The 56,844-nt window shown below is 64.4% G+C and carries 55 protein-coding genes (1 of these 55 only partly in view); 36 read left to right on the top strand and 19 right to left on the bottom strand.

Annotation, left to right across the window (positions count from 1 at the left end; genetic code table 11):
• The 19 genes from D3242_RS27790 to D3242_RS27700 all read left to right on the top strand — a co-directional run.
• A protein-coding gene (locus tag D3242_RS27790) for an alpha/beta hydrolase (protein WP_064986011.1) crosses the window boundary here: on the top strand, positions 1–194 show its 3' portion. The gene continues 466 nt to the left of window position 1, outside the view; the window shows 194 of its 660 coding nt (coding positions 467–660); its start codon lies off the left edge, out of view; the stop codon is at positions 192–194.
• Positions 191–1,255 (top strand): maleylacetate reductase, encoded by a 1,065-nt coding sequence (locus D3242_RS27785; protein ID WP_064986009.1) that lies wholly within the window; start codon positions 191–193, stop codon positions 1,253–1,255. Before D3242_RS27790 ends, D3242_RS27785 begins: the two co-directional genes overlap by 4 nt.
• Positions 1,256–1,281: 26 nt before the next feature.
• Positions 1,282–2,556 carry an ABC transporter substrate-binding protein gene (locus tag D3242_RS27780; protein ID WP_064986007.1) on the top strand — a complete coding sequence of 425 codons (1,275 nt, stop codon included), beginning with the start codon at positions 1,282–1,284 and terminating at the stop codon, positions 2,554–2,556.
• A gap of 58 nt (positions 2,557–2,614) precedes the next feature.
• Entirely contained in the window at positions 2,615–3,331 is a 717-nt protein-coding gene (locus D3242_RS27775) for an ABC transporter ATP-binding protein (protein ID WP_064986005.1), read from the top strand.
• A complete protein-coding gene (locus D3242_RS27770; protein WP_064986003.1) occupies positions 3,328–4,035 on the top strand; it encodes an ABC transporter ATP-binding protein in 708 nt (235 codons plus the stop codon). The genes D3242_RS27775 and D3242_RS27770 overlap by 4 nt, the downstream gene beginning before the upstream one ends.
• 58 nt (positions 4,036–4,093) lie before the next feature.
• Positions 4,094–4,957: a branched-chain amino acid ABC transporter permease gene (locus D3242_RS27765; RefSeq protein ID WP_064986002.1), complete on the top strand. Its 864-nt coding sequence runs from the start codon at positions 4,094–4,096 to the stop codon at positions 4,955–4,957.
• A gap of 7 nt (positions 4,958–4,964) precedes the next feature.
• Positions 4,965–6,014: a branched-chain amino acid ABC transporter permease gene (locus D3242_RS27760; protein WP_064986000.1), complete on the top strand. Its 1,050-nt coding sequence runs from the start codon at positions 4,965–4,967 to the stop codon at positions 6,012–6,014.
• Complete coding sequence (locus tag D3242_RS27755) at positions 6,014–7,768, top strand: FAD-dependent oxidoreductase (RefSeq protein ID WP_064985999.1); 1,755 nt, start codon at positions 6,014–6,016, stop codon at positions 7,766–7,768. The genes D3242_RS27760 and D3242_RS27755 overlap by 1 nt, the downstream gene beginning before the upstream one ends.
• A 10-nt stretch (positions 7,769–7,778) precedes the next feature.
• Positions 7,779–8,666: an intradiol ring-cleavage dioxygenase gene (locus D3242_RS27750; RefSeq protein WP_064985997.1), complete on the top strand. Its 888-nt coding sequence runs from the start codon at positions 7,779–7,781 to the stop codon at positions 8,664–8,666.
• Between the two features lie 69 nt (positions 8,667–8,735).
• Positions 8,736–9,554, top strand: a complete 819-nt coding sequence (locus D3242_RS27745) for an SDR family NAD(P)-dependent oxidoreductase (RefSeq protein WP_064985995.1) — start codon at positions 8,736–8,738, stop codon at positions 9,552–9,554.
• Between the two features lie 67 nt (positions 9,555–9,621).
• Positions 9,622–10,929: an ABC transporter substrate-binding protein gene (locus D3242_RS27740; RefSeq protein WP_019859755.1), complete on the top strand. Its 1,308-nt coding sequence runs from the start codon at positions 9,622–9,624 to the stop codon at positions 10,927–10,929.
• A 25-nt stretch (positions 10,930–10,954) separates the two neighbouring features.
• The gene (locus tag D3242_RS27735) at positions 10,955–11,683 is read left to right on the top strand and encodes an ABC transporter ATP-binding protein (protein WP_064986115.1); all 729 of its coding nucleotides are present in this window, start codon (positions 10,955–10,957) and stop codon (positions 11,681–11,683) included.
• On the top strand, positions 11,680–12,408 hold the full coding sequence (locus tag D3242_RS27730) for an ABC transporter ATP-binding protein (RefSeq protein ID WP_019859752.1): 729 nt from the start codon (positions 11,680–11,682) through the stop codon (positions 12,406–12,408). Before D3242_RS27735 ends, D3242_RS27730 begins: the two co-directional genes overlap by 4 nt.
• Complete coding sequence (locus D3242_RS27725; protein WP_064985993.1) at positions 12,395–13,258, top strand: branched-chain amino acid ABC transporter permease; 864 nt, start codon at positions 12,395–12,397, stop codon at positions 13,256–13,258. Before D3242_RS27730 ends, D3242_RS27725 begins: the two co-directional genes overlap by 14 nt.
• Positions 13,255–14,280 (top strand): branched-chain amino acid ABC transporter permease, encoded by a 1,026-nt coding sequence (locus D3242_RS27720; RefSeq protein WP_064985991.1) that lies wholly within the window; start codon positions 13,255–13,257, stop codon positions 14,278–14,280. The genes D3242_RS27725 and D3242_RS27720 overlap by 4 nt, the downstream gene beginning before the upstream one ends.
• A 13-nt stretch (positions 14,281–14,293) precedes the next feature.
• Positions 14,294–15,310 carry a zinc-dependent alcohol dehydrogenase gene (locus D3242_RS27715; protein WP_064985989.1) on the top strand — a complete coding sequence of 339 codons (1,017 nt, stop codon included), beginning with the start codon at positions 14,294–14,296 and terminating at the stop codon, positions 15,308–15,310.
• A gap of 11 nt (positions 15,311–15,321) precedes the next feature.
• Entirely contained in the window at positions 15,322–16,110 is a 789-nt protein-coding gene (locus D3242_RS27710) for an alpha/beta fold hydrolase (RefSeq protein ID WP_064985987.1), read from the top strand.
• Positions 16,111–16,138: 28 nt separating this feature from the next.
• Positions 16,139–17,359, top strand: coding sequence for an acyl-CoA dehydrogenase family protein (locus D3242_RS27705; RefSeq protein ID WP_064985985.1), 1,221 nt, complete (start codon positions 16,139–16,141; stop codon positions 17,357–17,359).
• A 63-nt stretch (positions 17,360–17,422) separates the two neighbouring features.
• The gene (locus tag D3242_RS27700) at positions 17,423–17,971 is read left to right on the top strand and encodes a flavin reductase family protein (RefSeq protein ID WP_019859745.1); all 549 of its coding nucleotides are present in this window, start codon (positions 17,423–17,425) and stop codon (positions 17,969–17,971) included.
• 103 nt (positions 17,972–18,074) lie between these two features.
• Here D3242_RS27700 and D3242_RS27695 read toward each other — a convergent pair whose 3' ends face one another.
• From D3242_RS27695 to D3242_RS27670, 6 genes are all read right to left on the bottom strand, one after another.
• Positions 18,075–18,824: a ribonuclease activity regulator RraA gene (locus D3242_RS27695; protein WP_019859744.1), complete on the bottom strand. Its 750-nt coding sequence runs from the start codon at positions 18,822–18,824 to the stop codon at positions 18,075–18,077.
• Positions 18,825–18,847: 23 nt separating this feature from the next.
• A complete protein-coding gene (locus D3242_RS27690) occupies positions 18,848–20,011 on the bottom strand; it encodes a mandelate racemase/muconate lactonizing enzyme family protein (RefSeq protein ID WP_064985983.1) in 1,164 nt (387 codons plus the stop codon).
• Positions 20,012–20,044: 33 nt separating this feature from the next.
• The gene (locus D3242_RS27685) at positions 20,045–21,142 is read right to left on the bottom strand and encodes an ABC transporter ATP-binding protein (protein ID WP_038648582.1); all 1,098 of its coding nucleotides are present in this window, start codon (positions 21,140–21,142) and stop codon (positions 20,045–20,047) included.
• Between the two features lie 10 nt (positions 21,143–21,152).
• Positions 21,153–22,043, bottom strand: coding sequence for a carbohydrate ABC transporter permease (locus tag D3242_RS27680; RefSeq protein ID WP_019859740.1), 891 nt, complete (start codon positions 22,041–22,043; stop codon positions 21,153–21,155).
• Positions 22,040–22,999 (bottom strand): carbohydrate ABC transporter permease, encoded by a 960-nt coding sequence (locus D3242_RS27675; protein ID WP_019859738.1) that lies wholly within the window; start codon positions 22,997–22,999, stop codon positions 22,040–22,042. The genes D3242_RS27680 and D3242_RS27675 overlap by 4 nt, the downstream gene beginning before the upstream one ends.
• Before the next feature lie 77 nt (positions 23,000–23,076).
• Complete coding sequence (locus tag D3242_RS27670) at positions 23,077–24,555, bottom strand: ABC transporter substrate-binding protein (RefSeq protein WP_019859737.1); 1,479 nt, start codon at positions 24,553–24,555, stop codon at positions 23,077–23,079.
• A gap of 214 nt (positions 24,556–24,769) precedes the next feature.
• On the opposite strand from D3242_RS27670, the gene D3242_RS27665 reads away from it, so the two are divergent.
• From D3242_RS27665 to D3242_RS27635, 7 genes are all read left to right on the top strand, one after another.
• On the top strand, positions 24,770–25,480 hold the full coding sequence (locus D3242_RS27665) for a GntR family transcriptional regulator (RefSeq protein ID WP_027047133.1): 711 nt from the start codon (positions 24,770–24,772) through the stop codon (positions 25,478–25,480).
• A 55-nt stretch (positions 25,481–25,535) separates the two neighbouring features.
• A complete protein-coding gene (locus D3242_RS27660; RefSeq protein WP_019859735.1) occupies positions 25,536–26,702 on the top strand; it encodes a mandelate racemase/muconate lactonizing enzyme family protein in 1,167 nt (388 codons plus the stop codon).
• Positions 26,703–26,762: 60 nt separating this feature from the next.
• A complete protein-coding gene (locus tag D3242_RS27655) occupies positions 26,763–28,118 on the top strand; it encodes a mandelate racemase/muconate lactonizing enzyme family protein (protein WP_064985981.1) in 1,356 nt (451 codons plus the stop codon).
• A gap of 104 nt (positions 28,119–28,222) precedes the next feature.
• On the top strand, positions 28,223–28,549 hold the full coding sequence (locus D3242_RS27650) for an NIPSNAP family protein (protein ID WP_064986113.1): 327 nt from the start codon (positions 28,223–28,225) through the stop codon (positions 28,547–28,549).
• 9 nt (positions 28,550–28,558) lie between these two features.
• Positions 28,559–29,758 (top strand): mandelate racemase/muconate lactonizing enzyme family protein, encoded by a 1,200-nt coding sequence (locus tag D3242_RS27645; protein ID WP_038648575.1) that lies wholly within the window; start codon positions 28,559–28,561, stop codon positions 29,756–29,758.
• Between the two features lie 170 nt (positions 29,759–29,928).
• Positions 29,929–31,425, top strand: a complete 1,497-nt coding sequence (locus tag D3242_RS27640) for an aldehyde dehydrogenase family protein (RefSeq protein ID WP_064985979.1) — start codon at positions 29,929–29,931, stop codon at positions 31,423–31,425.
• Between the two features lie 277 nt (positions 31,426–31,702).
• Positions 31,703–31,978 (top strand): hypothetical protein, encoded by a 276-nt coding sequence (locus tag D3242_RS27635; RefSeq protein WP_038648571.1) that lies wholly within the window; start codon positions 31,703–31,705, stop codon positions 31,976–31,978.
• 80 nt (positions 31,979–32,058) lie between these two features.
• On the opposite strand, the gene D3242_RS27630 is transcribed toward D3242_RS27635, so the two are convergent.
• The gene (locus D3242_RS27630; protein WP_038648570.1) at positions 32,059–33,156 is read right to left on the bottom strand and encodes a CaiB/BaiF CoA transferase family protein; all 1,098 of its coding nucleotides are present in this window, start codon (positions 33,154–33,156) and stop codon (positions 32,059–32,061) included.
• A gap of 106 nt (positions 33,157–33,262) precedes the next feature.
• Between D3242_RS27630 and D3242_RS27625 the strand changes: the two genes are divergently transcribed.
• The 3 genes from D3242_RS27625 to D3242_RS34050 all read left to right on the top strand — a co-directional run bounded on the left by D3242_RS27625 (position 33,263) and on the right by D3242_RS34050 (position 35,648).
• Positions 33,263–34,285, top strand: a complete 1,023-nt coding sequence (locus tag D3242_RS27625) for an LLM class flavin-dependent oxidoreductase (RefSeq protein ID WP_056570824.1) — start codon at positions 33,263–33,265, stop codon at positions 34,283–34,285.
• 52 nt (positions 34,286–34,337) lie between these two features.
• Positions 34,338–34,985 carry a ThuA domain-containing protein gene (locus D3242_RS27620; protein WP_064985978.1) on the top strand — a complete coding sequence of 216 codons (648 nt, stop codon included), beginning with the start codon at positions 34,338–34,340 and terminating at the stop codon, positions 34,983–34,985.
• A 321-nt stretch (positions 34,986–35,306) separates the two neighbouring features.
• A complete protein-coding gene (locus D3242_RS34050) occupies positions 35,307–35,648 on the top strand; it encodes a CatB-related O-acetyltransferase (RefSeq protein WP_019859723.1) in 342 nt (113 codons plus the stop codon).
• An 8-nt stretch (positions 35,649–35,656) separates the two neighbouring features.
• On the opposite strand, the gene D3242_RS27610 is transcribed toward D3242_RS34050, so the two are convergent.
• From D3242_RS27610 to D3242_RS27590, 5 genes are all read right to left on the bottom strand, one after another.
• Positions 35,657–37,675 carry an amidase gene (locus D3242_RS27610; protein ID WP_064985976.1) on the bottom strand — a complete coding sequence of 673 codons (2,019 nt, stop codon included), beginning with the start codon at positions 37,673–37,675 and terminating at the stop codon, positions 35,657–35,659.
• A gap of 119 nt (positions 37,676–37,794) precedes the next feature.
• Positions 37,795–38,880: a Gfo/Idh/MocA family protein gene (locus D3242_RS27605; protein WP_064985974.1), complete on the bottom strand. Its 1,086-nt coding sequence runs from the start codon at positions 38,878–38,880 to the stop codon at positions 37,795–37,797.
• A 72-nt stretch (positions 38,881–38,952) separates the two neighbouring features.
• The gene (locus D3242_RS27600; RefSeq protein ID WP_038648565.1) at positions 38,953–39,717 is read right to left on the bottom strand and encodes an ATP-binding cassette domain-containing protein; all 765 of its coding nucleotides are present in this window, start codon (positions 39,715–39,717) and stop codon (positions 38,953–38,955) included.
• A complete protein-coding gene (locus tag D3242_RS27595) occupies positions 39,714–40,718 on the bottom strand; it encodes an ABC transporter permease (protein WP_019859719.1) in 1,005 nt (334 codons plus the stop codon). Before D3242_RS27595 ends, D3242_RS27600 begins: the two co-directional genes overlap by 4 nt.
• Positions 40,715–41,704, bottom strand: a complete 990-nt coding sequence (locus tag D3242_RS27590) for a sugar ABC transporter substrate-binding protein (RefSeq protein WP_027047129.1) — start codon at positions 41,702–41,704, stop codon at positions 40,715–40,717. Before D3242_RS27590 ends, D3242_RS27595 begins: the two co-directional genes overlap by 4 nt.
• A gap of 569 nt (positions 41,705–42,273) precedes the next feature.
• Between D3242_RS27590 and D3242_RS27585 the strand changes: the two genes are divergently transcribed.
• Positions 42,274–42,474, top strand: coding sequence for a hypothetical protein (locus D3242_RS27585; RefSeq protein ID WP_064985972.1), 201 nt, complete (start codon positions 42,274–42,276; stop codon positions 42,472–42,474).
• 129 nt (positions 42,475–42,603) lie between these two features.
• Here the strand turns inward: D3242_RS27585 and D3242_RS27580 are convergent, their stop codons facing one another.
• The 3 genes from D3242_RS27580 to D3242_RS27570 all read right to left on the bottom strand — a co-directional run bounded on the left by D3242_RS27580 (position 42,604) and on the right by D3242_RS27570 (position 45,750).
• Positions 42,604–43,830: an alpha-D-ribose 1-methylphosphonate 5-triphosphate diphosphatase gene (locus D3242_RS27580; RefSeq protein WP_064985970.1), complete on the bottom strand. Its 1,227-nt coding sequence runs from the start codon at positions 43,828–43,830 to the stop codon at positions 42,604–42,606.
• Between the two features lie 226 nt (positions 43,831–44,056).
• The gene (locus D3242_RS27575) at positions 44,057–44,869 is read right to left on the bottom strand and encodes a PfkB family carbohydrate kinase (RefSeq protein ID WP_064986111.1); all 813 of its coding nucleotides are present in this window, start codon (positions 44,867–44,869) and stop codon (positions 44,057–44,059) included.
• Positions 44,870–45,159: 290 nt separating this feature from the next.
• Entirely contained in the window at positions 45,160–45,750 is a 591-nt protein-coding gene (locus D3242_RS27570) for a dihydrofolate reductase family protein (RefSeq protein ID WP_038648557.1), read from the bottom strand.
• A gap of 134 nt (positions 45,751–45,884) precedes the next feature.
• On the opposite strand from D3242_RS27570, the gene D3242_RS27565 reads away from it, so the two are divergent.
• The gene (locus D3242_RS27565; protein ID WP_120145550.1) at positions 45,885–46,895 is read left to right on the top strand and encodes a sigma-70 family RNA polymerase sigma factor; all 1,011 of its coding nucleotides are present in this window, start codon (positions 45,885–45,887) and stop codon (positions 46,893–46,895) included.
• A gap of 139 nt (positions 46,896–47,034) precedes the next feature.
• On the opposite strand, the gene D3242_RS27560 is transcribed toward D3242_RS27565, so the two are convergent.
• On the bottom strand, positions 47,035–48,069 hold the full coding sequence (locus D3242_RS27560; protein ID WP_064985966.1) for a class I SAM-dependent methyltransferase: 1,035 nt from the start codon (positions 48,067–48,069) through the stop codon (positions 47,035–47,037).
• Between the two features lie 282 nt (positions 48,070–48,351).
• Between D3242_RS27560 and D3242_RS27555 the strand changes: the two genes are divergently transcribed.
• Positions 48,352–50,352: a putative bifunctional diguanylate cyclase/phosphodiesterase gene (locus tag D3242_RS27555; protein WP_051112836.1), complete on the top strand. Its 2,001-nt coding sequence runs from the start codon at positions 48,352–48,354 to the stop codon at positions 50,350–50,352.
• 15 nt (positions 50,353–50,367) lie between these two features.
• On the opposite strand, the gene D3242_RS27550 is transcribed toward D3242_RS27555, so the two are convergent.
• From D3242_RS27550 to D3242_RS27540, 3 genes are all read right to left on the bottom strand, one after another.
• Positions 50,368–51,516, bottom strand: a complete 1,149-nt coding sequence (locus D3242_RS27550) for an amidohydrolase (RefSeq protein WP_064985964.1) — start codon at positions 51,514–51,516, stop codon at positions 50,368–50,370.
• Between the two features lie 48 nt (positions 51,517–51,564).
• Positions 51,565–52,020 (bottom strand): hypothetical protein, encoded by a 456-nt coding sequence (locus tag D3242_RS27545; RefSeq protein ID WP_019859705.1) that lies wholly within the window; start codon positions 52,018–52,020, stop codon positions 51,565–51,567.
• A 124-nt stretch (positions 52,021–52,144) separates the two neighbouring features.
• A complete protein-coding gene (locus D3242_RS27540) occupies positions 52,145–52,588 on the bottom strand; it encodes an SRPBCC family protein (RefSeq protein ID WP_038648550.1) in 444 nt (147 codons plus the stop codon).
• A gap of 247 nt (positions 52,589–52,835) precedes the next feature.
• Here D3242_RS27540 and D3242_RS27535 point away from each other — a divergent pair, with 247 nt between their 5' ends.
• From D3242_RS27535 to D3242_RS27520, 4 genes are all read left to right on the top strand, one after another.
• Positions 52,836–53,696: an FAD binding domain-containing protein gene (locus D3242_RS27535; RefSeq protein ID WP_064985962.1), complete on the top strand. Its 861-nt coding sequence runs from the start codon at positions 52,836–52,838 to the stop codon at positions 53,694–53,696.
• Complete coding sequence (locus D3242_RS27530) at positions 53,696–54,172, top strand: (2Fe-2S)-binding protein (protein WP_064985961.1); 477 nt, start codon at positions 53,696–53,698, stop codon at positions 54,170–54,172. The genes D3242_RS27535 and D3242_RS27530 overlap by 1 nt, the downstream gene beginning before the upstream one ends.
• Before the next feature lie 2 nt (positions 54,173–54,174).
• Entirely contained in the window at positions 54,175–56,439 is a 2,265-nt protein-coding gene (locus tag D3242_RS27525; protein WP_064985959.1) for a xanthine dehydrogenase family protein molybdopterin-binding subunit, read from the top strand.
• 167 nt (positions 56,440–56,606) lie between these two features.
• Positions 56,607–56,844 (top strand): MoaD/ThiS family protein (locus tag D3242_RS27520; RefSeq protein ID WP_120145549.1); only part of this gene is annotated, 238 nt, incomplete at its 3' end.

Raw genomic sequence — 56,844 nt, 5'->3', positions numbered from 1 at the left:
ACTCCGATCCCTGGATTCCGGTTTCGGCCTTTGCCGATACGGCGCAGTCGCTGGGCCGCGGCGGCGCGAGCCTGCGGGCCGATCTGTTTCCCGGCCGGAGCCATGAGGTTTCGGATGCCGAGATTGCAATGCTGGGCACCATCATCGCCGACCTGGAAGCCGGCCGGGGTGCGCGCATGGGGGCTGCGCGATGATGGACAGTTTCACCTTTCCCGGGCTGACGACGCGGGTGATCTTCGGTGCCGGCACGATGGGCCGCGCGGAGGAGGAGGTGCGGCGGCTCGGCCATGACAAGGCGCTGGTGCTGTCGACGCCCCATCAGAAGGCCGATGCGGACAAGCTGGCTCAAAGCCTTGGCGGCCTCGCCGCCGGGGTGTTTGCCGGCGCGGTCATGCATACACCCGTCGAGGTTACGGAAAAGGCCGTCGACGCCTTCCGCGCCAGCGGCGCCACGGCGGTCGTAAGCCTCGGCGGCGGCTCGACCACCGGGCTCGGCAAGGCCATCGCCGTGCGCACCGGCGCCGATCAGGTGGTGATCCCGACCACCTATGCCGGCTCGGAAATGACCGACATCCTCGGCGAGACGGCGGCCGGCGAGAAGACCACCCGCCGCTCGCCGGACATCCGCCCCGAAACTGTGATCTACGACGTCGATCTGACAATGAGCCTCCCGGTTGGTCTCACCGTCACGTCGGCGATGAATGCGATCGCCCACGCCATGGAGGCCTTCTACGCTGCCGACCGCAACCCGGTGATCGTGCTGATGTGCAGGGATGCCATGGCTGCGTTCCGGGACGGCATTCCGCGGCTGATCGACGATCCGCAGGACCGCGCCGCGCGGACACAGGCGCTCTACGCGGCCTGGTGCTGTTCGACCGCGCTCGGCTATGTCTCGATGGCGCTGCATCACAAGCTGGCGCATGTCTTCGGCGGCTCGTTCGACACGCCGCATGCCGAAACCCACGCCATCCTGCTGCCCTACACGACAGCCTTCAACGAAGTGGCGGTGCCCGATCTGCTGCGCCCGATCGCCGATGCCTTCGGCGGCGGCTCGGCGGGCGGCGGACTCTGGGATTTCGCGCGCTCCGTCGGCTCTCCGCTGAGCCTGAAGGAGATCGGCATCAAGGAGACCGATCTCGACCACGCGGCGGCGATCGCGGTGAAGAACGCCTATGCGAATCCGAGGCCGATCGATCCGGGATCGATAAGGGAACTCCTCCAGGCGGCGTTTGAGGGACGCCGTCCAGGGAGCTGAAAAGAGGCAAGAGGGAGGAAGAGCAGATGATTACGAGACGGAGCTTACTGAAAGCGTCGGCGGCGACAGGCCTGGCGCTTGCCGGTTCCCGGCTGACGACGCCGGCGCTGGCGCAGGGCGCCAAGATTCGCCTGGGCTATGTTTCGCCGCAGACGGGGCCGCTCGCCGGCTTCGCGGAAAGCGATGCCTACAACATCAAGGCTTTCCTCGCGTCCGAGGCGGGCAAGAATTTCGACGTCATTGTCAAGGACAGCCAGTCGAACCCCAATCGCGCGGCCGAAGTGGCCAAGAACCTGATCGTCGACGACGAGATCAACCTGATGCTGGTCGGCTCGACGCCCGAGAACACCAACCCGGTCGCCACCACCTGTGAGGCGGAGGGCGTGCCCGTCATCTCGACCATGGCGCCGTGGCAACCCTGGTTCATTGGCCAACAGGGCAATCCGGGCGACCCGTCGTCATGGAAGCCCTTCAAGTTCGCCTATCATTATTTCTGGGGTCTCGAAGACATCATTGCCGTCTACACCGGCATGTGGAAGCAGCTTTCCACCAACGGCAAGGTGGGCGGGCTGTTCCCCAACGATGCCGACGGCAATGCCTGGGGCGATCCGAAGAACGGGCTGAAGCCCGGCCTCGATGCCGCCGGCTTCGGCCTCAGCGATCCCGGCCGCTATCAGAACCTCTCGGACGATTTCACCGCGCAGGTCAACGCCTTCAAGGCGGCAAATGCCGAGATCGTCACCGGCGTGGTCATCCCGCCCGACTTCACCACTTTCTGGAACCAGGCCCGCCAGCAAGGCTTCAAGCCCAAGGCGGTGACGGTGGCCAAGGCCATCCTCTTCCCGCAATCGGTCGAGACGCTCGGCGATGCCGGCCACAACCTCTCGTCCGAGGTCTGGTGGTCGGCCTCGCATCCGTTCAAGTCGTCGGTGACGGGCCAGAGCTCGGCTGACCTTGCGGCGGATTTCACCGCCAAGACCGGGCGTCCGTGGACCCAGCCGATCGGCTTTGTCCATTCGCTGTTCGAGGTGGCGGCCAATGTCATGGGCCGCGTTTCGGATCCGACGAATGCCGAGGCGATCGCGGCGGCGATAGCCGCCACCGACATGACGACCGTGGTCGGAAAGGTGGCCTGGAGCGGCGCAGGGCTGCCGCCTTTCGCTGCGAAGAACGTCTGCAAGACGCCGCTCGTCGGCGGCCAGTGGCGCAAGAAGGCAGGGGGCGGCTTCGATCTGGTGATCGTCGAAAACGCCACCGCGTCTGAGATCCCCACCGCAGGCAAGATGGAAGCCCTGGCCTGACGCCGCCGGGGCGGCGGATGCCGCCGCCCTCGTTCGGCGCGACCCGAGGATGACAGTGATGATACTCAGGCTGGAAAACGTCTCGAAGTCCTTCGGGGCCCTGAAGGTTACCGATGGCGTGACCGTCACGGTGCCGCGCGGCGAGGCGTTGGGCATCATCGGTCCGAACGGGGCGGGGAAGTCGACGCTCTTCAACCTGATCACCGGCAATCTGCTCGCCAATGAGGGACGCATCGAATTCCTCGGCCGCGACGTCACCCGCGCCCCAGCCATGGATCGGGTGCGCATGGGTGTCGGCCGCAGCTTCCAGATCCCGCAGCCCTTCGAGGGGCTGAGCGTGTTCGAGAACCTCCTGACCGCCGCCGCTTTCGGCCGGGGCGGCCGCGAGGCCGAAATGGTCGACGATTGCGCTGCTATCCTCGAAGAGACCGAACTTCTCCGGAAGGCCAATGTGCTCGCCGGATCGCTGAGCCTTCTCGACCGCAAGCGGCTGGAGCTCGCCCGCGCCCTGGCGACGGGACCCGAGCTGCTGCTTCTGGACGAGATCGCCGGCGGGCTGACCGAGGGCGAATGCAAGGCGCTGGTCGCGACGATCAAGGCGATCCACGCCAGGAGCACGACGATCATCTGGATCGAGCATGTGCTGCACGCTCTGAGATCGGTGGTCGAACGGCTTCTCGTGCTGGATTTCGGGCGCGTGATCGCAATCGGTGAGCCGGATCAGATCATCGCCTCGAAAGAGGTTCGCGAAATCTATCTGGGGCTCGAGGTCTGATGCTGCTGGAGACGCGCGACCTCACCGCGAATTACGGCCAGTTCCGGGCGCTGTTCGGTGTGAATATCACTGTCGCGGCGGGCGAATGCGTGGCGATCATCGGCGCCAACGGTGCCGGTAAATCCACGCTGATGCGTTCGATCACGGGCGTGATCCGCAACGAGGCCGCCATGGTTCTGCACCGGGGCGAGCCCATAGGCGCGCTGTCCTCGGCCGAGATCATGAAGCGCGGCATAGCCATGGTGCCGGAAGGGCGCCGGCTCTTTGCCTCGCTGAGCGTCGAGGAAAACCTGCTGATCGGCGGGCAGGCGCGCAAGGCGCCCGGGCCGTGGGGCCTGGAGGCGGTTTACGAGCTCTTCCCGATCCTGCGCGAGCGGCGCAAAAACCCCGGCACGGCGCTCTCGGGCGGCCAGCAGCAGATGGTCGCGATCGGCCGGGCGCTGATGTCCAATCCTGAATTGCTGCTCTGCGACGAGATCAGCCTCGGCCTCGCGCCCGTCGTCATCCGCGACATCTACGCAGCACTTCCCAAGATCCGTGAAGGCGGTGCCGCGATCGTGCTGGTCGAGCAGGATATCGGCAAGGCGCTGGCGGTGGCCGATCGCGTCTACTGCATGATGGAGGGCCGGGTGACGTTGGTCGCCAAGGCGGCCGAGGTCACGCGCGAAGAAATCCATTCCGCCTATTTCGGGGTGGCGGCATGACGAGGCAGCCCCGCATGCCCCGGCAATTTTCCCGCCGCCTGACGACGGGGGCGCGGCGATGATCTGGCTGGACACCCTCGTGCAGGGAATGCTGCTGGGCGGGCTCTATGCGCTGTTCGCAGCCGGACTGAGCCTCGTCTTCGGCATCATGCGGCTGGTGAACCTCGCCCATGGCGACCTGATCGTCTTTGCCGCCTATCTGGTGCTGATGGGCGTCACCTTGCTTGGCCTGTCGCCCTGGGTCGCTGCGGTCATCGCCATGCCGGTGATGTTTACGCTTGGCTGGCTGCTGCAGGCCGCCGTGCTGAACCGGGTGCTTGGCAAGGATATCCTGCCGCCACTCCTCGTCACGTTCGGCCTGTCGGTTGCCGTGCAGAATGGGCTGCTCGAGGCCTTTTCCGCCGACAGCCGGCGCATTCCGGCAGGCGCATTGGAGGGGGCATCGCTCGATCTCGGGCTGGTCACCTTGGGGGTCATGCCGCTGATGACCTTTGTGTCCGCGATCCTCGCCATCGTGGCCTTGAACGGGCTCTTCTATCACACCGCCCTCGGCCGTGCCTTCCGCGCCACCTCGGACGACGCCGTGACGGCGGGCCTGATGGGGATCGAGCCGAAGCGGGTGTTTGCCGTCGCCACCGGGATCGCGATGGTCGTGGTGACGCTGGCGGCGCTCTATCTCGGAATGCGGGCAAACTTCGATCCCTCGATAGGGCCGGCGCGACTGATCTATGCCTTCGAGGCGGTGATCATCGGCGGCCTCGGCAGCCTGTGGGGAACGCTTGCGGGCGGGATCATCATCGGCGTGGCCCAGACGGCCGGCGCGGCGGTGAATCCGGAATGGCAGATCCTGGTGGGCCACATCGCCTTTCTGGTCGTGATGCTGCTCAAGCCGCGGGGCCTGTTCCCGCGCGCAGTGGATTGAGGGCGGCATGTATCGGCTGACAACCCGCACCCGCGCCGGAACTGCCACGGAAATCGCCGTGTTCGTTCTCGTCCCGGCCGGGCTCGCCTTGCCCGCCGTGACCTCGCGCGGTGTCATACAGGACCTGTTCTTCATTCTCACCATGCTGACGCTGGCGCAGATCTGGAACCTGCTGGCGGGCTATGGCGGTCTCATCTCGGTGGGCCAGCAGGCCTTCGTCGGCATCGGCGCTTATGCGATGTTCGCTGGCGTGATCCTGCTGGGCTGGAACCCGGTTGCCGCGATCCTGCTGGGCGGCCTTGCGGCGCTGGCCCTGGCCGTTCCCACGGCCTTCTTCGCCTTCCGCCTGCAGGGCGCCTATTTCGCCATCGGCACCTGGGTGATCGCCGAGGTGACGCGGCTGCTGATCGCGCAATGGAAGGCGCTCGGCGGCGGCACCGGCACCTCGCTGCCGCGCGAGGCGACCAGCAACATCATGGGCACGGATGCGATCCAGGCGCTGTTCGGCGTGCGCGAGGCGGCCGCGCGCGACATTCTCGCCTATTGGCTGGCGCTGGCGCTGGTCGTGGTCGTCACCGGCTGCATCTACTGGCTGCTGCGCAGTCGCCTCGGGCTGGCGCTGGCAGCCGTACGCGACAATGTCGAGGCGGCCCAATCGGTCGGCGTCGATGTCGGGCGGCTCAAATGGGCGGTGTTTCTGATCGCCGCGGCCGCCACCGGACTGACCGGCGCGCTGATCTTCGTGCAGACGGCCCGCATCTCGCCGGAGGCGGCCTTCGCCGTCACCGACTGGACGGCCTACGTGATCTTCATCGTCGTCATCGGCGGCATCGGCACCATCGAGGGACCCATAGTCGGGGTGCTGGTCTTCTTTGCGCTGCGTTCGGCGCTGGCCGACTACGGCAGCTGGTACCTGATGACACTCGGCCTCGCCGCCATCGCGGTGATGCTGTTCGCACCGAAGGGGCTGTGGGGGCTGATATCAGCCCGCAGCGGCCTGCACCTGTTTCCGGTCCGCCGCAGGCTGGCCGGTCTGAAGATCGAGGGAGGAAATTGATGGCGGATATCGAAACCGACGTACTGGTCGTGGGCACGGGCCCGGCCGGCTCGGCCACGGCGGCACTTCTCGCCAGCTCCGGCGTGGCCAACATGGTCGTGAACCGCTACCGCTGGCTGTCGAATACGCCGCGTGCCCACATCACCAACCAGCGCACCATGGAGGTGCTGCGCGACCTCGGGCCGGAAGTCGAGGCCGAGGCTGTGATGCACGCCTCGCCGCAGGAACTGATGGGCGAGAACGTGTTCTGCGAAAGTCTGGCGGGCGAAGAGCTTGGCCGGATGAAGAGCTGGGGCACCGACCCGCTCTCCAAGGCTGAACATCTCCAGTCGTCGCCGTCCTTCATGAACGATCTGCCCCAGACCTTCATGGAACCGATCCTGTTCAAGACGGCGTGCGCGCGCGGCACGCAGGCGCGCATGAGCACCGAATATGTCAGCCACGTCCAGGATGCGGACGGCGTCACCACGACCTGCCGCGACAGGCTGTCGGGCAAGGACTTCACCGTGCGGTCGAAATTCCTCGTCGGTGCCGATGGCGGCAACTCGCTGGTGGCCGAGCATCTGGGCCTGCCGTTCGAGGGCAAGATGGGCGTCGGCGGGTCGATGAACATCCTGTTCCGGGCCGATCTTTCGAAATACGTCGCGCACCGGCCAAGCGTCCTCTACTGGGTCATGCAGCCCGGCGCCGATGTCGGCGGGATCGGCATGGGTCTCGTTCGCATGGTGCGGCCGTGGAACGAGTGGCTCATCGTCTGGGGCTACGACATCAACCAGCCGCCGCCCGATGTGACGCCGGAACTGGCCACTGAGGTCGCCCGCCAGCTGGTCGGAGATCCCGGGCTCGAGATCGAGCTCCTGGGCGCCAACACCTGGACCGTGAACAACTGCTTCGCCACGCACATGCAGAAGGGGCGAGTGTTCATCATGGGCGACGCCGCGCATCGGCATCCGCCCTCGAACGGGCTTGGCTCCAACACCTCGATCCAGGACGGGTTCAACCTCGCCTGGAAACTTGCCAAGGTCGTCAAGGGGCAGGCGGGGATCGGGCTGCTGGAAAGCTATTCGGCCGAGCGTGCGCCGATCGCGCGCCAGATCGTGACGCGCGCGAACCAGTCGATCGCCGAATTCGGTCCGATCTTCGAGGCGCTCGGCATGGATGGCGGCGTGGATCACGACAAGATCCAGAAGAACATGGAGGCCCGCGCCGACGCCACACAAGCCGCCGAAACGCAACGCGAGGCGCTGCGCAAGGCCATCGCCTTCAAGAAGTACGAGTTCGACGCCCATGGCGTCGAGATGAACCAGCGCTATGCGTCGGGCGCCGTCGCAAGCGACGGCCAGCGCGAGCCGGCCTTCGAGAAGGATCGCGAGCTCCACTATGCGCCCACGACCTGGCCGGGCGCGCGTCTGCCGCATGTCTGGGTGTTCGAGCGCTCGGGCCGGAAGATCTCGACGCTCGACCTTTGCGGACATGGCGAGTTCACGCTGTTGACCGGCATTGGCGGCGAGGCCTGGGTTGCCGCTGCCGACGCGGTGGGCGCGGAACTCGGTCTGCCGATCCGCACATATGTGATCGGCCCGCGCCGCGCGGTCGAGGACCATACCGGCGACTGGGCGCGCGCACGCGAAATCCGCGACGCGGGATGCCTGATTGTGCGTCCCGACCACCACATCGCCTGGCGCGCCGAAACGCTGGCGGCCGATCCGGCGGCGGAGCTGCGCCGCGTCTTCAAATCCGTTCTGGCGCGCTGAGGAGGATCCCATGACCGACGACCACGAACACGGCTATTTCACCGAAGCCAACTCGGCCGAAGTCGTCGTGGCGCGCAACAAGAACGCCAAGGACCAGCGGCTCGGGCAGGTCATGGAGGTCATCACCCGCAAGCTGCACGAGGCGGTGAAGGAGATCGAGCCGACGCAGGAGGAATGGTTCGAGGCGATCATGTTCCTGACGCGGACGGGCCAGATCTGCAACGAGTGGCGGCAGGAGTACATCCTTTTGTCGGATGTCCTCGGCGTCTCGATGCTGGTCGACGCGATCAACAACCGCAAGCCGTCGGGCGCCTCGGAATCCACCGTACTGGGGCCATTCCATGTCGCCGACGCGCCCGAACTGCCGATGGGCTCGAACATCTGCCTCGACCAGAAGGGCGAGCCGATGTTCGTGCATGGCCGCATCCTCGACACCGAGGGCAAGCCGATCGCGGGCGCCAAGATCGATGTCTGGCAGGCCAATGACGAAGGCTTCTACGACGTCCAGCAGAAGGGCATCCAGCCCGACTTCAACCTGCGCGGCGTCTTCCGCACCGGTGCGGATGGACGCTACTGGTTTCGCGGCGCAAAGCCCAAATACTACCCGATCCCGGATGACGGGCCGGTCGGCAAGCTGCTCGGCGCGCTGGGACGCCATCCCTACCGCCCGGCGCATCTCCACTACATCGTCGAGGGCGAGGGCTTTGAGGCGCTGACCACGCACATCTTCGATCCGGACGACCCGTATATCGATACGGACGCCGTCTTCGGCGTGAAGCAGAGCCTGCTCGCCGAATTCCGCAAGGTCGAGGATGCCGACGCCGCGGCGAAGGCCAAGGTTGCCGCGCCGTTCTACGACGTGGAATTCGATTTCGTGCTTTCGCGAAAGAAGAAGTGAACCGCCGCGCCGCGGGTGCCGCGAAGGCGCCCGCACGCAGGCCGGTATCGCACAAATGGGAGGAAACTGATGGCCGCACTTGAGAAGATGTTCGATGTCAGAGGCAAGTCGGTGATCGTCACCGGCGGCGCCAGCGGCATTGGCCAGGCCTATGCAGAGATCATGGCCGAGCATGGCGCGAAGGTCTGCATCTTCGACCTGAACCCCGCCGGGCTGGAGAAGACCGGCGCCGCGATCAGGGCTTCGGGCGGCGAGGTCTGGGGCCAGGTCGTCGATGTCGGCGACCGCGCGGCGATGGCTCGAGCCTTCGACAAGGTGGCCGAGAAGGCGGGTTCGATCGATGTCGTGTTCGCCAATGCCGGGATCGACGCCGGCCCGGGCTTCAACACCCCGACCGGCGAGAGGAACCCCGAGGGCGCCATCGAGAACCTTCCCGACGAGCACTGGGACAAGGTGATCGAGATCAATTTGACCTCGGTCTACACCACCATCAAGCATGCCGTGCGGCACATGAAGCCGAATGGCGGCGGCCAGATCATCGTCACATCGTCCATCGCCTCGCTGATCAACGAGAGCATCGTCGGCACCCCCTACATGCCGGCCAAGGCCGCGGTGAACCATCTCGTTCGCCACATGGCGATGGAACTCGGCGCCTACAACATCCGCATCAACGCCATCCTGCCCGGACCGTTCATCACCAACATCGCCGGCGGCAGGCTGCGCAACCCGGCGGACCGCAAGGCCTTCGAGGCCCAGTCGCTCGTCGGCCGCATCGGCGATCCGGAGGAGATCAAGGGTTTGGCGCTCTACCTGGCGTCGCCCGCCGCGTCCTACGTCACCGGCTCGCTGATCGTCATCGATGGCGGCTCGCTGCTGCGGATGACCTGAACAAGTTTTGAACTGACGCCGGTCTCGTCGAGGGGACGGGCCGGCTTAACCAAGGGAGGAAATGACCATGACCTACTACAACAAACTCGTGAAATCGGGCTTGCCCAGCCGCCGGACCGTGCTGAAGGGGCTTGGAGCTGGTGTTGCCGCCGCCAGTACGCTGGCCATGCCGCGCTATGCGCGCGCCGCGACGGCGGGCAAGATCAAGCTGGGTTATCTCAGCCCCACCACCGGTCCGCTCGCCCTCTTCGGCGAGACGGACGGCTACACCTTGCAGAAGATCCGCGCCCTGCTCGGCGGCCAGCTGCAATGCGCCAACGGCAATACCTACGAGATCGAGATCCTCGACCGCGACAGCCAGTCCAATCCGAACAAGGCATCGGAAATCGCCGGCAACCTCATCCTGAACGACGAGGTGCACCTGCTCGTTCCGGCCTCGACCACCGATACGATCCTGCCCGCGGCCGAACAGTCCGAACTCTATGAGACGCCCTGCATCTCCTCGGGCGCGCCCTGGCAAGCGGTGATCATGCCGCGCGGCGGCGGCAAGCAGACCTTCGACTGGACCTACCATTTCTTCTGGGGTCTCGACGAAGCGCTGAACACCTTTGTCGGGCTCTGGAACCATCTGGAGACCAACAAGAAGGTCGGGATGCTGTTTCCCCAGAACATCGACGGCGAGACCTGGGGGAATGACGAATACGGCCTGCCGGCACCAACCCGCAAGGCCGGCTACGAGGTCGTCGTGCCCGGCTACTTCCAGCCGCGCACCAATGACTTCTCCGCGCAGATATCCGAATTCAAGAAACAGGGCTGCGACATCATCGGCGGCATCACTTATCCGGACGATCTCAAGACCTTCGTCACCCAGTGCAACCAGCAGGGCTTCAAGCCGAAGGCGGTCACGGTGGCGGCAGCACTCTTGTTCCCGGGCGGTGTCGAGGCGATGGGTCCGCTCGGCAACGGCATGTCCTCCGAGGTCTGGTGGACGCCGGCCTTCCCGTTCAAGTCGTCGCTGACTGGCCAGGTCAGCAGCGACATCGCCAGCCAATGGGAAGCCGATTCGAAGCGGCAGTGGACGCAGCCTCTGGGCTATTCGCATGCCCTGCTCGAGGTCGCTCTGGACATACTAAAGCGCTCCTCCAATCCGCTCGACCGGACGGCCAACCGCGACGCGCTGGTCGCCACCGATCTGCAGACGCTGGTCGGCCATATCAAGTTCGACGGTTCGGCGCACAAGAACATCTGCAAGACGCCGATCTTCGGCGGCCAGTGGGTGAAGGGCGAGAAATGGCCCTACGACCTGAAGATCGTCGACAACACGGTCAATCAGCTCTTCGCGCCGCAACAGGCGATCAAGCCGATCGCCTGGTGACATGAGCAGGGACGCGGACGGATCGATGGATAGGGAAATCCTGCTGACGGCGCGCGGCGTGTCGAAGTCCTTCGGCGCCGTCCGCGTCCTGCATGAGGTGAGTTTCGACGTGCGTCGGGGCGAGGTGCTGGGCATCCTCGGCCCGAACGGGGCGGGCAAGACGACGCTGTTCAACATGATCAGCGGCGATTTGAAGGCGTCCGGCGGCGAGATCCAGCTCGGCGACACGGCGCTGCGCGGCGAGCCGCCCTTCCGTCGCTGCCGGATGGGGATCGGACGGACCTATCAGATCCCGCGTCCCTATTCCGGCATGACCACTTTCGAGAACCTGCTGGTCGCCGCCGCGTTCGGCGGCGGCCGGTCGGAGAAGCAAAGCTATGCCTTCTGCGCCCAGGTGCTGCGCGATTGCGAGCTTTCCGACAAGGCCAATGTCTCGGCCGGTGCCCTGACGCTGCTCGACCGCAAGCGGCTGGAACTGGCGCGCGCGCTGGCGTCGGATCCGAAGCTGCTGCTGCTGGACGAGATCGCGGGCGGGCTGACCGACGATGAATCGAAAGCGCTGGTGGCGCTGGTGCGCCGCATCCGCGACCGCGGCATCACCATCGTCTGGATCGAGCACGTGCTGCATGCGCTGCTGGCGGTGGCCGACCGGCTGTTGGTGCTGAACTTCGGCGAGAAGATCGCCGAAGGCGTGCCGGCCGAGGTGATCGCGCTGCCCGAGGTCCAGCGCGTCTATATGGGGATCGAGGCATGACGGCCGTTCTTTCCACCCACGGGCTCTTGGCCCGCTATGGCGATTTCCAGGCGCTCTACGGCATCGACATCGAGCTGCACCAGGGTGAGGCCGTGGCCCTGATCGGCGCCAACGGGGCAGGCAAGTCCACCCTCCTGCGTTCGATCATGGGCCTGCTCCCGGTCGGACGCGAGATGGTGCGGCTGCACGGCGACCCTGTCGGCGGCACCGCGACCGACCGCATGGTGCAGAAGGGCGTCGCCATCGTGCCGGAGGGCCGCCGCCTGTTCACCGGCATGTCGGTCGAGGACAATCTGCGCGTCGCCATCGACCAGGCCGCGCGCATGGGCGCCAAGGGCGGATGGACGCTGCCACGGCTGCACCAGCTCTTCCCGATCCTCAAGGAGAAGGCCCGCACGCAGGTGCAGAGCCTCTCGGGCGGGCAGCAGCAGATGGTGGCCATCGGCCGCGCGCTGCTGTGCCAGCCGCGCGTGCTGCTCTGCGACGAGATCAGCCTCGGCCTTGCACCCAAGGTGATCCGCGAGATCTATGCCGCTCTGCCTGAAATCCGTGCCACCGGCACGGCGATGATCGTGGTCGAACAGGATGTCGGCCTCGCCCGGAGCGCCTCGGATCGCCTCTACTGCATGCTGGAGGGGCGCGTGACCCTGACCGGCAGGTCGGCCGAAATCACGCGCGAGCAGATCGGCAAAGCCTATTTTGGAGCGGGCCATGGAGTGGTTTGACGCCTTGGTGCAGGGGATCCTGCTGGGCGGCATGTATGCCCAGTATGCGCTCGGCATGGCGCTGATGTTCGGCGTCATGCGCATCGTCAACATCAGCCATGGCGACCTGGTGATCCTGCTGTCGCTGATCGGCATCTCGATGGCCTCGGCCTGGGGTCTGGGACCGCTGCCTGTGCTGATCGTATTGGTGCCGCTCGCGGTGCTGATGGGCTGGGTGCTGCAGAAGGCCGTGCTGAACCGGGTTGTGGGCAGCGATCCGCTGCCTTCGCTGATCGCGACCTTCGGACTGTCGATCGCGCTGCAGAACCTGATGCTGCAAATCTGGTCCGCCAACAGCCGGTCGCTGCCCGGCCATGGGATCGAGAGCCAATCCATCGAGATCGGCGCCGTCTATATCGGCCTGCTGCCGCTGATCGTGCTGGCGGTCGCCACGGGTCTGACCTGGGGCCTCGATCTGACGTTGAAGCGCACGCGCTTCGGCCGGGCGCTGCGCGCCGCGTCGGCCGATGTCGAGGCGGCGGCGATGACCGGCATCAACCCGCGCGCCGTCTATGCGATGGCGACGGCGGCGGCGGTCGGCATCCTGGGCTTTGCAGCCGTCTTCCAGGCGCTGCGGTCGACCGTCGCGCCGGCCGATGGACCGGCGCAACTGATCTACGCGTTCGAGGCGGTGATCATCGGCGGCATGGGTACGGTTTGGGGCGCCTTCGTTGGCTCGATGGTCCTCGGCATCTCGCAGGCCATCGGCTTCCGCATCGATCCGGGTTTTGGCGTGCTCGCCGGACACATCGTCTTCCTGATCGTGCTGGCGACCCGCCCGCAGGGCCTGTTCGGAAAGGCATTGGCATGAGCGCGATCCCCTACACGGAAGCCGAGGCGCCCGAGGTGCTGGTGCAGCGCCAGACCCGGTCGGGCCGCCTCGCGATGACGCTGGCGGTGCTGGCGATGATCGCTGTCGCGGCCATGCCGTGGTGGGCCTCGACCGGTACGATCCGCTCGATCCTGGTGTTATGCTGCTACATCGCCGTCGCGCAGATGTGGAACCTGCTCGCCGGCTATGCCGGCCTTGTCTCGGTGGGCCAGCACGCCTTCATGGGCGCGGCCGGCTACGCGCTTTTCGTGTTGGCGCAGACCTACGGCATCAATCCGTTCGCGGCGGTCTTCCTGTCGCTGCTGGTGCCGGCGGCGCTGGCCGTGCCGATCTACCTTTTGCTTCATCGCCTGGACGGTCCGTATTTCTCGATCGGCACATGGGTGGTGGCCGAGGTCTTCCGGCTGACCGCCTCGAACCTGCCGCTGGTCAATTCCGGCGCGGGCATGTCGCTGCGCGTGATGAAGGATTATTCGGCCTTCGAGCGCAATGTCGCCATGTCACTGCTCTGCGCCGGCATGCTGCTGGTCACGCTGGGCGGCAGCTACTGGCTGCTTCGCTCGCGCTTCGGCCTTGCGCTGATCGCCATGCGCGACAATCCGGTTGCGGCTGCCAGCCAAGGCGTGAATGTCGCAAAGCTGCGCTTCCTCGTCTACGTCGCGTCGGCGGTCGGCTGCGGCCTTGCGGGCGCGATCTACTTCATGGCGCAGTTGCGGATCACGCCGGGTTCGGCCTTCGATCCGATGTGGGCGAATGTGGCGATCTTCATCGTCATGGTCGGCGGCATCGGCTCCATCGAGGGCGTTCTGATCGGATCCCTGATCTTCTTCATCGCTGACCGCTGGTTCGGTGAATACGGCGCAACCTATTTCGTCGTCCTCGGCCTGATGACGCTGCTGGTGGCGCTCTACGCCCGCACCGGCATCTGGGGCCTGATCTCGAAACGGTGGGATGCGCCATGGTTCCCGATCCGACGCAAGCTCGTCGATCCGGACCGCTGAGAGGGAGGGTTCTATGAAAGCAGCCATCTTCGATACGGTCGGCAGTCCGCTGCGCGTCGGCACGGTGCCGGACCCGACCCCGGCGCCCGACGAGGTCGTCCTGCGTGTCGCCGCTTGCGGCATCTGCGGCAGCGACTTGCACATCACCGAGGATCCAGCGCCTTTCGGCATCGGTGGAGGCTTCGTCCTCGGCCATGAATTCGCCGGCGACGTCGTCGCGCTGGGATCACGGGTGGCCGACCTTCGGATCGGTGACCGTGTCGCCGTCGTGCCGATGCGCGGCTGCGGGCACTGCCAGGCTTGCCGGCGCGGCGATCCAGGCCGCTGCCCCGACATGGTTCTGATTGGCGGCGGCTATGCGCAATACGCGGCCGTCGCCGCGCGCCAATGCCATGTCCTGCACGAAGAGGCGGCGATAGAGGATGGCGCGCTGGCCGAGCCGCTCTCGGTCGCGCTGCATTGCATCGTGCGCTCGGGCATGAAGCCGGGAGACCGGGTCGCGATCCTGGGCGCCGGACCAATCGGCCTGCTCGTCGCCTTCTGGGCGCGGCGGATGGGGGCGTCGTGCGTGGTCGTGGCCGATATCCACAGCCATCAGCGGGACCGCGCGCTGGCGCTTGGCGCGACCGGTTTCGCGCTATCGGGCAACAAGCTGGCCGCGAACCTTGCCGATCTCTGCGGCGGCGCGCCCGATATCGTCTTCGAATGCGTCGGCAAGCGCGGCCTCATCGACGCGGCGGTCAAGGCCGTCCGGCTGCAGGGCACGGTGGTCGGCGTCGGCCTGTGCATCGGCGGCGACGAATGGGACCCGTTCGTCGCGCTGACCAAAGAAGTGAACCTGCTGTTTTCGGTCTTCTTCCATCAGCGCAACGAGTTCGGCGTCGCCCTCGATGCGCTGCGCGGCGGACCTTTCGCGCCGCAGGCGCTGATCACCGACCGGATCGATCTGTCGCCGGTTCCGCAGGTCTTCGAGAGCCTTCGCCGCCGCACGACGCAGTGCAAAGTGCTGATCCAGCCCGACCTTGTCTGAGGAGGAATAGAATGACCGTCCAGTTCGAAACGCTCGAATACGATGTCGGCGGCGTAAAGACGGTGGTGAAGGCCATCGGCAAGGGCAAGCCCGTGCTGTTCCTGCACGGCGCCTCGACGCTGGAAGGTTTCGACTTTGCAGCAGGTCTCGCCGACCGTTTCCGCGTTCTGTGCCCCAGCCATCCGGGCTTCGGCTTTTCGGGTGCCGCGCCGCATGTGGCTGGCATGTCCGACATGGTTCTGCATTATCTGAACCTGCTCGATGCCCTGGACCTGCCGGAGAAGCCTCATCTCATCGGCTTTTCCATGGGTGGCTGGATGGCGACCGAGCTGGCTGGCCTTGCCCGCGAGCGTTTCGACAAGGTGGTGCTGGTCGCGCCGGCCGGGCTCAACGATCCCGCGCATCCGGCGACGGATTTGGGCGCGGTGGCGCCGCAGGAGCTGCCGGCCTTTCTGGCGCATGACGTCTCGGTGGCGTTGCGCTATTTCCCCGACGGCTCGGACCCGGCCTTTGCGGAGGCCTTCGGCGCCGATCGCGCCCGTGAGGGCGAGACGCTGGGTCGCCTGCTGGCGCCATTCGGCATGGGCCACCCGAATCTGCGCCGTTTCCTGGCGCGCATCACCAATCCGGCGCTGGTCGTCTGGGGCACCAGGGACCGTCTTCTGCCCGCCGGCCAGGCGCCACTCTTCGTCGAGGCGCTCCCGGATGCACGCCTGATCCTGGTCGAGGATGCCGGCCATTTCGTCATGCAGGAAAAACCCGAAACGCTGAGCAAGATCGGCGACTTCCTCGCCGGCTGATCACATTTCAAACAAGGAGGAGAAAACGATGAACAAACCCATCAAGCATGGCTCTTGGGGAACGACCGTCGACCATCGCGACCTGCTGAAGAAGATCGCGGAGATCGGGCCGATCCTGGAAGCCAATGCCGCCGCCGACGAGGAGAGCGGCGAACTGACCCAGGCTAGTTTCGAGGCGCTGAAGCCGCTGCGCATGTCGCATATCTTCGCCGCCGAAAGCCTTGGCGGCGCGCAGTTGCCACCCACGCAGGGCCTTGAACTGATCGAGGCGATCACCTGGCATTCGGGTGCGGCGGGCTGGGTTTCGATGGTGCATTGCTGCATCGGCGCGATGTCGGCGGCCTTCCTGCCTGACAGTGCGGTCGCGCGGCTTTTCGCGCCGGGCACCGACAACCGCTTCTCGGGGCAGGGCGCGCCGCTGGGCATGCTGAAGAAGGTCGACGGCGGCTACCGGCTGAACGGCAAGTGGAGCTATGGCAGCGGATTCAGCCACGCCACCTACAGCCACAGCGCCGCCTTCGTCGACGACGGCTCCGGCAAGCCCGCCAAGGATGAGAACGGCAATGTCATCGTCATGTGCGCCCATGCGCCGATCTCCGAGCACAAGCAGCTCGGCAATTGGGACGTGCTGGGCCTTGGCGGCACCGGTAGCATCGACTACGCGGCCGAGGACGTCTTCATCGCCGATGATCTCGTCTTCCCGATCCTGACCGCGCCGCCGCTGCGCCAGAAGGAGTTCTTCAGCCTCGGTGTCGTGGGCCTCGCCGCCATCGGCCATACCGGCTGGGCGCTGGGTGCCGGCCGGCGGATGCTGGACGAGATCGCCAAGTTCGCCCGCTCGAAGTCGGGCCGCGCCGGGCTGATCGGCGAGAGCGAGAAGTTCTGGCACGACTACGGCCGCGCCGAGGCTCGCTATCGTGCCGCCCGCGCCTTTGTCTTCGAAACCTGGCGCGACGTCGAGGCGACGGTCGAGGCAGGCAACAGGATGTCGACGCGACAGATCAGCCTTGTCCATCTGGCCAAGTCCGAGATTCACGAAGTCGGCGTCGATATCTGCAACTTCGCCTACCGCGCGGGCGGCGGCGCGTCGCTGCGCGCCGGCGTGATCCAGCGCACCTTCCGCGAGATGATGGTGGCGGCCAACCACTTCACGATCGCGCCGTCGATCGTCACCTCGGCCGGCCGCGATATCGGCGGCATGTGGAGCGACCGCGTCTGGCAGTTCTACGACCTGATCGAGAAGAAGTAGTCCGAAGGGCCGGGCGGGGGACGCCGCCCGGCCTCCTTTTCAAAGTGGAGCTGAGATACGTCGATGAGCTTGCCGCATCCGATGACCAACGCCTTCCGCGAAGCCTTTCGCCGCCATCCGGCGGGTGTCGCCGTGATCACGGCCGACCCCGGCGACAGGCCGGTGGCGATGACCGTGTCCTCGCTGATCTCGGTGAGTGCGGCGCCGCCGGTCGTCGCCTTCTCGCTTTCGATGAAATCGACCTCGTCCGAGCCCCTGCTGCGGGCCGAGACCATGGTGATCCACCTGCTCCGCTTCACCGATATCGACCTGGCGCAACTCTGCGCATCGAGCGGCGCGGAACGCTTTCCGCCCGGGGGCGCCTGGGCACGGCTGCCGACGGGCGAGCCGCGCTATACCGGCGTTTCGACTTGGTTCCGCGCGCGCCGGCTCGGCCTGCTGCCGATCGAGGGCGCGACGCTGGTCGCGGCGGAGCTGCTGGAAGGCGACGTACAGCCGGACGAGGTCCCTCCGGAGGCGCATTCGCTGGTCTATCTCGACCGTCGCTGGCATCGCCTGCACAAGGAACTGGACGGCGTGGCCGAGCTGCTTGATTCGTCACGTTTTCTTTGAGCCCGCCCCTAGGCGAGGCAGGCTCAAAATATCGCGCGACGCTGCGGCGAGAGGCCATCGCGCCGCCGGAAGGGGCTGCCATCTGCCGCGGGTGATCCCTGCGCTAGTTTGGGTTCCCCAAGCCGTTTGCTTTGCGCCACGCCTCGTACTCTCCGCGCGCGTCGTCATGCAGCGGATAATAGCGTTGCAACGGGGCGCCCTGCATAAGCTTCTCTCGCGAGAACTCTTCCCAATCGTGATGTGTCTTTGCTTCTTCGATGACCTTTGCGGCCATGGCGACGGGAACCACCACGACGCCGTCATCGTCGGCAACGATGATGTCGCCGGGGATCACCGTGACACCGCCGCAGGCAATCGGAACGTTGACGGCATTGGGGTAAATGCTGGTCTGAACATGATAGTTGGGCGTCCAGCCGCGCAGCCAAAGCGGCAGGTCGAGCTTCTCGACATTGGGCCTGTCGCGCATGCATCCGTCGATGACGATGCCCGCGCCGCCTCTGCCCTTGAAGTAGGTCGACATCATGTCGCCGAAGACACCCGAGCTCATATCGCCGCGCGCGTCGACCACGACCACGTCGCCTTCCTGGGCATGATAAAGCACGTGCCGGTGCAGTTGCGTCTCCGGGTCGGCATATTCGCCCTCGTTGAAGAGATCCGGCCGCTGCGGCAGGAATTGCAGCGTCAGCGCCGGCCCGACGATCGACTTGCCGTGGTTCTGCGCCACCGGACCGACCATGTGGGGATTGCGGAAGCCCATATGGCCGAGCGTGCCCGCAACGGTCGCGGCACCGATCTCCCTCAATCCCTCGATCAGGTCCTTGGGCGGCCGAATGATGTCGGAGGTATGCGTCATGGTGGACTCCGGTTGAAATTGAACTACCAGTTGGTGACAGAACCGTCGCGGCGCTTGAGGTGGGGTGCCTCCCAGAAACGGAAACTCTGCGCCTGGATCGCCGCCTCGTTGACCTCGACGCCGAGCCCCGGCAGATCGCCGACCGGATAGGCGGGGCCGTCGAGTTGTGGTTGCACGGGGAAGAACTCGGAACTGTCGAAGCCCAGCTTCCTTTCGGGCACCCTGGTCTCGAGCCAGGCGAAATTGGGGACCGCGGCGGCGAGATGCACGGTCGCGGCCGTGCACACTGGGCCCAGCGGATTGTGCGGCATCAGGTCGACATAGTGCGCCTCGCTCCAGCCGGCGACCTTCATCGCTTCGGTGAGCCCGCCGACATTGCAGACGTCGAGCCGGTTGAACTGATGGATGCCGCGCTCGATGTAGGGCAGGAACTGCCACTTGCTGGCAAATTCCTCGCCGATGGCGAACGGGATGTCGGTCATCGTGCGCAGGGATTCGTAGGCTTCCGGGGTTTCGTCGCGTATCGGCTCCTCGAGGAAATCGAGCACGCCGCAGCCGAGCTTGTTGCAGAAGCTCGCCGCCTCGGCCACGGACAGCCGATGATGATAGTCGATGCCGAGGACGACCTCGTCGCCCAGCGCCTCGCGGGCCTTGTTCAGCATCCGGGCGGTCACGCCGATCGACTCGCGCGGCTCGAAAATGTCCTTGCTGCTTTGCCCGGCGGGGAAGAAGCGGATCGCCTGCCAGCCCTGCTTGTACAGCTCGCGGGCCCGTTCGATGGCGACATCGCCCTCGGCCTCGTCACCGGTCGAAGCGAAGGTGGGGATGCGGTCACGCTGCTTGCCGCCGAGCAGTTCGTAGACCGGCACCCCCAGCGCCTTGCCCTTGATGTCATGAAGCGCGATGTCGATGGCGGAAATCGCCGCCTGCAGAACGCGCCCGCCTTCAAAATACTGGCTGCGATAGGCCTCTTGCCAGATCCGGCCGATCTGCAGGGGATCGCGGCCGATGAGGAATTCGCGATAGTGCTCGACCGCGCCGGTCACGGCCCTTTCGCGGCCGCTCAAGCCGCTCTCGCCCCAGCCGAATATGCCCTGGTCGGTCTCGACCTTCACCAGCATCTGGTTGCGCGTTCCCACCCACACCGGGTAGGGCTTGATCGCCGTGATCTTGAGCTTCGTCGTCATCCACGCCCACGTCCCAATCGCATCCGCCCTGTCTCAGGCGGCCTCGAGTGCCATTTCAGTTTCGCCGTCGAACAGGTGCATCCGCTCCTGGTCGAACTCGAGCCAGATCTGCTCGTCAGGTTTGACGGCAATGTTGGGGGATACGCTGATGTTGACGATGGCGCCGGAGAGGAGCGCCTGCACGAAGGTGACGTCTCCGGTTGGTTCCACCGTATAGGCCTTGGCCGGGATGGCGCCGGGGACCGCGCTTTTGTGGAGTTTGATCGTCGAGTGTCGCGCACCGAGCACGACCTTCCTGGTGGTCGCGCTCTGGGCCTTGCGCGCGTTGCGTTGCGACAGCTGGAGGCTCCAGCCTTCGGCGCTCTTCAGGACGGTGTCGCCGTTTGCCGTCGATGCCTCCAGCGGAATAAGGCTCATCGCCGGGCTGCCGACGAAGCTGGCGACGAACATGTTGGCGGGATGCGCGAAAACCTGCGCCGGCGAATCATATTGCTGCAGAAAGCCGCCGTTCATCACAGCCATCCTGTCCGCCATGGTCACGGCTTCGAGCTGGTCGTGCGTCACATAGACGATCGTCGCCTTGAGGTCCTGATGGAATCGCTTGATTTCGGAGCGCATCTGGACGCGCAGCTTGGCGTCGAGATTGGACAGCGGTTCGTCCATCAGGAACACCGCGGGGTCTCGAACAAGCGCGCGGCCAAGCGCCACGCGCTGCTGTTGACCGCCCGAAAGTTCGCGCGGCTTGCGCTCGAGCAACTGCGTCATGTCGAGCACACGCGCCGCTTCGCGGACCTTCTTGTCGATCTCGGCCTTGGGCAGCTTGCGCATCTGCAGCGGGAAGGCGAGGTTCATATAGACCGACTTTTGCGGATAGAGCGCGTAGTTCTGGAACACCATTGCGATGTCCCGGTCCTTGGGGTCGAGATCGTTGACCACCTGGTCGCCGATGACGATGTCGCCCGACGTGATCGGGATCAGCCCGGCAATGAGATTGAGCGTTGTCGTCTTGCCGCAGCCCGAGGGGCCGACGAGCGCGACGAACTCACCATCATTGACCGTCAGCGAGACCTCGTTGACGGCTTTGAAGCTGCCATAGGTCTTGACGAGATCTTTGAGGACCACATGGGCCATCGGCAACTCCCTAATGCTTGACCGCGCCTTCTGTAAGGGCGCGTACGAAGTATCGTTGCAGGACGAGGAACAGCACCACGACGGGCACGCTCATGATGAAACTGGCCGCCATCAGGCCCGGAAAGTCCGTCGTGTTTTCCGAGAAGAAGCGCTGGATGCCGACCGGCAGTGTCAGCTGTTCGTTCTTGGAGAGGAAGGTGTAGGCGTAGATGTACTCGTTCCACGCACCGATGAAGGAATAGATCGCCGTGGCGATGATGCCCGGCGTCGACAGCGGCATCACGATCAGGATGAAGGCCTGGAACCGCGTTGCGCCATCGATTCGCGCCGCCTGCTCGAGTTGCACCGGGATGTTGTCGTAGAAGCCCTTGAGCAGCCAGATCGCCAGCGGCAGGCCGAAGGTGAGGTAGGTGAGAACGAGCGAGCCATGCGTGTTCACCAGCCCGATCGCGCGCATCAGGATGAAGAGCGGCACGAGAAAGATCACCGCCGGGAACATGTTGCGCAGCAGGACGGTGAAGAACAGGAAGTTCCGGCCCGGGAAGGTGAAGCGCGAAAACGCGTAGGCCGCCGGAACCGCCACGATCACCGAGAGGACAGTCGTGGCGGTGGAGACGAAAAGGCTGTTCCAGAAGAAGCGGAGGAAGTCCTGGCCGACGCTGTTCTGCGGATCGAGCAGCTTCTGGTAGCTGGCAAGGGTCGGCTGGTCAGGCCACCATTGCGGCGGGAATTGCATCGCGGCAAAGCCCGACTTGATCGAGGTGAGCAGCATCCAGACCATCGGCAACGCGGTGTAAAGCAGCATGAACACGAGGAAGATGCGTCCGCCCCACCGCCATCCGTCGAAGCGCAGGCGGCGACGGGCCTGGCCTCGAGCGGCTGTCTCGGCGATCGTGCTCATGCGCTGCCATCCTTCCTGTCGTTGCCGCTTAGCGCGCGGACGTAGAAGTAGCCGAACGTCATCAGGATGATGAACAGCAGCACCGAGTAGGCCGACGCCACCCCCCAGCGCTGCCGGCCGAAGGCGAGTTCATAGATGTGGGTGATCCAGATATGCGATGCGTTCGACGGACCGCCGCCGGTCATGATCCAGGGGATGATGAAGGAATTGAAGTTGGCGACCGCCAGCAGCAGGATCGTCACGGTCGAGACGTTTCTCAAATGCGGGAAGGTGACGTGCCAGAAGCGCTGCCACGCATTGGCCCCGTCGACTTTGGCGGCGCGCAGCAACTGGTCGGGGACCGTCTGCAGGCCGGCCATCATCATGATCATGGCAAACGGAAATTCGCGCCAGATGTTGACGACGATAAGGGAGGGCAGCACCGTCGAGACGCTGTCGATGAAATTCGGCGGCCGGTCGGCCAGTCCGAGGCCGACCAGCACCGCGCCGATGATGCCAAAGTCCGAGTGGTAGATCCACTTCCAGATATAGGAGGCGGCGACCGCGCTGATGACCCAGGGAATGATCAGGATGGCGCGCAGCACACCACGGCCGAAAAAGTCACGGTGGAGCGCCAGCGCGGCGGCAAACCCCAGGACGAAGGAGATGCCGGTGGACCCCACCGTCCAGATCAGCGTGTTCCAGGTGACCTTCCAGAACACCGCACTGGTGAGGATGGCGGTGTAATTGTTGAAGCCGACGAAGGTCTTGTCGCGGAGCTGCAGGCCAGGCGGCGTATTAAAGAACGACAGCTCGATGGTGTAGTAGATCGGATAGGCGATGACGACGAGCATCACGGCGATCGCGGGCAGCACGTACGCATAGTCAGCGCGATGCTCCCAGATCTTGCGCAGCACACCGGATTTACCGGGTTGCAATCTTCGGCGAGCCTCGGTCTTGCCGGTCACGATCGTCACTTTGGCGTGCCCTTGTTCGTCGGAACGAACCGGCTGACCCTTGGGGCAGCCGGTCAGGATCGCAGGTCAGGCTCGGACTAGAGTCCGCCCATCAGGTCTTTCACCTTCTTGGCCGCGTCGTCCGCTGCCTGATCGACGGTCATCGCTCCAGTCAGGGCATTCTGCAGCATGTCCGGGATGATGATGTTCATGATCTCGGGAGATTGCGGCAGCGCCGGGAACGGGATGCCGTATGGCAACATCGAGGTCGTGACATCGAGGAACTTGATGCTGTCCAGACGCTCTTTCATCCATTTGGTCTTGAAGCCGTTGAGATTGCCCGGGTTCGAGCCGGCATAGGCCATCTTCAGCGACCATTCCGGGCTGGTCCACATGCAGATGATAGCCTTCGCGGCCGGTTCGTCCACCTTGCCGCCCTCGACATATTCGGGCTTCAGGATGTGAATGTTCGAGCCGCCGAAGACGACGGCGCGCTTGCCGTCAGGGCCGGTCGGGATCAGGCCGTAGCGCATGTTGTCGATGACGGTCTGCGCCTTGTCCTTGTCGGTGCCGGTCGCCTTCTTCTGCAGGTCGAGCATGACATTGTAGTCGGACGGGTGCGAGATCATCATGCCGAGCTGGCCGGCGAGGAACAGCGGCTGGTTGTCGGCCTGCTGGTTGGTGAGTGCCGAGACCGGAACCGACTTGTCGCGGACATACATGTCGTAAGAGGCTTGCAGCGCGGCCTTGCTCTGCGGGCTGTCGAGCTCGATCTGCTGATAGGTCGGGTTCGCCGAGGTTTCGTCGAAGACGCCGCCGCCATAGGCCCATAACTGAGGCATGAAGCGGTACGGGGTATTGCCGGCATTCTTGCGGGCCACGAGGCCGTAACCGGCAATGCCGAGCTTGTCATGGATCTGCTTGGAATACTTGACGACGTCGTCCCAGGTTGCCGGAGCCTTGTCCGGATCGAGGCCCGCGCGCTTGAAGATATCGGCGTTCCAGATGAACGCCATCGTCTCATTGTTGGTTGGAATGCCGTAGGTCACGCCGTCCCAGGTCACGGCTTTCATGGCGCCGGGCCAGAAATCATCCGCCGAATACCCTACATCCTCGGGCTTGAGCGGCTGCAGATAGCCCTTTGAAGCGAACTCGGTGCCACCCAGGATTTGCAGGCGGACCGCCATCGGCGCCGCATTGCCAAGGAGCGCCGTGCGGAATTTGTCCAGGAGATCGTTGTAGGTGAGGGCCTGTTCTTCGAGCTGGATGTTCGGATAGGTCTTGCGGAAGGTCTCGAAGAAATCCTTGTAGTACTGGCGCAAGAGATCGGGGTCGCCCTCGAACACGCCCTGATACCAGAAGGTCAGTCGCCCCTTGTAGTCGAGCGGGGTGACCTTGCCGCAATCGGCGGCCGTGTCAAATTCCTGCGTGCCCGCAATGGAGCGCACATATTCCGGCGACCACTTGCTCAAGTCGACCGGCGCCGCGCCCAGGGCCGGTGCGGACATCAACGATGCGATCAATGCAGTGGAGACAGTGCCGCGCAGGACGGCACCGCCGAGTGTGATCCTCGTCATAGGTATCCTCCAGGTTTCTCTCCCATGCCGCTCTGCATCGAGGCGAGCGGCCTTACTCGTCGGTCGCGGGGACATCTCCTCAAATGTACCCCTTAGAGCAACTTATACGTTTTCAGATCGCAGATTGGCTGTCAACGCAACAAATCGTACATTGTTTATGGAAATCGTGCGTGATATCGAGAAAGGTGTGTATTCATGGAAGGGGGAACCGGCCTTGGCCGACACGCGGGAATTTAAAGCCGAGCCACCCGAGGGGATCGATCCTCTCGGCGCCTCGAGCGAGGGCGCCTCGCTTTATGAGCTGATCAGGGAGGACATCATCGAGGGCCGGCTCGCCGCCAACGAGCGTCTGGTGGTCACCGATCTGGCCCGGCGTCACGGCACCTCGACCAATCCCGTGCGCGAGGCCCTGCAACTGTTGCGCGGCGAAGGCTTTGTCACCTTTCTGCCCAATCGCGGGGCACGCGTGCGGCCCATAGATCAGGATTTTGTCCGCGATATCTACGAGATCGGTGTGCTGATCGAGCCGGCCCTGACGCGATGGTTCGTGAGCATGGCCACCGACGAGGACATCGCCGAACTCGAACGTCTTCAAGGTCTGATCGAAGAGAACAATTTTGCCGACACGTTCAGGCACAGCGAGCTGGACACCGCTTTTCACACCGTGATGTACCAGAGGCACTACAACCGCCATGCCGCCGAGCTTTGGTGGAAACATCGCGAAGTGCTGCGCGCCGTGAGCCGTCGTTTCAATTTCACGCTCGCCCGGCGTGCCGCCATCATCCGCGAGCACCGCGAGCTCATCGCGCATGTGAAGGCGGGAAATGCCGACGAGGCAGCCGAACTCATTGCGCGCCATGTCGAGGGCTCCGGGCGGCATGTCCTTGAACACATGCGCGCGCGCAACGCCGCGCGGGCAGGGTAGATCAATCGGCCCGGAACACCGCTCTTTAGGTCATCCAGATGAGGATAGTTGAGAGATGAAAATCACGAGCATTCGGCCGTGGCTGATCAAATCCGATGCTTCCTATTGGGGGGAGTACCTGTTCGTCGAAGTGACGACCGACGAAGGCGTGAGCGGCTGGGGGGAGATCACCACCACGACGAAGCTTGCCAACCGTGCGCTCTGCACGATCCTGCGACAGATCGGTGCCTCCGTGACCGGCGAGGACCCGGCGCGCATCGAGCAGCTGTGGCACAAGATTTTCCGCAGCTTCACCTATATGGGCAGCCGCGGCGCCGCCGTCGAATGCGTGAGCGCCATCGACATAGCCCTCTGGGACATCCGTGGCAAAGTCCTCGGCAAGCCGATCTACGAGTTGCTTGGTGGTCCGGTGCGCGAGGAAATCGCGCTCTACACCCATCCCAACCAGGCCAAGTTCACCAGCAAGGAGGCTGTGGTCCGCGAAATCAGGGACATCGTCGAGTCCGGGCACACAGGGCTCAAGTTCGACCCTTTTCCGCATCAGGGCCGCGGCCCCGATGGGCTGTCGCGCGAGCAGCGGGACGGCTACCTCGATGGCAGCATGACCCGCAAGGACGAGCGCCAAGCGGCCGAACTCACGGCGCTGATCCGCGAAACGGCGGGTCCTGACGTCGACATCCTCATCGATGCGCATGGCCGCTTCGACGTTCCCACCGCCATTCGCCTCTGCCGCAGCCTGGAGGAAGCCGGCCAGATCGACTGGTTCGAGGAGCCCTGTCCGCCCGAAAGCCTCAACGCGCTCAAGCAGGTGCGTGACAAGGTTAGTGCTCCAATCTCATGGGGCGAGCGCGGCCACACGAAATGGGATTTCGTGCCGGTGCTCGAGAACAAGCTCGCTGACTACATCATGCCTGACGTCACCTGGACCGGCGGCATTACCGAACTCAAGAAGATTTCCGCCCTGTGCGAAGCCTACTACATCCCGGTCTCGCCGCATGACGCCGCGGGGCCGATTAACGTGGTCGCGGGGGCGCAGGTGATGATGACCGTTCCGAACTTCTACAAGCTCGAAACGTCGGAGTGGAACCTGGGCAAATACGATCACCTCATCGACAGACCGCTCGACGTTTCGAACGGCAGCCTCAAGCTGACGTCGAAGCCTGGTCTCGGTGTCGAGATGAACCGCGATTACCTGCAAGCCCACGAGATCGAGCTGAGCTAGCAACGCTCAATGCCGGGCGGCGTTCGCGGCGCAAGCCCCCGACCAGAACGAGGATAGATCATGCCAAAGACGGGTGGAGCCGGCGAGGCTCTCAATCGGGTCAACACGAATTCCAAGCCATCCGACCTTCGCATCACCGACATGCGGGTGGCCGAAATCGTCGGCGCGCCATTCACCTCGGCGCTTCTCAAGATCTACACCAACCAGGGCATCGTCGGGCTCGGCGAGGTGCGTGACGGCGCCAGCGCTACCTTCGCGTTGATGCTGAAAAGCCGGCTGCTTGGCGAGAACCCTTGCGATATCGATCGCCTGTTTCGCCGCATCAAGCAGTTCGGCGGGCACGGCCGGCAAGGCGGCGGCGTGTCGGCGGTCGAGATCGCGCTGTGGGATCTCGCCGGCAAGGCCTATGGCGTCCCCATCTACCAGATGCTCGGCGGCAAGTTCCGCGATCAGGTGCGCGTCTATTGCGACACCGACGCCGAGAAACCGAGCGGCACCGAAACCGGAAAGCGCCTCAAGCAGCGCATGGATCGCGGTTTCACCTTCCTCAAGATGGATCTGGGCTTGATGCAGATCGCCCATGTCCCGGGCGCCGTGTCCGCGCCAGCCGGAGCGCTCGACGGGTTTCATGCCAATCCACGCGGCCGTGGCGGCACGCTTGAGGAGCGCAAGGCCCGCAATCTCGCCTACGACGCGCAGAACGTGCAGCACCCGTTCACCGGCCTGCATTTCACCGAAAAGGGGATCGATCTGCTCGAGGAGTACATCCACCAGGTTCGCGAGGTGATCGGGTATGAGATCCCGCTCGCCATCGACCATGTCGGCCACATCTCGCTGCAGGACGGTATACGCCTGTCGCGCCGTATCGAGAAATACGTTCCGGCCTGGCTGGAGGATGTGATCCCCTGGCAATATACCGAACAGTACCGGCAATTGCAGCAGGCCACCACGGTGCCGATCTGCACCGGCGAGGACATCTACCTCAAGGAGGGCTTCGAGCCGCTGCTCAAGAGCGGCGGCCTCTCGGTCATCCACCCGGACCTGCTCACCAGCGGGGGCATTCTCGAGACCAAGATCGGCGACATGGCGCAGGATCACGGTGTCGCCATGGCGATCCATATGGCCGAAAGTCCGATCGCCGCGATGGCCGCCGCGCATGTCGCGACCGCGACGGAGAACTTCATGGCGCTCGAATACCACTCCGCCGATGTCGACTGGTGGGACGATATCGTCACCGGCCTGCCCAAGCCGCTCGTCAAGGACGGCTTCATCACCGTGCCCGACAGACCGGGGCTGGGCATAGACGATGTGGTCGACGAGGTGATCGGCCAGCATCTGCAGCCCGGTGTCACGGGGATATGGCAATCCACCGAGCATTGGGACAATGAATATAGCTGGGACCGGACCTGGAGTTAGCCCAGGCCCCCTGCCATCATTCCCGCCAGGCTCACAGGGCCTACGACCGACCATTGGTGTCGACCTCTCCCAAGGGAGAGGCGAAGAAAGAAACGGACGAAACCATGATCTACGAACTGCGTATCTATGACTGCCTGCCGGGCAGGCTGCCGGCTTTGCTCAAGCGCTTTTCCGAGCAAACGCTGGCCATCTGGGAGAGGCATGGCATCCGCCAAGCCGGGTTTTTCACCACGGCGATCGGCGAAAACAGCAATCGGCTCACCTATTTCATCGCCTGGGAATCGCTGGCCGAGCGTGAGGCGAAATGGGCGGCTTTCGTCACCGATCCGGCATGGCACAGGGCCCGCGACGAGTCGGAGCGCGACGGGCAGATCGTTGCCAATATCAGCAGCCAGCTGCTCACGCCGACAGCTTTCTCGTCTGTGAAATAGGACTGCGCCATGAAGATCACCGACCTGCGCTGCGCCGTCATCGGCAAGCACCCGATTGTCCGCATCATCACGGATGAAGGCCTCCATGGCCTTGGCGAGGTCGAGTTCACAAAGACCTACCTCAAGCCGTTTGTGCTGCATTTCCGCGAGGCGTTGATCGGCGAGGATCCGACCGACGTCGAGCGGGTGATGCTGAAGATCCGCCAGCGCGGCTCGTTCAAGCCTTATGGCGCCGCCGTCTCCGCCATCGAGCACGCCTTATGGGACATCGCCGGCAAGGCGGCGGGCGTGCCGGTCTATAAGCTGCTTGGCGGCAAGGTGCGCGACAAGGTGCGCGTCTACAACGGCTCGATCCGCCGGAAACGCGCCGGCGACCGGCCGGAGGATTACGCCGCCGACGTCAAATGGATGATGGAGCAGCCGCAGAACTTCTTCATGGTCAAGCAGGGAATCTCGTTCCACTCCAACATGAAGGACAGCATCGAAGGCTTCCATTACGGCGTGACGCAGAAGAAGGCCGGTTATCACGGCGCCATGGATCAGGGCGTGATCAGCGAGCGCGGCTTCAATCACATGCTCGACTGCGTGATCGCGATGAAGGAGGTGCTGGGCGACAAGGTCAGCCTGGCGCTCGACTGCGGCCCGGGCTGGATGCTGCCCGATGCGATCAAGTTCGCCCGCGCGGTCGAGAAGTACAATCTGATGTGGCTGGAGGACATGCTGACCGGCGACTATGTGCCGTGGGTCAATCCGCAGGCCTATCGCGAGCTGACCACCTCCACCTCGACGCCGATCCATACCGGCGAGCAGATCTACCTCAGGCACAATTTCAAGGAACTGATCGAGACGCAGGCGGTGCGGGTCATCGGCCCCGATCCGGCCGATATCGGCGGCATCGCCGAACTCAAATGGGTCGCCGAGCACGCCTACATGCACTCGATCCTGATGGCGCCACACGGCACCGCGAACGGCCTGCTCGGCCTCGGCGCGCTGATCAATGTCTGCGCCACCTTGCCGGCCAATTACGTGGCGTTCGAATATCCCAGCGCCTCGGACCCGTGGTGGGAGGAGCTGGTGATCGGCCTGCCGGCGCAGATCGTCAGGGATAGCATGGTGGACCTGCTGGAAGCGCCGGGCCTGGGGCTCGATATCGACGCCGAAGCGGCCAGGAAGTATCTCAGCGAGGAGGATGCGGGCTTCTTCGACTGAACCATCCTTCTTTCACCATGCGAGCCGGTGCCTGGCGCCGGCTTCCGACAGCCGCTCGGGCGACGTTTGCGGTGCTCGTCGCCGCCGGCATGGAGCCCAAGCTCATCTTTCCTCGTTGAGGTCGACCGCGCCGGGAGTAATAGTCGCGGCGGAATTCGTAGGAGGAAGGGATGACGCTGAACTTCGACCCGAGGGCGAAGGCCACGACGCTTTACCATGGCGAATTCCGGCCGATGTTCATCGGCGGCAAGTGGGTCGCGGCGCAGTCCGGCCAGGAGATGAAGGCGCTGAACCCCGCGACAGGCGAGGTGCTGGCCACGGTGCCGCGCGGCGGGACGGCCGATGTCGACGCTGCGGTGGCCGCCGCACGCGCCGCCTTCGAAGGGCCGTGGTCGAAATTCTCGCCCTATGAGCGGCAATGCGTGCTGTTGCGCATCGCCGATCTGTTCGAGACGCATTGGGAAGAGCTCAGCGTCTCCGACACGCTCGACATGGGGCTGCCGATCACCCGCACGCTGGCCAACCGGCGCCGCGTCATCGGCATGCTGCGTTTCTATGGCGGCATGGCGACGGCGCTGCATGGCGAATCCATCGACAATTCGATCCCTGGCGAGATCGTCTCCTTCACCCGGCGCGAGCCTGTCGGTGTCGTCGGCGCGATCATTCCCTGGAACGCGCCGACCGCCGCCTCGATCTGGAAGATCGCGCCGGCGCTCGCCACTGGCTGCACCATCGTGCTGAAGCCCTCGGAGGAGGCGTCGCTGACGCCGCTGCTGATCGCGCGTCTGATGCAGGAAGCCGGCGTGCCTGACGGCGTCGTCAACATCGTGACCGGCACCGGAGCCGAGGCCGGCGCGCGGCTCGCCGAGCATCCCGACGTCAACAAGATCGTCTTCACCGGCTCGACGCTGACCGGACAAGCGATCGCGCGGGCGGGTGTGGCCAACCTCAAACGGGTTTCGCTGGAGCTCGGCGGCAAGTCGCCGATCATCGTCTGCCGCGACGCCGACATCGACAAGGCCGTTCCGGTCGCGGCAATGGCGGTGTTCGTGCATTCGGGCCAGATCTGCATCGCCGGCTCGCGCCTGTTCGTGGCGCGCGAAATCCACGACGAGTTCGTGCGCCGCGTCGCGGAATTCGCCGGCAGGCTGCGCATCGGCCACGGCATCGAGGCGGAGACCGAAATCGGGCCGCTGATCAATGCCAGGCAGGCCGGCAAGGTGGAGGGCTATATCAAGGCCGGCAGCGACGAGGGCGCGAAACTGGTCGCCGGCGGCTCGCGGCTGACGGGCGCGCTTTATGACGGCGGCAACTTCATCGCGCCGACCATCTTCGGTGCTGTATCGGACAAGATGACCATCGCGCGCGAAGAAATTTTCGGGCCGGTCATTTCCGCCATGCCCTTCGACACGCTCGATGAGGCCGTGGCGCGCGCCAATGCGACGCCCTATGGCCTCGCCGCCGGCATCTTCACCACGCATCTCGGCACCGCGCACAAGCTGGCGCGCCGCATCAAAGCCGGCTCGGTCTGGGTCAATATGTACCACGCCATCGACCCGGCGGTGCCGTTCGGCGGCATGAAGATGTCCGGCTATGGCCGCGAAGGCGGCATCGAGCATCTGCATGAGTATCTGGAGACCAAGTCAGTCTGGATCCAGACCGACTGATATTCAGGTGAGGCCGGCCTGCGAACGGCAGCTTCCTGCGCTTCCGGTGCTCACGTACTGTAAGTACGCTCCGCTCCGGTTCTCGGAAGCTACCGTTCTCGACTCGGCCTGACCTGAATATCGACACACCCTGGCGCGTGTGGGGGGTGATGCGCTGCGCAGTTTGCCCCGGCGGGCATGCAAATCGAGGGGCAGGCAAACCGGTGCCAGGGAACCTTTGTTCAGCTGGTGATTTTTGCCTATATAGGACATGCGAACGGCCAGGAGGGTGTTGCCGATGACGACGAAACGGTTTGCGATCTGCGCTCTTGCCGTGGCAATGGCCTGTGGCATGTCAATTTCGGCCTTCGCTGGGTCCAGGCATCGCCACCACCAGGCCGAGCCGGAACGCTACGTTCCCGCCGATGACGATTTCATCGGCTTCCTGTTCGGCGGTCCGCGCTACTACGACCAGCAGCTGTTCACGACGGCGGCGGGCGCCTGCTCCTACCACCGGGTCGGGCCGGATGCGAACGCGTTGAACAAGATCAACGATCATCATTGCGGGAAATAGCTGGGCCGCGCAGCGCAAGCCAGTTGTCGCCAATTTCCGGCAACCTGGGGCAACTTTCAGCGGCCTGAAACTGGCTGATTTCAACGGTTTGTATCTGGATCCGCCAGTTCTGCGCGAATCTCGGCGCCGTGTTCGTCGCGCGCGGGACCTTTGGTCGGCGTCTTTTGCGCCCATCCGGAAAAGCGCGGAGCAGCGGCTGCCTGCAGGACGCCGTCCACCGCCAGCCAGGAACCACGCGCGGCCATGTGCGGATGCCGGGCTGCTTCCCATGGGCTGAGCACCGGGGAGACGCAGGCATCCGAGCCTTCGAACAGGCTGGTCCATTCGTCGCGCGGTTTGGCGGCAAAGATCGCCGCCAGCCGGTTGCCGAGCTCCGGCCAGAGATCGCGGTCGAATTGCTTGGCGAATTGCGGATCGGCGGCGAGGCCGAGCCTGTCGAGGAACAGCGCGTAGAATTTCGGCTCGATGCACTGGACGCTGATGAAACCGCCGTCGGCGGTGCGATAGACGCGGCACCAGTGCGGGCCGTCGAGAAGGCTTTGGCCGCGTTCGGCGACGAGCCCGCCGGACTGGCCGAGCACCATCAGCAGGTTCATCATGTGGGCCGAGCCGTCGACGATGGCCGCGTCGACCACTGTGCCTTGGCCGCCGGCACGCGCGTTCATGATGGCGGCCAGCATGCCGATCACCAGATAGAGCGCGCCGCCGCCTATGTCGCCGGTGAGCGTCGGCGGCGCCATGGGCGGCTCGCCCGGCAAGGAGGCATACCAGAGCGCGCCCGACACACCGGTATAGTTCATGTCATGGCCGGCAGTGCCGGCCAGCGGACCGTCCTGGCCCCAACCGGTCATGCGGCCATAGACCAGCTTTGGATTGACCGCCAGGCAGGCATCCGGACCGAGCCCGAGGCGTTCCATGACGCCGGGCCGAAATCCCTCTATCAGGCCGTCGGCGGTGGCGATGAGGCGCATCAGCACGGCGACATCCCCGGCATCCCTGAGATCGAGCGCGATGGAGCGCTTGCCGCGATCGAGCAGCGAGCGTTCGGGCAGGCCAGGCATGGGCGCCTGCTTGCGGTGGACGACGATGACATCGGCGCCGAGATCGGCGAGCAACATGCCGGCGAAGGGCGCTGGCCCGAGCGCCTCGATCTCGACGATACGCGTCCCCTTCAGCATTCCACCCTCCACGGCGTTCAGCCCTAGAGTATGGGCGCAAGGTGACGGTGTGTAACCCCGCTGTTTTGGCATTGAAGCAAGTGCCGCCCGCATATACTTCAGGGCCATGAAAAAAATCGGTTTTCTATCATTCGGGCACTGGACGCCCTCGTCGCAATCGCAGGTGCGCTCGGCTTCCGACGCGCTGCTGCAGTCCATCGATCTCGCCGTCGCGGCCGAGCAGCTCGGCGCCGACGGCGCCTATTTCCGCGTGCATCATTTCGCCCGCCAGCTCGCCTCGCCGTTCCCGCTGCTAGCGGCGGTCGGCGCCAAGACCAGCCGCATCGAGATCGGCACGGCGGTCATCGACATGCGCTATGAGAATCCGCTCTACATGGCCGAGGACGCAGGTGCCGCCGACATCATCGCCGGCGGCCGGCTGCAACTCGGCATCAGCCGTGGCTCGCCCGAACAGGTGATCGATGGCTGGCGCTATTTCGGCTACCAGCCGCAGGAAGGCAAAAGCGACGCCGACATGGCGCGGCATCACGCCGAGGTCTTTCTCGACACGCTGCGCGGCGAGGGGTTCGCGCAACCCAATCCACGGCCGATGTTCCCCAACCCGCCCGGGCTGCTTCGGCTCGAACCGCATTCGGAAGGCCTGCGCGAGCGCATCTGGTGGGGCGCTGCCACCAACGCCACCTCGGAATGGGCGGCCAAGCTCGGCATGAATCTGCAGAGCTCGACGCTGAAGTTCGACGAGAGCGGCAAGCCGTTCCATATCCAGCAGGCCGAACAGATCCGGATCTATCGCGAGGCCTGGAAAGCGGCCGGGCACGAGCGCGAGCCGCGCGTCTCGGTCAGCCGCAGCATCTTCGCGCTGGTCGACGACCGCGACCGCGCCTATTTCGGCCGCGGCAATGAGAGCCGCGATCAGATCGGCTTCATCGAGGAGAATACGCGGGCGATCTTCGGCCGCAGCTACGCCGCCGAGCCCGACGTGCTGATCAAGGAATTGGCGCAGGACGAGGCGATCGCGGAGGCCGACACGCTGCTGCTCACCGTACCCAACCAGCTCGGCGTCGACTACAACGCCCATGTCATCGAGGCGATCCTGACCCATGTCGCGCCGGCCCTGGGCTGGCGCTGACGGCCGCGCCATGTAACCATCGATCGCGGCGGGCGATTCAGGAGGTTACGGCATGGGGAAGAAGGCTTTGATTGCCTGGGGCGGTTGGGAAGGCCACACGCCGGAACGCAGCGCCAACGTCATTCGCGCGCTGCTTGAGCGCAACGGCTTCGATGTCACGCTGGGCGAGGGCACGGCGATGTTCGCCGATCCGGAACTGCCTTCCTTCGATCTCATCGTGCCTGCCATCACCATGTCGACGATCGAAAAGGCCGAGCTGCAGAACCTGACTGCCGCGGTTCGCGAAGGAACAGGCCTTGGCGGCTTCCACGGCACGATGGGCGACAGTTTCCGCAACGAGCCCGATTACCAGTTCATGACCGGCGGCCAATGGGTCGCGCACCCCGGCAACATCATCGATTATCGGGTGGTGATCACACAACCCGACGACCCGATCACCAAAGGCGTCGGTGATTTCGCCTACCGGTCGGAGCAGTATTACATGCATGTCGACCCTAGCAACGAGGTGCTGGCGACCACCACTTTCAGCGACGCGCATTTCCCGGGCATTGACGGGGTCGTGATGCCGGTGGTCTGGAAGCGTCGGTATGGCGCGGGAAAGGTTTTCTACAGTTCGCTTGGGCACACGGCGGATGAGTTCGCGGTGCCGGAAATGGCGGTGATTGTCGAGCGTGGTTTGCTTTGGGCGGCGCGGGGATAGCGGCAATGGTGGTGCTCTGCGGCGCCCACCTTCTGTGACGGTCGGTCGAGACCAACCATGGCTTAGAAACAAATGGGATTTGCAAGAAAACTTCGAACCATGCTCGGCCTTCGACGAGCTCCAAAGCCGGAAAACATACCGCAGCATGCATCGATTGGCCGTAGAACACTCTTCTACACAAAGCCCAGCAATATCTTTGGCTGTGACGAGACCTCACCGCTTGAGATAGGAGCGTTCTGCTCCATAGCGGAGGAGACGCTATTCCTTTGTCGTGCCAATCATCCGACGCACTTTGTCTCGACTTTTCCATTCGAAGTCCACATGACAAATTCGATCGCGGCCTATGATGATCTGGTGGTCAACGGGCCGACAAAAATCGGCAACGATGTCTGGATTGGACGACGCGCAATCATCCTGCCGGGAATAACCATTGGAGACGGTGCCGTTGTCGGAGCCGGCTCGATCGTCACGAAGGACGTCGCACCCTACGCGGTGGTCGCCGGAAATCCTGCCAGGTTGATCCGGAACAGATTTACGGATGACCAGATCGCCAGTTTGCTCGCTATTCGCTGGTGGGAGTGGAGCGACGAGAAGATCAAGGCCGAACTGCCGACGTTCTTCGGATCGATTGATGCCTTCATCGCCGCCAACCGTGCATCATAGCCCAGCCCTCACCCAATTCCGCCCGTGACCACATAGGCGCCAACGGTGCGTCCATCCTCAAGCCGCACCACCGCGGTTACGATCGAGCCATACGAACCACACCAGACGCTGTGGAACCGCTGATGCTCGGCGGCCGGCACAAACACACGCCCGCTGAAGTGCGGGCCGCTCCGCTGCATCGCGACCGTCTGTCCGTTGACATGCACTTTGATGCAGGCGTTCTCCGCCTCGGCCGGCAGGTCGAGCGTGATGGTGATCTCATGCTGATCGCCTGAGGTCAGCGTCTCTGCGGCAAGCGCGATTGCGAGCGGACGTGCCTCACCGTTGCCAGCTTGGCTGGGTCGACCTGAAAACACATCGTCGGCGAGTTCAGGCGTGCGGGGCGGGCTTGTGCGGCGCTGGGTGGCGGTCTCGTAGTCGCCGGCCATGCGCAGCAGGCTTTCGTCGTCATAGGCCTTGCCGGCGAAGGTCAGGCCGACCGGCATGCCGATATCGGGCATCGTGCCCATCGGCACGGTGACGGTCGGAATGCCGAAATGGCGCCAGACCAGATTGCCGTTGGCAACCCAGGTGCCGTTGCGCCAGGCAAGGTCCGCCGACGCCTCGTTGATGTCGGCGTCGGCCGGGCCGACATCGGCGGCGGCGGGCAGCACCACGGCGTCGATGCCTTGCGCGTCGAGCCAGTCCTCGAAATCGATCCGCCGTGTCGCTTCCAGCCCCTTCAGGCCCTCTTCAAGCGTCGGGATATCCCTGAAGGGCGTGACGCCGGATTTGGCGCGCTCGACATACTCCGCCAGGTCGAAGCCGCCCTCGTAGCGATCAGGCAATGTGCCCGGCGGCTGCGGGAAAATCCTTGGGCCATCCACCGAAGCGAGATCGGGGATGTTCGGGTCGGCGTTGGCGCGCAGGAAATCGTCCCAGCCCCACATGCAGAGATCCCAGATTTCGCGGTCGGCGAAATCCGGCGGCACCAGCCCGCGCTCGACCATGGTGCGTGCGCCGGGACGGTCGCGCTCGTAATTGGAGACGACGGGAAAATCGACCTCGACCACCTCTGCGCCAAGCCGCTTGAGATCGGCCGCCGCCTGCTCCCACAGAGCAAGCACCGAGGCGCGGGTTTCGATCGGTTTGTCGGCCTGGCTGTCGCGGCCGATATACATTCTTGGCACGCCGAGCCGCTTGCCCTTTAGCGAGCCCGCAAATACCAGATCGGTATAGCGTTGCGGCCGTAGGTCGGCGCTTTTCGGCAGTTCGACCCAGGGCTGCGCGCGCCAGAAATCGCCCCGCGTCTGCGGGTCGTCGGCGACGATCACGTCGAGCAACTCCAGCATGTCTTGCATGGTCCGCGTGTGCGGCACCACGACATCCATCGTCGGCACCAGCGGCCAGTTGCCGCGCACGGAAATGACCCCGCGCGACGGGGTGTAGGCGACGAGCGCATTGTTGGTGGCTGGCGCCCGGCCGGACGACCAGGTCTCCTCGCCTAGACCGAAGGCGCAGAAGCTGGCGGCCGTTGCAGTGCCCGAACCATTCGATGACCCCGACGCGAAGGCGGCGGTCAGGTAATCGGCATTGTAGGGGCTTTCGGCGCGGCCATAGATGCCGCGCTGCATGCCGCCATTGGCCATCGGCGGCATGTTGGTGAGGCCGATCAGCACCGCCCCGCCGGCGCGCAGCCGGGCGATGGTGAAGGCGTCCTCATTGGCGACCAAATGTTCGAAGGCTGGCGAGCCGGACGCGACCGTCAGGCCTTTGACCTTGTAGCTGTTCTTGGCGGTGTAGGGGATGCCGTCGAGCGGCCCGAGTACAGCACCTTCGCGCCGCCGCTGGTCGGAAGCGGCGGCTTCTTCGAACATAGCTGGATTGAGCACGGGGACGGCGTTGAGGCTGATACCATGCCGGTCGAAATGCGCGATGCGCCTGAGATACGCCGCGACCAGCTCGACACTGGTGACCGTGCCGTCATCGAGGGCGCGGCGCAGTTGGTCGATCGTCGCTTCGACGAGATGAAGGCTGGCATAGGTCATCACTGGTTCCAGGCTGTTGTCTGCACGAAATGGATGAGCGAGCCCGCCGGCTTCGGCAAGAGCCAATCGGCAGTCTTTGTCGGAACGTATTGTTCCTGCCTGTACCTTGCCGGCAGGGCTCAGACGTTCCCGCCGCTCTCCTTCATCCTCTCGATGATCCCGGCCATCAGCGCCAGGTCGCGGCGCGAATCGGCGAGGTCGGTCAACGGCTTGGTGCCTTCAACGATGTGGCGGTGGAAAATCTCCAGTTCGTTGGAGAAAGCGTCGCCATAAAGCGGGCCGAAGCTTTTCGTCACCGGGCCGAGCGGGCCGGCTTCGGTGACCTCGAGCCTGGTCGGCAGGCTGCGGATGTAGGGCGTGTCGTAGATGATGCGCACGCGCCGGGTGTTGGAGCGCACTTCGATCATGGCGTCGAACAGGCCGAGATCGTCGACCACCGCGTCATAGAGGCAAGCGAAATGGCCGTAATCGAAGGTGACCGAGGTGTTGGCGCCGCCATTGGTGCGGTGCGCGGCGACCACGCCCTTGGGCTCGCCAATGAGCCCGCGCATCGCCGAGATGTGGTGCGAGGACAACGCCGTCAGCCCGCGATAGGCGCGCACCAGGTCGGCCGGCGCGTCGGTGCCGACAACCTCGCGGATCAGCGCGTCGCGCTCCCTGGCGCCGCGCGCCAGTAGGGCAGGGTCGACGTCGTTGGGGTAGAGGATGTTCCGGCTCTTCTTCAGGAAATGCCGGCCCTCCGAGATCAGGTCGAAGATGCGGACATGGGTAATGTCGGCATGGGCGGGCAATTCGTCCCGGGCCGCCAGGTAGGCCGGCGCGTAGCGGCGCATATAGCCGACGAACAGGGTCTTCCTGTAGGCCGGCATCAGCGCCAGCAACTCGTCGATCTCACGCACCGTGAGACAAGCGGGTTTTTCCAGCAAAATGTGCTTGTCGGCTTGCATGGCAGTGCGCACAAAGCGGCTGTGGGTGTCGTCCGACGACAGAACGAAGACGACGTCGATGTCGGGTGAATTGATCAGCGCCTCGGCCGTGTCGAAGGCTCTGGCGGCATATTCGGATGTGACGAGCGCCACCAGGCTCGGAGAGACGTCGAAGACGCCCGCGATTGCCCAGCAGTCGCGCTGGTCAGCCAGAACAGGCAGATGGATCGACTGCGCGACCTCCCCAAGACCCACAAGCCCGACACGAAGTGGTGCCACTCTCGAACTCCCTTGATTTCATTTTGTAGGGTTGGCCGAAGCGGCCAACGATTGATTTCACGGTTGAGCAGATCACGCCGCTCCGGTGACCAGCGCGACCAGTTCGTTGCCTGACGTCTCCGAGGCACGCACGGTCGCCGCCATCTTTCCCGCCCGCATCACCCAGATCTGGTCGGACAGGCGCCGCACCTGATCGAAATTATGGCTGACCAGGATGACCGAGACCGACTGTTCGCGCAGGCGGCGGATCAACGCCTCGACATTGGCGGTCTCCTGCACGCCAAGCGCCGCCGTCGGTTCGTCCATCACCACCAGCTTGGCGCCGGAGCCGACGGCGCGGCAGATCGAGATCGCCTGCCGCTGGCCACCCGACAGGCGGCGCACACGCTGATTGATCGACGGCACGTTGATCGACAGGCGCGACAGCATGGAACGGGCCTCGCGTTTCATCGCCTTGCGGTCGAGGAAAGCGAAGGGGCCGATGCGGCGCACGAGCTCGCGGTTGAGGAACAGGTTCTGCGCCACCGTCAGTTCGTCGATCAGCGCCAGGTTCTGGTGCACGGTCTCGATGCCGGCCTTGCGCGCCCCGTCCGGGTTGGAGAAGGGGTGCTCGCGACCGTCAAAGACGATCGAGCCGGCATCCGGCACATGCACGCCGACCAGGCAGCGGATCAGCGTCGACTTGCCGGCGCCATTGTCGCCAATGACGGCGGTGACCTCGCCGCGGCGCGCCTGGAAGGCGACGTCGGTGAAGGCGCGCACGCCGCCGAAATGCTTGCTCAGGCCATTGCAGGCGATGATCGAGTCCGAGGCGGAGGAAAGGCTGACGGCGCTCATTTCTGGTACCGCATGATCAGCGCTGCCAGCACCACGATGGCGCCCACGGCAAGCGGTTGGTAGAAGGCCGAGACGTTGAGCAGCGTCAGCCCGTTGACCAGCGCGGTGAGCATCAGCGCGCCGATGGCCGGGCCTAATATGCTGGCGCGGCCGCCGAACAGGCTGACGCCGCCCAGCACCACCGCCGCCACGGAATTCAAGAGCAGGCTGGTGTTGATCTGCGGTTCGGCCGAGCCGATGCGGGCAACCAGCAGGATGGCCGCAATGCCGGCGCAGAAGCCGGAGATGGTGTAGGCGGCGATCTTGACGCGGTTGGTGCGGATGCCGAGCGCGCCGGCGCTTTCGACCTGGCCGCCGGTCGCCAAGAGATGGACGCCGAAGCGCGTGTGGTAGAGCGCGATATGGGCCACAATGACGGCCGCGATCGCCACCCAGACCGGATAGCCGAACGGCCCGAACGAGCCCGAAGCGAGTTTCAGCAGGAAGGTCGAGCCGACCATCGTCGGTTCACCGCCCGACAGGATCAGGCCAAGCCCGGTGATGCCAGACAGCGTGCCGAGCGTCACCACGAAATCGGGGATCTTGCCGGCGGTGATGATGAGGCCGTTGAGGAAGCCGATGGCGCTGGTGGCGAGCACCGCGAGCACGCAGGCGATGAAGATGCCGTAGCCCGCCGCGTTGACGAGACCAAGGATGATGGCGCCAAGCATGACGGCCGCCGCCAGTGACAGGTCGATGCCTGACGTCGCGACGACGAAGGTCTGGCCGATCGACAACACGACCAGGATAGCCGCCGCCAGCAAGAGCGCCTGCAGATTGGCGACGCTGAGAAAGACCGGCTGGGCGATGCCGAAGACGATGACGAGACCGACCAGGCCGACGACGGACGCCCAGTCGGCCCAGAAGGAAGGATCCAGGAGGAGAGCCGACAGGGAGGGGCGGCTCTCCTCCGCCGCGCCCGCCGAATGGGCGACGGGCGCGTTGTCCGTGGGATTGCTCACTTCAGCATCTCGCGGAAGGGATCGGGATAATCGCCGCCGGGACGCGGAAAGTTCTTCAGCGAGGCGTCGGCATTGGCCTTGTTGATCAGGAGCACGGGTGCGGGCACGTTGGCGGGCAGTTCCTTGCCCTTGGCGGCCAATGCACAGGCTTCGACACCCATGGCGCCGACGACATAGGGATATTGGGCGACGGTGGCCGTGAGTTCGCCTGCCGCGATCGATTTCAGCGCGTCGACGATGCCGTCGAGGCCGATCACCTTGACGTCCTTGCCCGAGGTCTGCACGGCGCGTTCGACGCCGAGCGCCATGATGTCGTTGGCGGCGAAGAAGCCGGCAAGATCCGGGTGCGCCGCGAGGATGTCGGTGGCGGCGGTCAACGCCTTCTCACGATCCCAGTCGGCGCTCACCATCACCACGACCTCGAGCTTGCCCTCGACGGCCTGCTTGAAGCCCTTGATGCGGGCATTGGAGCCGACATCGCCGACGATGCCTGCGATCAACGCCACCTTGGCGCCCTTGGGCACCAGCTTCAGCATTTCCTCGCCGGCCAGCGCGCCGGCGGCGACATTGTCGGTGCCGATATAGGTCGAGACGGCAAAGCCGGCGGCCTTGGCCTGTTCGGCGTCGATGGTGGAGTCGATGTTGACGATCGGCTTCTTCTTCTGGGCGACCGGCACCAAAGCCTGGACGAGGTTGGAGACGCTGATCGGATTGACCAGGTAGCAATCGAAGTCCTGCATGGCCATGGCGGTCAGGCGGTCGGCCTGGCCGGTGGCGTCGCCCATATTGGCGGCGGCCTGGACGCTGACATTGACGCCACTGGTCTTGCCTTGCTCCTCGATGCCCTTCTGCATGGTCTGGAAGAAGGGGTTGTCGAGGCCCTTGACGATGGCCGCGACCTTGGCCGCGTCCTCGGCATGGGACGGCGCCGTGACGATGGTTGCCAGCAGGCCCGCGCCAAGCGTCAGGCCGTTGAAGATGCGCATTTTGTTCCTCCGCTTCTTGATTGTTGGATGTGTCTTGTCGGCAAGCCCACGGACGCCCGTGGCCGGTGCTGCGAGAGCCATGCTTGCATCGGCAACGCCACGCGGCCTGCGGCCCGGCGAACGCCAAACGTCTCGCGGACGACGGACCCCGGTCGGGACCTTTTCCATGTCAGGCATTTCTCCTCCCAGAGCGCTGACCTAGCCCCATCAGCGTTTGCGCATGTTTTATAAAAAATTGACACGCGTCAAGATTTAAAATGGTGCGAAGCGATTTTCGCTCGTTGGGCCGCAGCGCGCGCGCTCCACAAGTTCACCCCGGCAAAAAAATTCCACCCTCATGCAACCTCTGATGGGCGCGTGCGTTGCAAGGCTCCCGGGGATGGTGAGGTTTCCATTGGCAAACTATGGGTGCTGCCGTCGCTGTCGTCGCCGAGCAACTGTCAGAAAAATAATGGAGATCAGACACATCGAAACGGCTTGCAAGCGCAGGCTAAAGCTCGCAGAGGTTGTGCAAAAAAGCGTGCCGTTTGAGAAGACTTAATACCGTCATCCAGCATGAAAGGGGAATCATGCCTGACCAGAATGCCCTGATCCGCGCAGCCATCGGACGGCTGTTATCCGAGAAGACCGGAGTCGCGGTCATTTCCATGAGAGAGAGTATCACAGAGTTGCTGGCAGTGACCGGCGCGGCGCTCACCATCGAAACCCTGCAGGACATGCTGCTGGAAATGGCCGAGGTGCGCGGCATGATGGTCGTGCTCGACGTTTAGAGCTTAACCTTGTCTCGAAAGCGCAAACCCCTCCAACGCAATTCCTGCGGGAAAGCAGGCCTGCACTCTTCCTGGAATTTGCTCAGGCTCCGTCTCTTTGTTTTTGACGCAATTCCCAACCGGAAAGCGCTACGCGCTTTCCCGGGCGGCAGCGGGTAGCCGTTCAGCCGCGACCGGGCCAAGGCGTTCTGCTTTGCCGGCTGGTGCAAGCGTGCCATCACCGTAGATCATGCGGCCGGCACGGAAGGTGGCGCGGACGCGTGGCACGGGATGGCGGTCGGCCACCACGAAATCGGCCAGAAGGCCGGGCTCGATGACGCCGCGATCGGTGAGCCCCAGGGCGTTGGCCGGGTTGGCGCTTGTCAGCGCCGCCGCCGCCGCGAGGCCATCGCCCCGCAGTTCCGACAGGCCGAGCACGGCCGGCAGGATGGAGGCCGGATGATAGTCACTGGCCAACATGTCGAGCAGCCCGGCTTCATAGGCCTGCCGGGCGGAAAGATTGCCGGAATAGGACTCGCCGCGCAGTGCGTTGGGCGCCCCCATGGCGGTATGCATGCCCAGCCTGCGGGCTTCCTGTGCGGCTCCCAGGGTCACCGGGAATTCTGAGAGCGCTGCGCCCAGGCCATGCACCAGTTCGACCTTTTCCAGCGTGTCGTCGTCATGCGAGGCGAGCACGATGCCGACGGCCCGGGCACGCGCCGACAGGTCCTGCAGGGCGTTCAGCACATCGCCCTGGCCATTGCGGCCCGCCATGCGCTTGCCGACGACCTCGGAGGCCGCGGCAACGGTCATGCCGCGCTCCTTGGCGATGCGGGCGATGTAGAGCTCGACGTCGCGGTACTGGCCCTGTCCGGGCGTGTGGTCCATCAGCGAGATCAAATGCAGCCTGCCGGCGTCCATCAGCTTCTGCAGCGTGGGAATCGCCGGGGTGAAGGTCACTTCGAAGCGGGCGTGGATGCGGTGGTCGACCAACAAATGGTCCTTCATCCCGGCAATGGTGTCGATGATATCAGTCGTATGGTCTTGCGAGCGCAGCACGCCGCTGGTGACGCTGGCGCCGATGAAGGAAAGCGCGGCATAGGCCGTGGTGATGCCGCAGGAGGCGAGCTTCTTGTCGAGCTCTGCAATGCCGATCCGCATCGGCACGTGCACGCCGATGCGCGGCTCGACTTCCCTCTCCACCATGTCGCCATGCATGTCGATGAAGCCGGGCAGCAGCAGGCGGCCGCCACCCTCGATATCGGCATGCCCGACAGGCTTCTCGCGGATCTCGGCGATCCGGCCGTTCTCGATCCTGACGGCGCCGTTCGGGATGACGCGGTCGCGCAGGACAATTTCGAATTCACTCAGCCACATGTCATGTCTCTTGCAAGGCAGCGATTTCAAGGTGGATTTCGCGGGCGACAAGGTCGGCGACATCGTTGGGGCGATGGACGACGCCGATCATGGCGATGATGCACCGGCTTGCCGACGCCTCAATCAGGATCTCTCCAGGACATGTTTTCTAGTTCACTCGAATGCCGGTTTCCATTTGATTTTTATGACATTTTCATGAAAGCCGGCGTTTCCCGGAGTGCCTGCCTCAGCCGGTGCAAGCCCGTTCCGACAGCCATTCGGCGGTTTGCTGGCTGGCCCGTTCGGCGGAAAGCTCCAAACTCAGCCCCTGCAGCAGGCCGTGCAGGAAGATCCCGGTGAAGCAGTCGCCGGCGCCGATCGTGTCGGGCACGGAAACCTGCTTCAGCGGCGTGACGTGATTGAGTGTCTTGCCGTCATAAAGCGAGATTGGGCGCAGTCCGTCGGTCAGCACCAGTGTCCTCAGGCGAGGCCCGGCAATCGGCGACGCTCGCTCCCAGATCCCTCGCGTGTCCTCGCCGGGAAAGTCGGCGCGCGATCCGATGACAATGTCGGCCGGGCGGTTCGAGGCGCTGCGCAGCGGAAACTGCGAGACGACAAGCGGGATCGTCCGCAGCGAGGCGACGAGGCCGTCGTCGAGCACCAGGGCGTTGAGATAGGCGGCGTCGCCCCTGACAGGCTCCGGCGCGGCGAAGGGAGGACGCAGCTGGCCGCCGGGGTTCAAAATGGTGCGCTCACCGTTCGGCTCGAGCAGGATTTCGGTGAACCGGGTTTCACCGGGCCATAGGGTGACGTAGCCGGTGTCGATGCCGCTCGCCTGCAATTTGGCGAGTGCTTCCCGGCCATGGTCGTCGTCCATCAGATTGCTGATCAGCCGGACATTGTTGCCCAGCTTCGCCAACTGCGTGCCGGTGTGGAAGCCGCCGCCGCCAAGCCTGACAACCCGATCGGAATAGGTGATGCGCGAGCCCGAGGCGAGGGGCGATGACAGCGACCAGACCTGGTCGTGATTGACGTGGCCGACAACGATGACTGTGCTCATGTTCCCCCGCTTTCGGTCTTCGGTTGCCCAGGCCTGGCGCCAGTGCATCGGCGATGAGGCCGCGCGGGCACGCTCTTGGCGTACTATGACCGGGGTCGGCGTCACCGTCGACAAGCGCTTCTTTCGCTTCTTTGTCAGGCGCTCCGGCGTCGGCGTGGACGCAGACACCGTCCACGCCATGGGCTTGCGCTCTCCGCGCGCACCGCCACCAAGCGTCTCCCCAAATTCCGTGAAAACGGGGGACACTGCTTCAACACCGACCAACGCGACTTCGTCGCCGTCTTCAGCCGTCAGCCCTGCACGAATTCGTAGGCCTGGGACACCAGGCCGTCACCGATCTTTCGTGTGTTGACCAGTTGCAGCGGCTTCTTGTCGCTGGTCTCGTCGAAGAGACGCTGGCCGGTTCCCAGCACGACCGGGAACACTGTCAGCCGCAGTTCATCGGCCAGGTTCTGTTCTATCAGTGTGCGCACCAGCTGATAGCTGGCATAGACCAGGATTTCCCCGTCCACTTTCCGCTTCAGCGCCGAAATCTCCTTTACCGCATCGCCATTGAGGACCGTGGTGTTGCTCCACTGAGGATGGTCGAGTGTCGAGGACACGACGTATTTGGGGATGCCGTTCATTCTGGCCGCCCACTTGCTGCCTACGCGGACGTCCATAAAGGGCGTCCGGGACGCGAACCACTCGAAGCTGCGCCTGCCCAGCAGCAGCGCCTCGGCACCCAGCACTTCCTCCGTCTCGTTGGCGGTCCAGTCTTCGAGGTCCTTGGCCCCTGCGGACTGGCGGAACCAGCCACCCAGCTCGAAGCCTTCCTGGCCGTCCGGATCCTGGACCACTCCATCGAGTGTGGCATTTGTGCTGATGACGATCTTTCCCATTTCGGTGCTCCTTTGACGATATTGTCGCTGGTGTAGACGCCGCGGCATCGCAAAAGGGGGCGCTCCGCGACCGCCCCTTTTGAGCCCTGGCCGGCGTCCATACAGTATGGAACTGCACAGAAGGAGGCGTGGCGTTGGCGAGAACGGACCTGATGTCGAGGGCGCGGAGCGGCGACGGCGAGGCATTCCGGGCACTGACCGAGCCGCATCGTCGCGAGCTGCAGGTGCACTGCTACCGGATGCTCGGATCGTTTCAGGATGCCGAGGACGCTCTCCAGGACACGATGCTCGCTGCCTGGCGAGGTCTCGAACGTTTCGACGGACGTGCCTCGCTTCGCACCTGGCTGTACCGCATCGCCACCAACCGCTGCCTCGACGTGCTGCGCTCCGCTCGCCGACGTCCTGCAAAGCAGTGGGATATCCCGGGTATCGAACCGCCCGAACCCACTGGACTCGGCGAAATTCCCTGGCTCGAGCCCTATCCCGACGCCCTTCTGGACGGCGCGATCAGCGTGCCGCTCGGTCCGGAGGCGCGCTACGAGCAGACCGAATCCATTTCCCTGGCCTTTGTGACCGCCCTGCAGATCCTGCCGCCTCGCCAGCTCGCCGTCCTCATCCTGCGCGATGTCCTTGGATTCCACGCGCACGAGGTCGCCGACATGCTGGACACGTCAGTTGAATCGGTCAAAAGCGCTCTCAAACGCGCGCGTGCGGGAATGCAGCGCCGACTGCCGGTAACCACTGACCGAGAGCCGCCGCCAGCCGGCAACTCACCTGGCGAGGACGCGATCGTGGCGAAGTTCGTCAGCGCCTACGAATCCGCCGACATCGATGCGATGGTGGCTCTGTTGACCGACGACGTCTTCCTGTCGATGCCGCCGGTGCCGCTGGAATATCGGGGCCGAGACATTGTGGCCCGCTTCTTTGCCCCCATCTTCGGCTCGGGACGGAGATACGAACTGGTGCCGACGCGCGCCAATTGTCAGCCGGCATTCGGCGTCTACCGGCATACCCCCACAGGTATCCACGGTTCAGGCCTCTTCGTGCTGGCTCTCGCCGGCGACAGAGTCTGCGCCATGACCGCCTTCGAAAAGACGGTCCTGCCCAAATTCGGCCTGCCGCAATCCCTCCCGGGTGCACAGTAGATCGCCTTCGGCCTGACCGCAGAACCGCTCAGGGCTTCCCATCGCCGCGATGAGGCGGAAATCGGCCAGGGGACGAAGGTCACCTTTGGACCAAGCCGACAAGTCACGCGGGCACTCCCTGGATTCCAGCTCGGTCCGCCTATCCCCGCTTTTCAATCACCGCATACAGGACGTTGCGGTTCTCGCCGAAGAACACCTTGGCCTCCACCGCGTTGCGGTCGACGCTGGCGTTGACGATGTTCCACATGTCGACCTCCGAGCGCAGCAGCAGCACCCAGTCCATGAAGGTTTCCCGGTAGCCGGCGTCAGGGGTGCCCTCGGCGTAGTTGGCGAACAGGAATGTGCCGTTCGGCTTCAGCATCTGCAGGCAGGTCTTGGTGAGTTTCACGGCGACATTGTGCTGGAGGTAGTCGTAGAGGCCCGAGGCGTAGATGAGATCGAACTTGCCGAGCTTGTGGCCCCGCGTCAGCACGGTCCGCACCGAGCCGTCGATGGCCTCGACCGCGGTGCCTTGGAAGTCGCGTGCGATCAGCCCGACGCTTTGCGGGTCCTGGTCGAGCGCGACCCAGCGCTTGAGACCGCCCTCGGCCAAGGCGACGGAGCGGTTGGCTTCGCGCAGATGGCCTGCGGCGATGGCGAGCACCTCGGTTTCGGGTCCGTTCTTGGCCGCCGTCTCGTCGACATAGCGGGTCAGGAGATTACGCCGTTCGCGTGCCGCCACGCATGACGGAACGTTCTGGGTATGGCTGTAAAGCGCCTTGCCGATCTCCGAGGCGCTGGCCACGCTCTCGGCCACGTGCGGGTCGCAATAGATGTAGTCGAGCAGCTGCGCGTCGCCGGAATAGCCCCTGGGCTTGGTGAACGACCAGTGCGTCAGCGGATCCTGGAGAAAATACTCCAGGATCGGGTGGTTCTGCGCCACCGGTATCAAGGCCTGCCAGACGTCCGAATGCACCTTGGCCCGCAACCCGCTGAGCATCGACAACAGCCGGCGAACGATCTCGGCGGGATACTTTTGCTGCTCGATCTGCTGCTGTGTGGCGTGGAGGATCAGTGCCAGTTCCGCGCGGGCGGTTTCGAACTCTTCGCCATGATGCTTGAGCTTACCTCGGCGCAGACTGTCGGCGATGATTTCTGCGGTAATCAGGCTTTGGCCATCAAACACGGTTTGCACACCAGGACTCCTTGGTTAACAGTCAGTTAACTTATTGCGTAGAATGCTCCATTTGCCAACGGCGCTTCGGACGCATTTTATTGTTATGATTAATTTCCCGCTAACCATCTCAATTTATTAGCGATCTTGCAGATAAGATTCTGGGTTCGAGTTAACGCAAACTTGTCTGGCGCCATCGCATTTTACCGCGTGGCAATCGTGTCGCGTCCCAAGGAGTCGTCCTGCGTGGGGGCAGAAGCTGGAAAAGAGTTCGGAGCGCAAAATCCCCCAACACTGGGATTTGTGAGCGAACGCGCGTCGTCCAGATCGGCCGATACGGTTGATGTGGAGCCGTATGATCCGCGCCAGGAACTGGGGGCGGCGGAACTGCGCATCCTTTACCGCGCCGAAGCCCTGGCGAAGCGACGGAAAGACGCCAGGCCTGGGCTCTGGATCGCCGTCGTCATCTACGTGCTGTTTTCGGTATCGGACCTGCTGCTGATACCTGACGTGGCGGCCTACACGATCACGGCGCGCTTCGCGGTCGGATTGGCCGCTCTGCTGACCCTGGAAGCACAGCTTCGCCGGGGCGTGGCGACGGAGTGGCTCGACGTGACCTGCGCCGCGGCGATCATCTTCGGCTATGTCGGCTGGTTGTTCCCGGCATCCCTGGGCGCCAACAAGGAAACCGTTGCCTACTACATGGTGTTCGGCACCATTTTCATGATGAGTGCCAATCTATTTTTCACGTTCAGCTTCAAAGTGTCGATCATAACGTCGACGATCATATTGTGCATCCTGTACGTGGTGAACTATTTCCTGCCCGCCTCGCTGACATACAAGATGGTGTTCGGGACGTTCTATGTTTCGTGCTTCACCTTCACCTCCTATGTGAACTGGAAGCTGAATGAGGAGCGCTACAACGTCTTCCTGAACGCGCTGGAAGCCAAGATCCAGCACAAGGAGGCCACCGAACGCGGCAAGGCCCTGCTCAGACTGTCGCGGACGGATCCGCTCACCGGCCTGGAAAACCGGCGCGCGATCGACGAGAAGCTGCGCGATTACTGGAGCGACTGGCAGAAGCTTGGCAACGGCTTCGCGGCCATCCTCATCGATGTCGACTTCTTCAAGAAGTTCAACGACTGCTACGGCCACCAGGAAGGCGACCGCTGCCTGATCCATGTCGCCAACGCGCTGAGCGACCTGATCAGGGACTACAATGGCTCGATCGGGCGTTATGGCGGCGAGGAATTCATCGTGCTCGCCCGCATGGACAAGAAGGACCAGGTCGCGGAACTGGCGGAAGCCATTTGCCGCACGGTGGAGACCCTGGCGATCACCCATGAGTTGCGGCGCGACGGTATTTCGATCGTGACGGCGAGCGTGGGTGCTGCGTTCACCAGGACGCAGGCCGGCGCCAAGCTGGAGAAGATCATCCACGAGGCGGATCGCGCGCTCTATCTGGCGAAGGCCAGCGGCCGCAATTGTGCCAGGCTGTTCGACCCGACCGATCCGCAGAGCAGCGACGAGAGCGAGAACCTCGCGGCGCTGCTGAAGATCGCGATCGGCCAGGGCCTCGTTTCACTCGTCTACCAGCCCATCCAGGATGTCGTGTCGGGCCGCGTCGAAGCGGTGGAGGCGCTGATGCGTCTCAAGATGCTGGACGGAACCCTGGTTCCACCGAGCCTGTTCATTCCCGTGGCGGAACGCACCGGCGCGATCCTGGAACTCGGCCGCTGGGCAATACGGACGGTGTGCACCGAGCTGCTGGCGGACGATCACGTCCCTCTCGTCAGTGTCAACGTCTCGCCGATCCAGCTCAAGACGCCTGGCTTCGCCGCGTCCGTCGCGACCATTCTGGGCGAGACGGGCGTGACCGGCAACAGGCTGGCCTTCGAGATCACCGAAGGTCTCGAGATGGAGATGCACTCGGACATCCTGCGCTGCATCAGCGACCTGAAGCTGCTTGGCATCAAGATCTGGCTCGACGATTTCGGCACCGGCTTCGCCGGCCTTTCGTGGCTGCGTCTGATCGATTTCGACACGGTGAAGATCGACCGCTCGTTCCTGCACGATTGCGGCACGCCGAAAGGCATGGCCATGCTGCAGGACATCATCGCGCTGGTGCGCAATCGCGGCCACCAGATCCTGGTCGAAGGCGTGGAAACCGACGAGCAGATCGCGCTGATGCGCGAGTTCGGCATCGACAGGATCCAGGGTTTTCGCGTTGGCCGTCCGGTTCCTGCCGCGAGCTTCCAGGCAAGGCGGGGCGTCCAGAAGCGTCCGTTCCTCAGGTCCGCATAACAGAGGCGGGCGAACTCACCCCAGCAGATTGCGCGCCGTGCGCATGAAGATCCTCGAGCCGATCGGGATCAGGTCGTCGGGAAAATCATAGTCGGGATTGTGCAGGGAAGGGTGCCGTTCGCCGGCACCGAGGAAGAACATCGCCGATGAGGCGCTGTGGCCGAACAGGCCGAAATCTTCCGAGGCGCGCATCGGCAGGGCTTCCTGCCCATGCACGACGCCTTCCTCGTCGAGCGCGCGTTGCAGGTGCTCCACCGCGTCCGGCGCGTTGACGCTGGCGACGAAGATCTCGTGATAATCCCAGCGTGCGGAGAGGCGATGGCGGGCCGCGATCTCGGTGACCAGCGCTTGCGCCGCGGCGCACAGATCCGCCATGCGCTCGTCGCGGCGGGTGCGCAGCGTCGCCCACACCTCGGCATGCGCGGGCGCGATGCCGAACACGGCTTCGCCCATCGCGGCATGGGTGACGGTGACCATGGAAAAATCGTCGTCGGCGAAGGTGGCGCGGCCGAGCGCGGGCAGCGCCGGCATCAGCTCCGAGATCGCCGGCATCGGCGAAATGCCGGTCTCGGGCATGGAGGAATGCGCGGTCTTGCCCTCGAGCACGATGCGCATGCCGCGCGAGGCGCAGTTGACCACGCCGGGCTTGAGCCTGACCTCGCCGAACGGCACGCCGGGCAGGTTGTGCAGCGAGAAGGCGAAATCCGGCGCGATCTCGCCATAACGCGGATCGGCGACGACGCCGGCAGCACCATTGCCGGTCTCTTCCGCCGGTTGGAACATCAGCACGACGCGGCCGCTGGCCGGGCGCTCGCGCCCGAGCTGGCGGCCAAGGGCGGCCAGGATCGCGGTGTGCCCGTCATGGCCGCACATATGCGACTTCCCCGGCACTTGCGAGGCATGCGGCACGCCGGAAAGTTCCTCGATCGGCAGCGCGTCGAGTTCGGAGCGGAACAGCACGGTCGGCCCGGCCTTGCCGCTGTCGTAGACGGCCGCCACGCCATGCCCGCCGAGGCCGGTCAGGACCTTGTCCGGCCCGGTGTCGGCGAGGAAGGAGACGACTTCCTTCGCGGTCTTTTCCTCCTCATTGGAGATTTCCGGCTGCCGGTGCAGCTTGCGCCGCCATTCGGTCAGCTCGACGATATCCCGGTTGGTCAGGGTCATGCGTTTGCGCCTCCGTTTGTTCCGATCGGCACAGTGTCGCAAACGCCGCTAGCGCACGCGATTGGGGCAGAGCGCTTTGAACTGGTCCAGCGTCACATCGTATGACGAGGCGCCGGAGCCATCGAGCACCACATTGTCATCGATCGATGTGATCAGGTAATCCGTGGTCACCTCACTGCCCTTGTTGCGGCCCTGGAACAGCATGTTGCCGCCATAGAAAGTGGTGAATTTGCCGGTCTTGCAGTTGGCGGTGATCTCGAAATGCAGCGGCGACTTCATTTCCGCGTCTATGCACTCCTGGGAGAAATCGTGGCCATATTCGCGGCAGTAGACGCCGGCCTTCTGCCTGTTGTGCTTGGCCAGGATGCTGGCGTGCTCGGAGCCGATGCCCGACCTTTTGACGATGGTGAGTTCCATTCCCACCTTGTTGCCGTAGTAGATGGTCCTGGCTTCGGCGGAGGTGGCCAGTAGCAGGGCGGGAAGCACGAGCAGAAGACGTCGCATGAAAAATCCTCCCTTTGGCCGGGAGGATTTCACGCACGCGATCGCACGGTCAAGGCCCTCGACGCACAACCGCCGCCGATGGGCATGTCATCGGCGGCGGCGCTACGCAGTTTCTGGACTGGCCTTACTGATTGATCTCCGGCTCGACCAGCTTTGCCAGGTTCCGCAGCGACTCCTGCCAGCCGAGATAGCAGGCCTCGACCGGGATGACGTCGGGAATGCCGGCCTGGGTGATGTCGATCTCGGTGCCGACCGACACCTTTTTCAGGATCACGGTCACCTGGATCTCGCCGGGCAAATTGGGGTCGTCGAACCTGTCGGTGTAGCGCAGGCGCTCGCCCGGGACGAGTTCGAGATATTCGCCGCCGAAGGCATGGCTGCCGCCGGTGGTGAAGTTGCGGAACGACATCTTGAACGTGCCTCCGACCTTGGCCTCGAGATGATCGACCGTGCAGGTGAAGCCGTTAGGCGGAAGCCATTTGGCCAGCGCGTCGGCTTCGACGAAGGCGCGATAGACCTTTTGCGGGCTGGTGGTGAGAACGCGGTGCAAACGTACGGTACCGGGCATATCGTGTCCTTTCATGATGCCAGTTCGATGTCCCAAGGACGAACGGGGCTTGACCGATCCGACACGGGCTCGCAAATTTTTCGAGAACCCGGCCACGGGCCTGTCACGAAGGCGTAGGGCAAAACAGGTCTATTTGGGACTCGATTTTACGGTGGCTGGACCAATCGTCGCAAACGACGAACCCGATAGCCATTATGAGGAGAGTGTTTATAACGGTCGCTGAAATCGCGATATCCAAGGGGAGACGATGCGCTACATACGTCCGCTTTCAATCGAAGATGCCGTCGGCCAATTGGCCGGATCGGCTGGCATATCAGCCATTCTGGCCGGAGGCAGTGACCTCCTTGTGAGGATGAAGGGGGGCTTCGTCGAGCCCGACCTGATCGTCGACATCAAGTCGATCGCCGGCTTGAGCGACATCCGCGAAACCGCCGACGGCTTCAGCATTGGTGCTGCCGTTCCCTGCGCCGTGCTGGGCGAGAATGCGGCCCTGAAGAAATCATGGCCGGGCGTCGTCGAGGCGGCCAAGCTGATCGGCTCCAAGCAGGTGCAGGGTCGCTGCACCATCACCGGCAATCTGTGCAACGCCTCGCCGGCCGCCGACAGCGTGCCGGCATTGGTGGCCGCGGGCGCCAAGGCGGTGATTGCCGGACCCTCGGGCAAGCGCACCATTGCCGTTGAGGCCGTGCCGACCGCGCCGGGCAAGACCTCGCTCGCCAAGGGCGAGATCATCGAGGCGATCCTGCTCGACAAGCGCTCGCCGCGCTCGGGCGATGCCTATCTGCGCTTCATTCCGCGCACCGAGATGGACATCGCCGTGGTCAGCGCCGGGGTGAACCTGACGATCGACGAGCATGGCGTCGTCACAGCCGCCCGCGTGGCGCTGGGCGCGGCGGCACCGACCGTGCTGCTGGTCGAAGAGGCCGCCGAGGCGCTTATCGGCAGGAAGCTCGACGAGGCAGCTCTCGAGCGGCTGGCCAAAGTCTGCGCCGGCGCCTGCCGCCCCATCGACGACAAGCGCGGTACCATCGAATTCAGACGGAAAGTCGCGGGTGTGCTGGCCAGACGTGCCGCAACGACCGCCTACGCACGTGCAGGAGGCAAATAATGGCTGGCATTGCAGTCTCGACGACAATCAACGGCGACAATATCGAATATCTCTGCCAGCCTGACGAGACGCTGCTCGACGTGCTGCGCGACCGGCTCGGCCTGACCGGCGCCAAGGAAGGCTGCGGCACCGGCGATTGCGGCGCCTGCAGCGTCATCCTCGACGACCGGCTGGTCTGCTCATGCCTGGTGCTTGGCGCCGAGGCCGAAGGCCGGCGCATCGAGACCGTCGAAGGCATGGCGCATGGCGACCAGCTGCATACGCTGCAGCAGAAATTCCTCGAGCACGCGGCGCTGCAATGCGGCATCTGCACGCCTGGTTTTTTGATCGCGGCGAAGGATCTGCTGGCGAAAAACCCCGACCCGACCGAGGAGGAAATCCGCTTCGGTCTCGCCGGGAACCTCTGCCGCTGCACCGGCTATGACAAGATCGTGCGCGCCGTCCAGGACGCCGCAATTGTGATGAAGGGAGCCTGAAGATGAATTTCGATCCGCGTTTTTCCGGGCGTAAATTCGCATCCGTCGGCACGCGCCCCATCCGCCCCGACGGCGTCGACAAGGTGACGGGCCGCGCCCGCTATGGCGCCGACTTCAACATGGCCGGCCAGCTGGTCGGGCGCGTGCTGCGCAGCCCGCATGCGCATGCGAAAATCCTCAAGATCGACATTTCGAAGGCGGAAAAGCTGAACGGCGTGAAGGCGGTGATCACGGCGAAAGACCTGCCCGACCTCACCGATGGCGATGCCGCCATGTACGACATCCTCGACAATTGCATGGCGCGCACCAAGGCGCTCTATGACGGCCATGCGGTGGCCGCGGTCGCGGCGATAGATGCCCGCACGGCAAGGCAAGCGCTGAAGCTGATCGAGGTCGAGTACGAAATCCTGCCGCATGTCACCGATGTCGACGAGGCGATGCAGTACCACGCGCCGCTGATCAACGACACGATCTTCACCGAGGGGCTGGAGGAAAAGCCGGTAAAGCCCTCCAACGTCACCAAGCGCAGCCAGTTCGGCCACGGCGATGTCCATCAGGGTTTCGGCCACGCCGATTTCATCGTCGAGCGCTCCTTCAAGACCGAGCAGACGCACCAGGGCTATATCGAGCCGCATGCCTGCGTGGCGAGCGTCTCGTCCGACGGCACCGCTGAGCTCTGGGTCTGCACGCAGGGCCATTTCGTCTATCGCCAGCATTGCGCCCAGCTGCTCGGCATGGAAGCCTCGAAGCTGCGCGTCACCTCGTCCGAGATCGGCGGCGGCTTCGGCGGCAAGACCCATGTCTGGGCCGAGCCGGTGGCGCTTGCCCTGTCGCGCAAGGCAGGCCGGCCGGTGAAGCTTGTCATGACCCGCGACGAGGTCTTTCGCGCCTCGGGTCCGACCAGCGCCACCTCGATCGACGTCAAGATCGGCGCCCGCAAGGACGGCACCATCACCGCGGCGGAAGCGACGCTGCGCTACAGCGCCGGCCCCTATGCCGGCTCCTGGGCCGAGATCGGCGCCATGACGGCCTTCGCCTGCTACAAGCTCGATAACGTCAAGACCGTCGGCTACGAAGTGCTGGTCAACCGGCCCAAGACGGCGGCCTATCGTGCGCCGTCGGCGCCGATGGCGGCCTTCGCGGTGGAAAGTGCTGTCGACGAGCTCGCCAAGGAGCTCGGCATGGATCCGGTCGACTTCCGCATCAAGAACGCCGCGCAGGAAGGCACGCGCTCGTCCTACGGCCCGGTCTATGGCCCGATCGGCATCGGCCCGACGCTGGAGGCGGTGAAGCACCATCCGCACATGAAGGCGCCGCTCAAAAAGAACCAGGGCAGGGGCATGGCCTGCGGCTTCTGGTTCAATTTCGGCGGCCAGACCTGCGTGGACCTCAACATCGGCATGGACGGCTCGGTGTCGCTCGCCGTCGGCACGGTGGACGTGGGCGGCTCGCGCGCGTCGCTGTCGCTGGTGGCGGCGGAGGAACTCGGCATCGACTACAGCCAGCTCAAGGCGATCGTCGCTGACACGTCCTCCCTCGGTTACAACGACATGACCGACGGCAGCCGCGGCACCTTCTCCTCCTCCATGGCGACCATCTCGGCCGCCCGCAACGCGATAAAAATCCTGCGCGAGCGCGCCGCGCAGATGTGGGACATTTCCGTCGACGACGTGATCTGGGAGCAGGGCCATGCGGTCGCCAAGCGCGAGAAGCACGGCAATCTCGGCAAGCTGTCGCTGAAGGAGATCGCGGCCCAGTCCGGCAAGACCGGCGGGCCGATCGCCGGCCACAGCGAGCTCGTCGCCGACGGCGCCGGCGTCTCCTTCGCCACCCATATATGCGACATCGAGGTCGACCCCGAGACCGGCTCGACCCGGGTGATCCGCTACACGGTGGTGCAGGATGCCGGCAAGGCGGTGCACCCGACCTATGTCGAGGGCCAGTACCAGGGCGGTGCCGCGCAAGGCATCGGCTGGGCGCTCAACGAGGAGTATATTTACGGCAAGGACGGTCGGCTGCAGAACGCCGGCTTCCTCGACTACCGCATCCCGGTGTGCTCCGACCTGCCGATGATCGACACGCAGATCCTGGAAATCCCCAACCCCAACCACCCCTATGGCGTGCGCGGCGTCGGCGAAACCTCGATCGTGCCGCCGCTGGCGGCGATCGCCAACGCGGTGTCGAACGCCGCCGGCGTGCGCATGACCCACATCCCGATGTCGCCGCCGCGCATCCTGGCGGCGATCGAGGCGGAACGGGGAGAATAGGGCGAAAGCTAGGGGTAAGGTGTGTTGAGATTCAGGTCAGGCCGAGCCGAAAGTGGCGGGTTCCGAGAACCGGAGCGGAGCGTACTTGAAGTACGTGAGCACCGGAAGCGCAGGAACCTGCCATTTGCAGGCCGGCCTCACCTGAATATCAGCACACCATAGCGGCGATGGTCGAAGTCACCCTTTGGGGCCCGCTCGGCCAGCTCGCCGGCGGCAAGAGCAAGGTCGAGGTCGAAGCCAAGGACATCAGGGAGCTGTTCAGGAAACTGGCTGAACGGTATCCCGGGTTTGAGCCATGGATCGATCGCGGCATTGCGGTGGCGATCGACGGGACGATCTATCGCGATACGTGGTCGAAGAAGCTGCCGGAGGGGGCGGAGATTTTTCTGCTGCCGAGGTTGGCGG

The sequence above is a fragment of the Mesorhizobium jarvisii genome (assembly GCF_003601985.1).
Lineage (GTDB): Bacteria > Pseudomonadota > Alphaproteobacteria > Rhizobiales > Rhizobiaceae > Mesorhizobium > Mesorhizobium jarvisii.
The sequence above is the reverse complement of the archived record's forward strand: the minus strand, read 5'-3'. Positions and strand labels throughout refer to the sequence as shown.

Excerpts from the sequence above, each read along its gene's own strand:
- D3242_RS27785 (WP_064986009.1), top strand. The coding sequence starts at position 191 with ATGATGGACAGTTTCACCTTTCCCGGGCTGACGACGCGGGTGATCTTC.
- D3242_RS27780 (WP_064986007.1), top strand. The coding sequence starts at position 1,282 with ATGATTACGAGACGGAGCTTACTGAAAGCGTCGGCGGCGACAGGCCTG.
- D3242_RS27775 (WP_064986005.1), top strand. The coding sequence starts at position 2,615 with ATGATACTCAGGCTGGAAAACGTCTCGAAGTCCTTCGGGGCCCTGAAG.
- D3242_RS27765 (WP_064986002.1), top strand. The coding sequence starts at position 4,094 with ATGATCTGGCTGGACACCCTCGTGCAGGGAATGCTGCTGGGCGGGCTC.
- D3242_RS27760 (WP_064986000.1), top strand. The coding sequence starts at position 4,965 with ATGTATCGGCTGACAACCCGCACCCGCGCCGGAACTGCCACGGAAATC.
- D3242_RS27755 (WP_064985999.1), top strand. The coding sequence starts at position 6,014 with ATGGCGGATATCGAAACCGACGTACTGGTCGTGGGCACGGGCCCGGCC.
- D3242_RS27750 (WP_064985997.1), top strand. The coding sequence starts at position 7,779 with ATGACCGACGACCACGAACACGGCTATTTCACCGAAGCCAACTCGGCC.
- D3242_RS27745 (WP_064985995.1), top strand. The coding sequence starts at position 8,736 with ATGGCCGCACTTGAGAAGATGTTCGATGTCAGAGGCAAGTCGGTGATC.
- D3242_RS27740 (WP_019859755.1), top strand. The coding sequence starts at position 9,622 with ATGACCTACTACAACAAACTCGTGAAATCGGGCTTGCCCAGCCGCCGG.
- D3242_RS27735 (WP_064986115.1), top strand. The coding sequence starts at position 10,955 with ATGGATAGGGAAATCCTGCTGACGGCGCGCGGCGTGTCGAAGTCCTTC.
- D3242_RS27730 (WP_019859752.1), top strand. The coding sequence starts at position 11,680 with ATGACGGCCGTTCTTTCCACCCACGGGCTCTTGGCCCGCTATGGCGAT.
- D3242_RS27725 (WP_064985993.1), top strand. The coding sequence starts at position 12,395 with ATGGAGTGGTTTGACGCCTTGGTGCAGGGGATCCTGCTGGGCGGCATG.
- D3242_RS27720 (WP_064985991.1), top strand. The coding sequence starts at position 13,255 with ATGAGCGCGATCCCCTACACGGAAGCCGAGGCGCCCGAGGTGCTGGTG.
- D3242_RS27715 (WP_064985989.1), top strand. The coding sequence starts at position 14,294 with ATGAAAGCAGCCATCTTCGATACGGTCGGCAGTCCGCTGCGCGTCGGC.
- D3242_RS27710 (WP_064985987.1), top strand. The coding sequence starts at position 15,322 with ATGACCGTCCAGTTCGAAACGCTCGAATACGATGTCGGCGGCGTAAAG.
- D3242_RS27705 (WP_064985985.1), top strand. The coding sequence starts at position 16,139 with ATGAACAAACCCATCAAGCATGGCTCTTGGGGAACGACCGTCGACCAT.
- D3242_RS27700 (WP_019859745.1), top strand. The coding sequence starts at position 17,423 with ATGAGCTTGCCGCATCCGATGACCAACGCCTTCCGCGAAGCCTTTCGC.
- D3242_RS27695 (WP_019859744.1), bottom strand. The coding sequence starts at position 18,824 with ATGACGCATACCTCCGACATCATTCGGCCGCCCAAGGACCTGATCGAG.
- D3242_RS27690 (WP_064985983.1), bottom strand. The coding sequence starts at position 20,011 with ATGACGACGAAGCTCAAGATCACGGCGATCAAGCCCTACCCGGTGTGG.
- D3242_RS27685 (WP_038648582.1), bottom strand. The coding sequence starts at position 21,142 with ATGGCCCATGTGGTCCTCAAAGATCTCGTCAAGACCTATGGCAGCTTC.
- D3242_RS27680 (WP_019859740.1), bottom strand. The coding sequence starts at position 22,043 with ATGAGCACGATCGCCGAGACAGCCGCTCGAGGCCAGGCCCGTCGCCGC.
- D3242_RS27670 (WP_019859737.1), bottom strand. The coding sequence starts at position 24,555 with ATGACGAGGATCACACTCGGCGGTGCCGTCCTGCGCGGCACTGTCTCC.
- D3242_RS27660 (WP_019859735.1), top strand. The coding sequence starts at position 25,536 with ATGAAAATCACGAGCATTCGGCCGTGGCTGATCAAATCCGATGCTTCC.
- D3242_RS27655 (WP_064985981.1), top strand. The coding sequence starts at position 26,763 with ATGCCAAAGACGGGTGGAGCCGGCGAGGCTCTCAATCGGGTCAACACG.
- D3242_RS27650 (WP_064986113.1), top strand. The coding sequence starts at position 28,223 with ATGATCTACGAACTGCGTATCTATGACTGCCTGCCGGGCAGGCTGCCG.
- D3242_RS27645 (WP_038648575.1), top strand. The coding sequence starts at position 28,559 with ATGAAGATCACCGACCTGCGCTGCGCCGTCATCGGCAAGCACCCGATT.
- D3242_RS27640 (WP_064985979.1), top strand. The coding sequence starts at position 29,929 with ATGACGCTGAACTTCGACCCGAGGGCGAAGGCCACGACGCTTTACCAT.
- D3242_RS27635 (WP_038648571.1), top strand. The coding sequence starts at position 31,703 with ATGACGACGAAACGGTTTGCGATCTGCGCTCTTGCCGTGGCAATGGCC.
- D3242_RS27630 (WP_038648570.1), bottom strand. The coding sequence starts at position 33,156 with ATGCTGAAGGGGACGCGTATCGTCGAGATCGAGGCGCTCGGGCCAGCG.
- D3242_RS27625 (WP_056570824.1), top strand. The coding sequence starts at position 33,263 with ATGAAAAAAATCGGTTTTCTATCATTCGGGCACTGGACGCCCTCGTCG.
- D3242_RS27620 (WP_064985978.1), top strand. The coding sequence starts at position 34,338 with ATGGGGAAGAAGGCTTTGATTGCCTGGGGCGGTTGGGAAGGCCACACG.
- D3242_RS34050 (WP_019859723.1), top strand. The coding sequence starts at position 35,307 with ATGACAAATTCGATCGCGGCCTATGATGATCTGGTGGTCAACGGGCCG.
- D3242_RS27610 (WP_064985976.1), bottom strand. The coding sequence starts at position 37,675 with ATGACCTATGCCAGCCTTCATCTCGTCGAAGCGACGATCGACCAACTG.
- D3242_RS27600 (WP_038648565.1), bottom strand. The coding sequence starts at position 39,717 with ATGAGCGCCGTCAGCCTTTCCTCCGCCTCGGACTCGATCATCGCCTGC.
- D3242_RS27590 (WP_027047129.1), bottom strand. The coding sequence starts at position 41,704 with ATGCGCATCTTCAACGGCCTGACGCTTGGCGCGGGCCTGCTGGCAACC.
- D3242_RS27585 (WP_064985972.1), top strand. The coding sequence starts at position 42,274 with ATGCCTGACCAGAATGCCCTGATCCGCGCAGCCATCGGACGGCTGTTA.
- D3242_RS27580 (WP_064985970.1), bottom strand. The coding sequence starts at position 43,830 with ATGTGGCTGAGTGAATTCGAAATTGTCCTGCGCGACCGCGTCATCCCG.
- D3242_RS27575 (WP_064986111.1), bottom strand. The coding sequence starts at position 44,869 with ATGAGCACAGTCATCGTTGTCGGCCACGTCAATCACGACCAGGTCTGG.
- D3242_RS27570 (WP_038648557.1), bottom strand. The coding sequence starts at position 45,750 with ATGGGAAAGATCGTCATCAGCACAAATGCCACACTCGATGGAGTGGTC.
- D3242_RS27550 (WP_064985964.1), bottom strand. The coding sequence starts at position 51,516 with ATGACCCTGACCAACCGGGATATCGTCGAGCTGACCGAATGGCGGCGC.
- D3242_RS27545 (WP_019859705.1), bottom strand. The coding sequence starts at position 52,020 with ATGCGACGTCTTCTGCTCGTGCTTCCCGCCCTGCTACTGGCCACCTCC.
- D3242_RS27540 (WP_038648550.1), bottom strand. The coding sequence starts at position 52,588 with ATGCCCGGTACCGTACGTTTGCACCGCGTTCTCACCACCAGCCCGCAA.
- D3242_RS27535 (WP_064985962.1), top strand. The coding sequence starts at position 52,836 with ATGCGCTACATACGTCCGCTTTCAATCGAAGATGCCGTCGGCCAATTG.
- D3242_RS27530 (WP_064985961.1), top strand. The coding sequence starts at position 53,696 with ATGGCTGGCATTGCAGTCTCGACGACAATCAACGGCGACAATATCGAA.
- D3242_RS27525 (WP_064985959.1), top strand. The coding sequence starts at position 54,175 with ATGAATTTCGATCCGCGTTTTTCCGGGCGTAAATTCGCATCCGTCGGC.